The following is a 57,671-nucleotide window of genomic DNA, read 5'->3' on the forward strand; positions in this document are numbered from 1 at the left end:
GTCATCCCGTAAGGCATAGCGACGTGTCATGATAGCACTCCTGTTGTGTGACTTAATAGAATCCAGTTATCGATTTTAAGCCCGTTGCAGACCTAATTGATGACACGCCCTAGAGTACGATAACGGCTATAGCCGTCCTAAATAATTCGTGAATTATGAGACCTCAACTTCTTAGAGAAGCTGGGGATCTGAAGGGTGGCATCTCGCAAATCCAATAGAATTACTATGGATTTAATTAGCAGGAGATTTATAGGATAAATATCAAATTATTATTTTTATAATATTTATCTTTAGGTCATAAAAAATTCTGGTAAAATTTAATGGTTGCTCTAAATATTCAATGTTGTATATTTGTAGAATCAAAGCGCAGCAAAATACTAAAAAAATTAACAATAAAGTAATAGAAAATTTTAATCAGCGGCACTATTTATATTAGGGCAGAAATTTCATCTACAACTTTCAGCCGGTTCTTGCGGACAGCGTAAAGTAGCCGATCAATTGCTCGCTTGTCTTCTTCGCTGATTGCATCTTGCAACAGTGCAGCCATCAGCCCATATCGGTCAGCCAGGGTAATGCTACCAGTGTAGGTAGCTTGAGCAAATAGTTCAGCGATCGCAGAGTCGAGAGGGCAGATTTGAACAGGCATCTTACGGACATTAACTCGATACTTCTAATATCACGCTTTTGTCTGGTTTACTAAGTGATTAACCACTGTAAAAAATGTGACGATACCCTAGATAATCATGCGATCGCCGGTCTAAGTAAAGGTGATGAGCAGCTAATTGCTGAGTGATATAAATCACACAACTAGCCCTGCGACGGAGACTGCTCTGGGTGCGATTCTACTTTGGGCTGAACCACAACCGAAAGATACTCGCGGTAACGACAAATCTTGTCGCCACGAACATCGAAAGCGATCGCCCCTCGGTTCTGATAAGGCTTCCCCCGCAGATGCCCTTGAGAGCGAATCTCGAACACAACGGTCGTCTCGTTACTGGTGACGCCATCTAGCGTCACCACCAGCTCATTGTTGAAAGCTTCAGACGCATACTCAAAGAAAGCAGCTGCCCGTGCTTTACCGACATTTTCCCCCTGATATTGCCCCACTGGAAACCAGAAGCTAAAGTCATCCGCAAGCATTTCCAAAAACGGTTCCCACTTGCCGGTTCCCATCCCCTGAATGAAGTGCCCAAATGCACGCTGGGCAGTTTCCATCGTGCTTTGTTGTGTTTGTGCCATGTTTGTAAGCTGCTGCAACTAAATCAATTGTGGCAAAAACAAGCGGAGAGAAGCCGTAGAAACCTCATCGGAACCGCAGGATGCCTGCTTGCACGCTTCGGATGCCGCTACCAGCTACTAGCACCCTCGATATATTGTCCCACCGATAATTAGTGCAGAGGAACTTTCAAAAATGCGGCAAAATTGAGATGCGAATCTTCGGAGACAAGCAGGGATGAATAGCAACCAAAATGAGGGGCAGGCTTCGATTCTGCCCTTACCTGAAGATAGTGACACAATGCGGATACGACCTTGGGGCACAGTCACTGTTTTAGAAGAAGGGCAACGCTACCGGATTAATCGCATTGAACTCAACCCAGGTCATCACATTAGTACCCAAATGCACTATCACCGCAGCGAACACTGGATCGTTGTATCTGGCACCGCCAAAGTGATTTGTGATGGTAAAGAGACAACCTTAATTCAAAAACAGTCAACCTACGTGCCGATGTCTACAGCTCATCGGGTTGAAAATCCAGGGTGTATTCCTCTAGTGATGATTGAAGTCCAAAATGGGGAATATCTGGGAGAGGATGACATCATCCGTTTCGACGACGCGGAAACCTAACATCGCAAAATCAAAGGATATCGTGGTTCTCACTTGAATCAAATACAAGAGCGAACCCCTAGCCTATTCCCTATAAGGGAAGGGGCTAGGGGTTTTATACAAACACAGAAAAATGTAAGGGAAGGGGTCTAGGAGGCTAGCTGTTTTTGCAACAAGTAGAAATACGCATCAAAACTTTATCAACATTCTGTCTTACTTCTTCATTCTTAATTCGTAATAAACGCAATCCTCTGGCTGACAAAATTTTGTCGCGTTCTGCATCATATTCAGCTTGTCGTTCGTGAATTTCTCCATCAATTTCTACGACCAATCCGACAGCGTGACAGTAGAAATCTACAATAAATCCATTAATAATCTGCTGGCGGCGGAAGTGGAAACCATTTAACCGATTAGCGCGAAGATATTGCCAAAGAATTTTTTCTTCGTCGGTCATTTGTTTGCGAAGTTCTTTGGCACGTTCCACTTTAGCTGAGGTTACATTTTGTCCAATAACAATATTGCGAGTTCCCTCTTTTCTCGGTGACGAGGGTTGATGAGGTGTTGGGTTATTCATCGACTAAGTATGAAGATATATTGGTATCTTTCATTGTGGTTGACCTCTCCCCCAACCCCTCTCCGAAGCGGAGAGGGGAGCCGGAAGCCCCCTTCCCTTGTAGGGAAGGGGGTTGGGGGTTAGGTTTTTTGGTGATAGGCGGAGGATGCGATCGCACTTTTGAAATCAAGATGCAATCGCATCTGCATCATCATTGACTTAGCGCACCAACATTAAATAAACATCTTCACAGTTTCATACACAAGGGTGGTGGAGTCAGCAATCTGCTGATTGTTCACTGTTATCAGAGCTGATAATTTTACTTTCTGAAGAATAATGTCACCCTCAAGCCCTGAAAAAATGTTCTTCCATTTCACCCCGTTGCTCTGATACTGCTCCAATTTAGCGATCTTATCCTTTGTTAATCCGCCCAATTTAACCGTGTAAGTTTTTTTCTTACACGGATACCTTGAAATACTACTACCGCTATTTATGGGAACCGTAATGGGCAAGTTTATCTCACCCTCCTGGATTTGGCTGAGATGGACACCATACCCTGGTAGACCAGGTATTTGAATGTATGACACGATTTAGTTCCTCTAGTTATTTGAATAATTGCATAGTAGCCCTGTCAAGGTGTTAACCAACAGGTTTTCGTGTTTTGAGCGAATTTGTCTGTATTGATTAGCAATAACCTGAGCTTATTGCTAATGAAATTAGCAACCTTGAAGATGTGCTTTCTGGTTCGCCATAGCTTATACTTGAGACCCTGGTGGTTTTTTTATACTGGCGATCGTCCGTCATCAGTCACTAGCGTAACGCACCAGTTTAAATTCCTATATATCCTCAATTCGGGGCATTTCTTCCGGCGCAATTAGGCAACCTTTACCTCAAAAACAAGTATTTGTGTAAGTTGAGACTGAAATTTTACGATGCTGCAATTTGCTCTCGTACCCAAGTCCTAAAAGCTTTCATTGTTTTATTCCTACCAGCAGCCTTTACCTGCCTCAAATACTGAGGAATCACCTCAATAAGCGGTAAATTAGGAAAAATCAGACTAAAATCTGACTCGATATACTTACCGTCTCGTATTATATTAATTTGTAACTTCCCTTTTTCAAATCGCCAAAGCTCAGGCACTCCTAATGCTTCATAAATACTCGGATGAGTGCGAGAAGTTATATCTATCTCTAAGGCTAAATCTGGAGGTAGGTCGATGGATAAGTCTAATTTTTCTTTTCCTCGTACTGCTGCTTCATTTTGAATATAAAAACAGTTATCGGGTTCTATCCCTTTCAGCATATCCCGGTTTTTAAAAGTAGTAGAACCAAGAGGATAAAAATCAATATCTAGTTCTTCTAAAATAATTTCAATAAAGTTGCTGATAAACAGTTTATTGGTTTCATGCTCTGACAAGGGTGTCATGATTTCTAATATTCCATTGTCATAGGCTACTCTTGACGCCCGATGTTCGCCTAACTCTTCTAAAATGGTTTCAAATTCTTGCCAGGTTATATCTTCTAGAAAAACTTTATGACCAGGCGGGATATTAAATCGCTTTAACTCCAACAGCATCTTTAAGCCTCATCTTCAATATTGGAAGTAGGGTGGTCAATGCCCACCCTACTTTAATTATCGACTAGCGCAACGCACCAGAGGGAATACCCAAAATATCCTCAATCTTAGGCATATCTTCCAAGGAAATTACGCGACCTTCATCCTCAAAATTAGCAATTTGGTCGAAGTTGAGATAGCGATACAAATCACCCGCAAAAGGATGAATTTTCTTCGCCACAATCTCCATGTATTCTTGCACTGTGGGAATGCGTCCTAACATCGCACAAACAGCAGCTAATTCAGCCGAACCGAGATAAACTCGCGCATCTTTACCCATGCGATTGTTGAAGTTGCGAGTGGAAGTAGAAAATACGGTTGTACCGTCATCTACACGCGCCTGATTTCCCATGCAGAGACTACATCCCGGCATCTCCGTACGCGCACCTGCGGCATCAAATACGCTATAAACACCTTCTTCTTTTAGTTGGTGTTCATCCATTCGGGTTGGGGGACAAATCCAGAGACGAGTTTTAACTGCTGCTTCGCCTTCCAACACTTTCGCAGTGGCGCGATAATGACCAATATTCGTCATGCAAGAACCGACGAATACTTCTTGTACGGGGTCATTCTGAACCTCGGACAGCAACTTAACATTATCTGGGTCATTGGGTGCGGCGACGATTGGTTCCTTGATTTTGTTCAAGTCAATCTCGATAATTTCCGCATATTCTGCATCTGAATCGGCTTCCATTAATACGGGATTTGCCAACCATTCTTCCATTTTTGCAACGCGGCGCATGATGGTACGGGCATCTTGATAACCCCGCGCTACCATATTTTTCATCAGCGCTACGTTGGAACGCAGATATTCAGAAACTGTCTCGATACTTAACTTAATTGTGCAGCCTGCACAAGAACGTTCAGCACTCGCATCGGTCAGTTCAAAAGCTTGCTCAACTTTTAAGTTTGGCAAGCCTTCAATTTCCATGATTCGCCCGGAGAAGATGTTTTTCTTGTTCTGCTTCTCTGCTGTTAGCAAACCTTTTTGAATTGCCACGTAGGGAATTGCGTTCACGATATCCCGCAGCGTCACACCCGGTTGCAACTCGCCTTTGAACCGCACTAAGACGGATTCTGGCATATCTAAAGGCATCACGCCCAAAGCTGCTGCAAAGGCAACTAAGCCGGAACCTGCGGGGAAGGAAATTCCCAAGGGGAAGCGGGTGTGGGAGTCGCCGCCCGTTCCTACGGTATCGGGTAGCAGCATCCGGTTTAGCCACGAATGGATAATGCCATCGCCGGGACGCAAGGCGACGCCGCTGCGAGAGGCAAAGAAATCGGGCAGTTCGTGGTGGGTTTTGATGTCAACTGGCTTCGGATAAGCGGCGGTGTGGCAGAAACTCTGCATCACCAAATCTGCGCTGAAACCGAGACAGGCGAGTTCTTTCAACTCGTCGCGGGTCATGGGTCCTGTTGTATCCTGAGAACCAACCGTTGTCATCAGCGGTTCGCAGGAAGTGCCGGGACGCACACCATTGAGACCGCAAGCTTTCCCGACCATCTTCTGCGCTAGAGTAAATCCTTTGCCGGTATCGATGGGGGGTCGAGGACGGATGAAGATTGGACTGGGTTCTACTAATCCGAGGGCAATTCTGGTTTTATCGGTGAGGGTACGTCCAATCAGGAGGGGAATACGTCCGCCTGCGCGTACTTCGTCGGTGATGGTGTCGGGTTTGAGGCTGAAGGTGGATATTACTTCGCCTGATTCGTTGGTAATTTCACCTTTGTAAGGATAAATGGTGATTACCATGCCGGTTTCCATCTGGGTAACATCGCACTGGATGGGCAATGCGCCTGCATCTTCGGCGGTGTTGAAGAAAATCGGCGCGATCGCACTCCCTAATACATATCCCCCAGCCCGTTTATTGGGTACGAAGGGTATATCGTGCCCGATGTGCCACAAAACGGAGTTAATCGCAGATTTCCGGGAGGAACCCGTTCCTACGACATCCCCTACATACGCTACGGGATGCCCTTTTTTCTTCAACTCGACAATCGTTTCCAAACTTCCCGGTTGCCGAGATTCCAGCATTGCCAAGGCGTGCAAGGGAATATCCGGGCGGGTTGTGGCATGGGTTGCGGGAGATAAATCGTCGGTGTTCGTCTCTCCGGGCACCTTGAAGACGGTGACGGTAATCGCTTCTGGCAAGGTGGGGCGACTGGTAAACCACTCCGCCGCCGCCCAAGCGTCAATGACTTGCTTGGCATAGGAATTCGTCTCGGACAATTCCAAGACATCGTGGAAGGCATCATACACCAGCATGATTTTGCTTAAAGCTGTTGCGGCGGCTGATGCCAATTCATCGTCAGATTTGAGTAAATCTATCAACGATTGCACGTTGTAGCCGCCTACCATTGTTCCCAGCAGTTCTACTGCATAGATGGGGGTAACTAAAGGGCTAATGGTTTCACCTTTGGCGACAGCGGTGAGAAAGCCAGCTTTCACGTAAGCAGCCGGATCGACGCCTGGAGGAATGCGATCGCGCAGCAATTCCAACAATGTCTCTTCTTCACCGGCTGGAGGATTTTTCAACAATTCGCACAATTGAGAAGTCTGCTGGGCATCCAGCGGCAGTGGTGGAATTCCGAGTGCCGCCCTTTCAGCGACGTGTTGACGATAAGATTCAAGCATTTTCAACTCTCCTAGTCTCAGCAAAATTTGGGGGCGGTAGCGCTTTTATCGCATCGCTTTTGTGTTCTCAATCGGGAGGATGCGATTCACACGCTTTTGCCCTCGATAGGTAGAAGTCAACACAAGGTATGGCGCTACTACTTAAGTCGCAGATCAACTTTATTAATTATTGTGAAAAAATGGAATAAAATTTGTAGGATTCGCTGCAACTACCCTTACCCGTAACGGTTGATCTGGCAGGATACATTCCCATAAAAAAAGGGCGATCGCTCTCTATCGCCCACGTAGCTTTATAAACCAGGAATCCGTCGTCTTCAGCTTTGAAGATTTCGTGCTTAGATAAGATTTTACACCTAAAGGGGGAGGAGTGCGCTCCTTCACTCTTTACGGTTGAGTCAGCAGTTACTGCTGACTCAACCGCAAGCACCGCCAGATATTCCGGAAACTCCTAGAGGCACAATGTCAGTTGCTTCGACTCTGCTTCTAGAAGGCGAATTAGATTTTCGTCACCTTTGGCTTTAGCGACTTGTATCCGATGTTCCAGGCTGCGGTGGATATTCGCTAAGTGACTTTTAGCGGCGTTATCCAACACTTTTCGCCGACTTGTATCGGTTGGCAATTTCCAATCGCCTAGAGGTGCCATCCCTTCGCATGAGATTTGCCTCTCTAGAGCATCCCTAGTCGTGCCGGTTTTGCCGATGAAGTAGGGGACTCCCCGATAGTTCAAGTTAACAATCGCATCGGGAACTGCAATATGTCTGGGATATGCAACGTTGTAAGTCTGTCCCCGATACTTCCCCACAATCTCGCTTTCGGTTACTTCCAGCGTGGGTGAAGTTTTTTCGTAGCTGACGCCGCGATAAGAGAGTTTCATAAGTTTCGCCTCCGATTGAGTTTCCTGAGTATTTGTGACTAAGCAAGGCACGCTGCTTCGCGATCGCGCTCTACTTTTATTCCCCAGAGCCACTGACGGCTATGAATACTCAGTCAGTGGTGAACTAGCTAATTTATTTCTGTATCTATTTTTACATTTTTCCTTTTAAAGTGTCAATTTTTAAGAGATTTTAAGAAAATCTTTTGAGCGATCGCCAGGAAGTCGTCCAACTTACTTCCTCGGCGGCTGAGGCTAACTGCTTGACCTGATTCAGTTGCTGGGAGAAGCGACAAGCCGCTGTACAAATCGGGAAACAATCAATGGTTAATCAACGACACTAAAAATATTCGATAATCTTCTATCGGAAGTATTAAACCTTATCTACCTCCTAGGAAGGATAAAGAAGTCTGTTTTAGTAGTGCCAAGAAAAATTATGAAACTCAAAAGCTTTTCCGCGTTACAGATTGTAATCAAAAGAACTGCCTTTCTAATCATTGCGGCTTTCGTGCTGGTTGTGGTTTTTGTGAATCGGGCGAATGCAAACGGGGCGGAGTTCCTGGTAAGTAACGGCAATAATTTCGATGTCAATGAAATTCAATTTAAGCGAGTTGAATATGTCGGGCAATGTCCGGGAACTGTGATGAATCCGGGCACCAGAAAAGCTCAGTTTGTTTCCAAATCAACTCCACCCGCACCGAAAAGAAAAGTGACAATCCGGAACGTGACTCAGGGTATGAAGAGTAATCCTTATCCCTACACGAGCAGAGGTTACAGCGAAGGGCAATATTCTCAAGGCGTTGATTTGAGTCTGGGAAATAGCCATCAAACTCGTACTTTTGCAGTTTTAGAAGGCGAAAATAAGTTTGAGTATGAAATTAAAGAAGGAGAAAGAATAATTGAACAAGGCACTTTTAGAGCGGAAGTTTCTGTAAAAGATGTTGGAGTTTTTCCCCGCGATACCATTTGTGAGGAAAAATTAGAATGTCGGGACGATGGAGACTGTTACGACAGAAACGGAAAGAAGAGAGGAAGTCGCCAAAGATGCTATACAACTAATACCTGCCATTGTCCTGACTAATAAAGCTTATGTGGCTGGCAAGTCATGGAGGAAATACAAGCGATCGCCTCGCCACTGGTAGATTGACGTTTCAACTCAATCCGTGATGAAAATAGGTATGCAGTTCGATAGATACACATTTGCCAGCACATGCAACAGATGTCTCTCCCTTTGAATCTACCTGGTATTGAGCTAGACGAGGTTGTTTGGTTTAAGGAAATCTTGCGATCGCTCGACGTCAGCCGTTGCCCAGCTTGGCCCGATCAATTTGGTAAATCTCTTCATAGATGGCTTACTCAACAAGGAGTTTCTCCCATTAGAACCCTGAGCTTGTTCTCTGGTGGTGGTGGGCTGGATATTGCCTTCCATGACGCCGGGTTTGATATTGTTGAGATGGTTGAGCTTGAAGCCAAATATGTACAGACATTAGAAAAGAACTCGATGCCAGGGAAATGGCTAGAAAATTCCAAACCAATTTGCACTGATATTAAAGAATTTATTCCTAGCCCCGATCTAAAAGTAGATTTCATCATCGGCGGTCCACCGTGTCAAACCTTCTCAGCAGCAGGTCGTCGAGCATCCGGGGTTGCCGGAACGAGCGATTCTCGCGGCACTCTTTTTCAGGAATATGTCCGTTTATTAAAGATGCTTCAGCCAAAAGGATTCCTGTATGAAAACGTCTATGGAATCACTGGAGCGCAAAAAGGAGAAGCTTGGAAAGAAATCCAAAATGCTTTTAAGGAAGCAGGCTATATAATTCATTTTCGCGTTCTTGATGCCGCTGATTATGGTGTCCCGCAACATCGAGAGCGTTTGTTTATTGTTGGAATTCGTGAAGGTAATTATCTATTTCCCTATCCAACTCATGGTCCAGATTCTCCCAATCAAGAACCTTTCTACTCAGCAGGAGAGGCAGTTGAAGGAGCTAATAAAACGCATGTAGACTTAGGTATTGGAGGGCGATACGGACACCTTCTTACAAATATACCACCTGGTCTAAATTACAGCTTTTATACAGAGGAAATGGGGCATCCAAACCCAGTGTTTAGCTGGCGATCAAAGTTCTCAGATTTTCTCTATAAAGCTGATCCTCAGATGCCGGTACGGACTATTAAAGCGCAAGGAGGACAATACACTGGTCCCTTTAGCTGGAAAAACCGTAGATTCACAGTTGCAGAACTGAAGCGGCTACAAACGATTCCTGACGATTATGAAATTGTTGGTAATCGTCAAGTCTGTATTGAACAGATTGGAAATTCTGTCCCGCCACAGCTTGGTCGGATCTTAGCTCTCAGTATCTTAGATCAAGTCATGGGCATTAATTTACCTTTTCCCATGCACTACTTGCTACAAACTAAACAACTGGCATTCAGACAGCGCAAGCGTCAGCTAACCGACGTATACGCTCAAAAGGCTAAAGTGGCGATCGCTAACTTACATATTGCTGGGCAAATTACCTCCCCATCCTCAAGAAAGTATGTAAATGATGAGCAAGCTGTGCGCTTTCTATCAACAGATTTTTCTTGGAATGAAGAAGAAACCCCTAACAGCATAAGAATTAATCTGCAATATCATCTAGATCCTTCTTCCTGGATAATTACAGCATCAAACAATCAAAAAAATAAAGATGACAATCAATATGTAATTGAAATATATCCAGCTTGGGATAACCAAGATTGGATTTTAAATACGGGGAAGGTTAAACTATGCGCTAAAAATTTAGATAAAGGTATATTTACAGCTTTATGGAAAGCGTTTGAAGAGAAACTTATTGAACTAACAGGCATGGCTGATTTAGTTCAACTTTCTGGGTATTACCAATACGCCGCCCGAATTACTGGAGTTATTAATTTTAATAGTAGTTTAAATATTGAGCCGTTTTGGCGTGTTGTTCAATGCATTGTTAGAGGAATAGGAGTGGCAACTCAATTACCAGCTCAAGGACTAGCTTGCCAATGGGGAGTTAATAAAGATGATGTGTTTTCTTACCTAGAATCTTTACGCAGCATGGGGTATGAAGTTAGGAACTACAACACCAATCCTCAAATCCCTAAAGGAGAATATTTAATTCCCTATGCGTTTCCAACACTGACGCCCAGAAGTGTACAACTCCGCAAAAACTTAAAATAAGGCAATGAGCGAACTACATCTGCGGGTATTCATTGACAAGAGTGAGCTAGTGCTACCTGATGGTACAACACAAGTTTTCTTAGAAGGAGGTATGAGCCAAGCAGCCAAGCTGAAATATCAAAAAATAGCGCTAGAACTCTCTCAGGGTTATCTAGAGAGGCAAATTATTCTCTGTAGAGATAATTTAGCTGCTCTTAACTTATCACAACTCAGTCAAACTCATATAGAGATTCTACATAAACTTGTAGAATCAGTAACCAGTGAAGTTGGAAGAGCGCTGGTAGGTTTGACAGTTCTACAGCTATGTGTAAAAGCTGTCGAGCCAATGCAAAGCATAAGGCTACATAAAGGTAGTGCAGGTACAAGAGATTTTTCCTGGCGTGATGGAATATCAATGCGATCCTTGGATAGGCAGTATATAACCCCAGTGCTACGTAAATACGAGCTGCTTAGGCTGAACGCAGATGGATTTATGATGACGCGCAGTTTAGCAGAAAATTATCCTTACTCACCCGTTTATAAAGCTAATCTCAGAGGCGCTCGTCAAGAATGGCTCAGTATTGTTGAAGGAATTGAGACTAACGAAATAAATCCCGAAGCAGCTCTGCATTACTTACTCTTGCAGCTGCTAAATCAGGCAAATTCTTTCATAAACTTATCTTCCCAAACAATAGAAAATCTCAACAATGTTTTTGAGCAAGCTGAAGAGGTGGATAGGGAATATATTACTAACATCATCTTGAGGCATATCAAGGAGTCTGATTATGCAGCACGAATTATGGAGATCAGTATGCATAGTCTTATGCAAGCAATGCAAGAATGTCAGGTTTTTCCAGATGGAGCATTGAAACCTCTATCACAGATGCGTTCAGCCAATAAGAAACACGGGAATATCGGTGATATTGAAATACTACAAGCTAGACAAATTATTGAATCGTGGGATGCAAAGTATGGAAAAGCTTACTTGCGAGATGAACTTGAAGAACTTGCAGATAAGCTTGCAGCACACTCAACTGTTGCCTTAGCTGGTTTTGTAACCAGTGTAGAACCTGAACGGCGACAAGAGATGTTATATTGATGTCAAGAAATAGAAGATTTATTTGGTATATCTATAGAAATACTGACCTTTAGAGAGTGGATTAAAAAACAATTTAATCGAGCAATGGAAGATGGTCTAGTGACAGAGCAAGAATTAGCTCGCGCCTGGATGACAGCATATACCGAATCATTGGCACAAAGACGCCGAGAGATTGCTCCAATTGATGAGCCTTGTCATCAGTGGCTTACCACTTTAAAAGAAATATTGGAAAACTTGTAAATATCTTACATAACAGTCTGAATAGTCAAGTTAGGATCTGGTTGCTTGTGGATATCGACTCAATTCTTCAACCGTTTCAGCGCTTTGGTGTTCATCTCGGTTTAGAGCGCATTCAAAAATTATTGGCAGACTTGGGCAACCCGCACCACAAAGTACCAGTGATTCATGTCGCTGGAACGAATGGTAAAGGCTCAGTTTGTGCTTACCTTTCCGCAGTGCTGACTGTAGCCGGTTATCGCGTGGGGCGGTATACTTCCCCTCATTTAGTTGATTGGAACGAGCGCATCTGTCTCAACGAACAGCCGATATCGCTAGAAACGCTAGAAAAATTGCTGCTACAAGTCCAAGCGGCTATCCAACCGGATGAGGAGTCACCCACGCAGTTTGAAGTCATCACCGCCGCCGCTTGGTTGTATTTTGCTCAAGCTCAGGTAGATGTGGCGGTGGTGGAAGTGGGTTTAGGAGGGCGTCTAGATGCGACGAATGTATGCCCTAACCCCCTGGTCACAATTATTACTTCTCTCAGTCGAGAACACTGGCAGAACCTTGGCCCTACTTTAGCGGATATTGCTAGAGAAAAAGCCGGTATCCTCAAGGCGGGATGTCCTGCTGTCGTGGGACAGTTGCCAGAGGAGGCGAGGGCGGTGGTACAGCAGCGGATTAGTGAGTTAGGGTGTCCGGTTGTTTGGGCTGAACCAGCGCTGGAGTTAGGAACCGCGAAGACGCAGACGCCAGGGGAAGAAAGAAGGGTGGAGTATCAGGGGATAAAGTATCCTTTGCCGTTATTGGGAGATTTTCAGCTAAATAATTCGGCGTTAGCGATCGCATCTTTCCAAATTCTTCAACAGCAAGGTTGGGAAATTTCAGAAGCAGCGATCGCTTCTGGTATGGCAAAAACTCAATGGATTGGGCGTCTTCAGTGGACAAGTTGGCAAAATCATCGGTTATTGATCGATGGTGCCCATAATCCAGCCGCCGCGATCGCGTTGCGTCAATATGTCGATACCTTAGAAAAATCACCAATCCATTGGGTGATGGGGATGCTTTCTACGAAAGATCATGCGGATATTTTTAGTGCATTACTTAGAAAGGGCGATCTCTTGTACTTAGTCCCCGTCCCGGATCATAGTTCCGCTGAGCCAGAAGATTTAGCTACCTTGGCTCAAAATATCTGCCCAGAATTAGCCGATTGTCGCACCTACCCGGATCTCACGGCTGGATTAGAAGCGGCGATTTCCCCAGAAAGTTTATTAGTTTTGTGCGGTTCACTTTATTTACTCGGTCATTTTCTGGAACAAAACCGCTCTGCTACATCCAGATAATATTTGTATTTTCAACGCAGAGGAACGCCAAGCTAAACGCAAAGTAACGCAGAGGAAGAATCCCTAGATTACTCAGCACTCGCCGCCAAGTTTTTGCCTAAAATGTCGTGCTGTACTTGCTCTGGGGTTTGGTTTCCGTTGACAGTCAACAACCGTTGGCGATGTTCGTAGTATTCCAGGATAGGAATCGTGCGTTCTTGGAATAATTCGAGGCGGCGTTGTACGATTTCTGGTTGATCGTCTGGACGCGATCGCTCTAAAGAACGGCTCATCAACACTGATTCTGGCACCTCTAGCCAAATTGCCCAATCTAGATGTTGTCCCAAATCTTCTAACAAAAAATCTAATTCCTCTGCTTGAAAAGCAGTACGCGGATAGCCATCTAACAGCCAACCACCCTTGATATCCGGCTGTTGGAGACGCTGGCGCATGAATTCGATCATCAGGGGATCGGGCACTAACTCACCCTTTTCTACATAGGATTGTGCTTGGACACCGAGGGGAGATTGGGATGCGATCGCTTGTCGCAAAATGTCGCCCGTGCAAATTCCAGGAATCCCCAGGTGACTGCATAGCAATGCAGTCTGCGTTCCCTTACCTGCCCCAGGCCCTCCTAGAATTATCAGTCTCACGGCACCTTGCTCCTGCTGTGATTGAATCAAGCATCGCCGGAAGCTGAACTTTGAGCCAGCTTTCAACCAAGCCTATGCTGGCTATTTTGCCATTGATCGGTCGCTCAGCGAGACTGACGAAGCCAAGAACTAATACAAGAACTAATACAGGATAGTCAGCACTTAACGGGCTTGACGGATAGATATATCTAGTGTTTGATTATGAGGCAAAATAAAAAAATACACTACATATCGTTTGCTAACCAAACTTTTCTGGGGCAAGCGATACGCGCGTCAAGATTCCTCACGATTAAACTTCGTCTTATGGTTGCCCAGCTAGAAACCCCAGCGCTTCATTCAGATCGTCGCCTGCTCCCCACTATTGAAGGACTGGTGCAAGTTTTTACCGGCGCTCACCGCAGCTTTTTTACCGGCGTGATCGCGCAAGCGCTGCGAATTGCCGGTCAAGGAACCTCAGTTTTAGTGATTCAGTTCCTCAAAGGCGGAATCAATCAGGGACACGAGCATCCCATGCGCTTAGGGCAAAATCTAGATTGGGTTCGCTGCGACTTACCCCGTTGCATTGATACCCCGCACCTCGATGAGGCGGAAACTCACTCTTTACTTGAGCTTTGGCAGCATACCCAAAAAGTAATCTCCGAAGGCAAATATTCCCTCGTCGTTCTGGATGAATTGAGCTTAGCGATTAACTTTGGCTTAATTCCCGAATCCGAGGTACTGGCGCTGCTTGAAAAACGCCCTGCTCATGTAGATATCATTTTGACCGGGCCAGAAATGCCCCAAGCGCTTCTGGATGTCGCCGACCAAATTACTGAAATACGTCGTAGTCACCGACCCTAAGGAATACACTTCACGTTATCCTAGTATTCCGGTTGGGATTACTTGTGAACCTGTGATTAAGAACGATATCTGGATTACCGAAATGGCTCAAAAGGGTATGATTTCGCCCTTTGAGCCTAAATTAGTTCGTCGTGTGGACGATTTACCTGTTATCTCATTTGGTCTGAGCAGCTTTGGTTACGATATCAGGCTCTCGCCTCTGGAATTCCGCATTTTTAGGCATATTCCCGGCACAGTCGTCGATCCCAAAAACTTTAATCCTGAAAATTTGGAGCAGACAAAACTCCATACCGATGCGAATGGTAGCTATTTCATTTTGCCCGCTCATACCTATGGATTAGGCGTGGCATTAGAAAGACTAGAAGTGCCTGAAAATATTACTGTATTGTGCATTGGAAAAAGTACATACGCACGATGCGGGATCATCTGCAATCTAACGCCTGCTGAGGCTGGTTGGAGAGGACATTTAACCCTAGAGGTTTCCAATTCATCAAATGCAGATTGCCGTATTTATCCCAATGAAGGAATTGTGCAACTGCTATTTTTTGAGGGTAAACCTTGCGAGGTGAGCTATGAATCTCGTCAGGGTAAATATCAAGATCAGCCGGAAAAAATTGTTATAGCACGGATATAAGGAAATACGCAGGTGAAATACTTTCGTGTTGAGGTAGTTGCTGCCACGCCAAATCCCCAACAAGTTATTTGGGCAGCAATGCATCAAGATTACTCCGAAGAGTTGGTTTGGAATAGTTGCGATCGCTGGCCTGATGAGGAGCGGAGCGGCGAACTGATTATTAAACATTTATTATCAGGCGATCGCGGACATTACGGCCCTCTAGAACATCCCCAGATTACTGTTAATGTGGGTTACTTCCCGCACTCAATGATGCAGCAACTCCGCACTCATCGCGTGGGCGTGAGCTTTGATGTACAATCCTTCCGTTATACCGGACAGAGAATTGTTGATGTAGTAGAGGGCAAATTAGATATAGAAGAAGCTTTCTATTTACGTCCAGTTGGTAACTATACAAACCGACAAGGGAAACGCTATTTGTATTCGGAGGAACAGCGTCAGGATGATTTGCAATGGTGCGAAGACGCCTGCAAACATTATAAAAAACGCATAGATGAAGGACTTTCAGAAGAGCACGCTAGAGGAATTATTCCTTTTGATGCCAGACAGCATTTTGTGCTGAGTTGTAATGTGCGATCGCTCATGCATCTTTTAGACTTGAGATGGAAAAAAGATGCTCAACTTGAAGCGCAAAAGTTTTGCGAATTGCTCTGGGTTCATTTTGAACAATGGACACCTGCGATCGCTCAATGGTATTTGGAAAACCGAGCAAAAAAGGCAAAATTAGCTCCATAGGTTGCCAAAATAAACTTTATATGGTTATGAAGACCATGACCGCCTGAAGTTAAAAAAGCCTTCTAAGAAGTCTTCCAATCGGGTATTTTTCCGAAGTCGTTGTCGGTGCCACTCGTTAGCAGTTTGCTGAATAATTTCTGATAAGGTGGGGGAAATCGTAGGCAGCTGACTGAGAGCATCCACTTTTATTTTCTGTCGCATAGCCAGCGCGATCGCTCCCATTAACTCAGCCGCTTCCATCCCTACTAGCGTTGCCCCTAGAATTTCTCCATTGCGACGCACCAGAATTTTACAAAATCCCGTGATTTCCCCTAATATCTGGGCTGCTGCTACTGCCTTGAAATATTGCCGCAACACTAAGACATCTTTACCGTACTGGCGTCTCGCTTGCGCCTCGGTTAAGCCAACCCGCGCCAGCATCGGTTCAGAAAAAACGCCTGTAGGAATGCCGCGATAGTCTAGTTTGAAAATGGGTGCAAACAAAGCATTTTTTAGGGCGATGCTGGCTTCGTACTGGGCGATATGGGCAGCTTGATAACCCCCAGTAACGTCACCACAAGCGTAGATACGGGGGTTCGTTGTTTGCAGTTTCTCGTTCAACTCCATCCCACGCCGGTTCATCTTGACGCCAACGCCTTCCAAGTTTAAACCTGTGACATTTGGTTGCGGTCGAGTACATAGCAAAATTTCATCGGATTCAATCGCTTTGTTGCCAGCGAGAACCCACTTTTTGTCGTCAATTCGTTTAACTTGCGTCACTTCTGTTTGAGTCAGGACGCGGACGCCCTCAATTTCTAGCTGTGCTTGCACCACTCTCGCCGCCTCTGGGTCTTCTTTCGGCAGAATGTGGGAACTGCGTACTACCAGGGTGACATCAGCGCCCAACCGAGATAAAGTCTGCGCCAGTTCGGTGCCAGATGCGCCACCGCCAATGACTACCCAGCAGGGGCGGGGAGATGCGTCTACAGGTAGCTGTTCGGGGGATATCTGCTGCCAAATATCTATCGGCGTTCGATAGCCAGTAGCTTCGAGTCCGTCAATTGCCGCAATCCCAGGACGAGAACCCGTGGCAATCAGGTAGGCACGCGATCGCAATCTCCGCCCGTTGACGACAAAAGCGAGGTAAGGTTTACGACAAAATTCACCCTCCCCAACAATGACATCAACGCCCAAAGAAGCCAAAATCGCTGGGGAATGTTGTTCTTCTAAAGTGGAGAGGACGCCATCCGCCCACTGGATTGCCTCAGTCAATCGCCCCCCTGGAACGGGTTGCTGTTCTGTAGAATCAGCCAGATCCCAGGGGACACCAAATCGATTGAAGTCACTTTGCGGGTGAATCACTCGCCTAACCTGAGTCAAAGCTTTGGTATAGAGAGACCCTAACTGTAAGGACGATTGCCAGCGTCTCTCAGAAGGTGGCTGGGGTTCGACTAAGGCGACGCGGGCTTGCAGGTTGGCAGCAGCAATTGCGGCATGACGCCCTGCCTCCGTGCCGCCTATTACGACTAAGTCGTACTCAACTGCCATGATTTGTTCTTTGTCAGTTGTTAATTGCTAATGTGTTGATTGCTAATGGCTAATCGGAAAAATGAACAATTAGCCATTAGCGATTAGCCATTACAAAATTGCCGCTAGACCGTCGATTAGGCGCTGGTTATCAACTTCAGAACGCACCGCGACTCGGAAGTAGCGATCGCCCAATTCTGGAAAGCTCAAGCAGTCACGAATCAGAATTTTACTCTGCTTGAGAAGTTTTTCCTGTACTTGTGAACTAGGTTGTTCTGACTCAACCAGCAAAAAGTTAGCAGCACCCAGTAGCGGTTGCAATCCCGGTATTTGCGCCAAACCTTGAAACAGGTGAGACTTTGCCGGTTCCAACCAATCCCAGGTTTGCTGTTGAAATTCTGTATCCTGTACCACAGCGACACCAGCGGCAGCGGCTAAGGTGTTGACGGGCCAAGGATCGCGCCACTGTTGCCAGCGCCGCAGGCGGTCTGGGTGAGCGATCGCATAACCTAAGCGCAGCCCTGGCAGACTGTAGAACTTGGTGAGCGATCGCAGAATTACCAAATTCGGGTACTCTTGCACCACTGGAATGAGGCTTTGCTGCTGGGAAGGCGGTAGAAAATCCATAAAGGCTTCGTCCATCACCACCAGCGCAAATTTCTCCAGATAAGGGATCAGAGTCTCTCTGAAAAACATCTGACCCGTGGGATTGTGCGGGTTATTCACCAGTAGACCAGTGGGATTTTGGATTTTGGATTTTGGATTTTGGATTGGGAATTCTAAATCCAAAATCGAAGCTCGAAAATCGGGAAGCGGGCACTCATGTACGTTGGCGCTAAACGTCCGGAGTGCCCGCCAGTAATCGCCGAATGCTGGTGTCACCAGACACGTTCCCGTCAGTTCTGATAAATCCCAACTTGCCCAGGTTAGTAACTCTGCCGAGCCGTTCCCAGGCAGAATCCAGTCTGGCGGGAGTTGGTGCAGCTGACCCAGAGACACCCGCAACTCGGCATAATCTGGGTCAGGATAGGCACGTAAGCGCTCTAGATGTGCCCCAATCGCCGCGAGTGCCGACTGGGGAGGCCCCAACGGGTTAATACTGGCAGAAAAATCAACAATGAGGTCGGGGGAACAGCCTGCCAGTGCAGCTGCCCAGGCTAAGTTACCCCCGTGAACAGGCCGAGTCAAGGATGATTGCCGCTTTGGATAAGTGGTTAATCTTCGGGCGCAACTTTTTCTTTAAACAACTTACCCGCAGAAAATGCAGGAACCTTCGTTGCGGGGATTTCCATTTTGTCCCCAGTTTTAGGATTGCGACCCTCGCGGGCTTTGCGTTCCCGCGATTCAAAAGAGCCGAATCCCACCAAAGTCACCTTATCGCCAGAAGAAACAGCTTCCATGATAGCTTCCAAGGCAGCCGTCAAAACAGCATCTGCTTGCTTCTTAGTGACAGAAGCCTTGTCTGCCACTGCATCAACCAATTCACCTTTATTCATGTTTAGTCACTCCAAATGGTTTGTACGGGCGTGATTATGACTAGCTCTAAAGTCCCAATCGGGGCTTTAGACACGAGCCTTTGAGGGCAATTTAGCCTCAAAAAAGCTGAAACTCTCGCTGTCTCGAAGTTTCACTGCATTATTCTAAAGTCTGCGTGCTGGATATGGATCGTCGAAAGCTTTAAGTTATGTAGATTTGAAGAGTTTTTTGATTAATTTTTCGGCAACGGGCACTTTTTAAGAGTTGCACAACCTAGTTTCCTAGGCAAAAACTCCGTTTAGGGCACAAATAAGCCCCCTGTCGGAAGTCGAACAGGGGGAAGTTGTGTTTTGTCTCTTCAAGGCTCAAGCCCTACCAGTTACTTACGCGCTTTACTTCTGCTCCAATATCTGACGCGCATTTTGTCCTGGGGTGTAGCTGTAGCCAAAAGCGGAACGCGACGAGTCATCGATAATCTGAGGCGTCAGCAACACGATTACCTCTTGCCGTTGATTCACCTTGTTGGTACTTCTAAACAAGGCACCTAGAAGCGGAATATCGCCCAAAATTGGCACTTTGGATACGGTCGTTCGCTCTGAATCTTGAATAATCCCCGACAGAATCAGCGTCTGACCATCTCGCAGGCGAAGTTGTCCAGAGTTCAGGTTACGCACCGTCAGCAAAGCGATTTGGTTAACATCATCACCAACGACTATATTTTGCTGACCGCCAATCGCAGTTACGGTGGGATTTACCGCTAAAGTGACGAAACCATTATCGTCAATCCGCTCGACTCTGATATTGAGGATTAAACCTGCCTGTTTAATTTCTGCGGTGACGGTTGTATTCGTCGTATTTTCAGTTGTTTCCGTTTCCCGCCGAATATTACCCACAACCTCTTGAGTCAAGTTGACGGTAGCCGACTGTCCTTCCTGAACAACTAGAGTCGGGTCAGTCAAAATCTTGGCATTGCCGCTTTGAATCTGCGCCCGCAATGAGGATAAGAACCGGCTGGGGAACTGCAATAGGGAAGGGAGAGCTGCCGTAACCGTCCCAACGGTTCCTGCTGTTGCAGTTGATGTTACCCTTCCAGTAGCGGGGTCAACGGTTTGAGTAATGATATTGTCTGTAGCTGGAGTAACGGTGATGAAACCACCCTGTAGCGGATTATTTAAGTTCACAAAAGGTCTAGGAAAAAGCCCAGCGCCTGCATTTTGCACCCTTTGAACACCATTTGGACCCACTATGATGGTACCGGGTGAAGTTCCCGGAATGCTTACGGGATTGTTTGGATCGAGGAAAACATTGGCTCCGCTAAAGGGATTCTGGATAATAGGTGGGCTAACTTGACTCGTAGTCACCTGCTGGTTTGTCGGGGGTCTGACACCGCCGTAATTAAAGGCTGCTGCTCCCTGGTCAACACTGAAGAAGCTATCCCCGATCCCGAAGGAGAAGCTAGTGTTAAAGTCCTTGGTGTTCAATAGGTTGACATCAACGACCTTGACATTCACTGCCACTTGGCGACGGCGGGCATCTAACTGGGTCAAGAGGTTTGTCGCAATTTCAACTTTGCGAGGAGAACCAACCAGGGTGATGGCATTGAGTCGCTCGTCGGCTGATACTGCTAACCCTTTGAGTAGTAAGGGGGCATTTCCCTCAGTAGCTCTCAGTGCTAAAATGCTTGGCGTTCTGATTTCTACGGTTCGAGCGGCGGCTCCCTCTCCAATGGTCTGAATTTGAATTTGCTCTGTAGGGATTTGCGTCTCTGCCCCTTGGGTCGTCAAGAAGTTCGCTGCTGCCGTCACAGGGACTTGATTGAGTCGCAGGCTGCGCGTGATGATATTTCGAGCATCGTCAGGCAGTCTGGCACCCACAAAAATTGTTCGTCCAACTCGGTTGGCTTCTAAGCCGCTCAGCTGAAGGACGTAGTTGAAGACATCTTGAACTGGCTCATTTTCGATATCCAGGGAAATCGTAGGTCCCCCCTCGGTAGCACCACCTGGGCCAGGAGCGGCTGCTGGTTGCCCCGGAGTCCCGCCTGCTGCCGCGCCTCCCGTAAAGGCAAGGTTGAGACCAGCCGAACGGGCAAGTAGCCCTAAAACTTCTCGGACGGGAGCATCCCGCAACACTAAGCGGGGTACGCGCTCAGCTGTACCGAGATCGATGACAGCGGGGGCAGCATTGGTGTTGGAGGTAGTAATATCGCCGACTGGGGGCGCGATCGCTCTCGGCAAGAAAGGCGGTGCTGGACTGACGGGTTGCACTGTCCCCGCCGCTGGAGCCGGAACTCCGTCAATGGTAATGCGCGGGTTTGGCACCAGAACATCTGGGTTTGGTGGGTTGATGACTGGTTGAGGCTGAACCTCTGGTAGACCGGGCGCAGGAGTTATGCCACTGGGTGCTGGAACCTGAGGGATTTGACCGGGTGGCGTTTGGGGGAATACACCGCCCGGAACTGGCGTTTGAGCGAGTCGGGTTGGAGTCGGTGGTGTCTGTGCCGTTGGTGCAGGTGCAGTAGGAGAAAAATTAACAGGTGCTTGGGAGGAGAGCGTCGGCGGTGTTGCTTCAGTCGGCGGTGCAACAGAGTTAACGTTTAAGGTGATTCCCCCTTCCTTGTTCTGGCTAATCTGCCCGGTCGGTTTGCTGTTAGCTGCGCTGACTGTTACTCGGACACTATTGTCCTCCCGCTGGCTCACGACGATTGACTCAATGCCAGGAGCCGGATTTTCCTGACGGAAGCTGTCTCCCTCAGGTAAGCTCAGTCGGGCATTCAGCACATCTGCCGTTAACTCATTGCCACGGCTGAGTGTGAACATCTGAGGGCGTAGGACAGTGTCCTTGCCGGAGCGATCGCCCTCAGATGTCTTTAGCATCACTTCAACACCATTATCCGTGGGATTGAGTTGCACAGCGGTTACTTGCGTGGCAGCTGCTAAGACCCGTTGTGTTCCGGGTAGAACCAGTGCTGAACCGAGCAAGATTCCACCCAATATTGATAGCTGTTTCACCGTTTCCTCCTCACACAAAAGCAATTTTTGCACCTGAACAGCTTTCAGGTCGAATTCTCGACACCTACTTGCTGTCTCCTACTGGGGTGGTTGAGCTGCCGCTGCTGCTGCCGCTGCTGCTGCCGCCGCCTCTTTCGCTTCCTGCTCCGATAATGGCAGCAGCACCTCTAACCTAAAAGAGGTGTTAATCAAGGTTCGCTCTTTTGGTTTGCCAGTGGGGACAATTTGACCCTGCCGGTTTACCGTAATTTTCTGACTGGTCGCCGCGTCCTTTAAATCTGATTTCAAGTCTTTTACTACTAGCAGTTGCTGGAGTCGCTCTAGACTTCTCAGAATGGATTGGGTTTGTCCGTAGTCGCCTTCAAAGCTTACATTGTATACCTTACGTTTGAGCTTACCATTGACTTCCGGCCCTAAAGATCCATCAGTAATAATGTCACTACTGCTAGCATCAGCGGCATCGTTTCTTCTTGGCTCATACTTGGTCAATTTACCCTGTCTTGCCTTAACAAAACGATTGATATCTAGCATTAAGGTATCCAGGGTTTTGGAGCTACCAAACATGGAAAGGACAGCAGCTCTTTGCTGTTTTGCCTTGCCTAGGTTTACTTTCGCCGCATCAATTTTTTGCTGGAGTTGTGCCTGTTGTTGAATTTGCTGCTCGGTGTTTTCTACATCAGTTTGCAGTTGTTGATAAGAAGTCCACGCAGGCAACAACAGGTTAGCGACCAAATAAGCTGCTCCTGCTAAACCCAACACTGCCAGCAAGGCACCGCTAACTGTTGGCGTGAAAGTAATACCAAAGGCACTGGGATAGGCAGCTTCATCTTGGCCTTCATCGGATGGTATAAAGTCTTGACTTACCGTCATTTTTGCAGCGCTCCTGTGTTCTGAAGGTTTCTAAGCCGAGTCGCTAATCCCACTGCACCTTTGCGCTCCCACTCTCTAAGTAACTGGGAAGCCGGGGCATCGCTCAGGCTCGTTTTAATGGTGTATTCCACCACTTTTGGCAATTTAATTTCTACTCTAGCGTTGGAATTTCCTTGATCCTGGGGCTGTTGCACCTGAGTTTGATTGTCTTTCAACTCAGCCGCCACAATTTGGGTATCTTCGCTATCGAATAACTTAGATCGCTGTAGCGTTAGCAAAAAGTCGTTCACTTCATCAAAGGAGCGAGCGTACCCTTTGATTGACACGTTAGAACTCGGAGGGGCAGCGGCAGCAGTGGGGCTAGGGGCTGCTGTGGTGGTAGCCGGATCTGGCGCGGTTTGCTCAATGCTGGTGATTTGCAGACCGGGTGGCACGCGATCGCGTATATCCTGCAAAATCGCTGACCACGGAGCCAATTGATTGAACACGCTGGCGAGTGCCTGCGTTTCTCCTTTCACTGCCTGAGTTTCGTTGTTGATTGCTTGAATTTGCTGCTCTTTGGCTTTGCCTTCATTGAGCCGCTGTTCCAATTGAGCTTTTTTGGCGGTCAATTGTTCGGTTTGGTTTTGCAGCAACAACCACAACGCCCCAACTCCTGCTGGCAACAGCAGACCGACTGCCAATCCCGCCAACAGCGGCGTCATGTTTTTATTCCCAGAGGGAGCTTTGGCACCAGGGACATCGCGGCGGATGATGTCCGGGCGATCCTTAAGAAAATTAATATCTAGGCTATACATCGCTTTAAACCTCTCGTAGTCCTAATCCCAATACCACTCCCAATCCCGGTCTTTGCACTGGTGAAATTTCCTCTATCACCTCCAAGGAAAGGGCCGCAACTGGGTCTACTTGTGTCGTTGGCAAGCTCAACCGTTGCGTGAAGAATTCATCCAGTTGTCCAATTCCTCCTCCTGGCCCAGCGAGTAGCAGCTGCGCCACTTCTAAATTTTCGCTCTGATTTAGATAAAAATCGATAGAACGACGCAGTTCGTCGGCAAGCTCTCCCAATACTCTAACCAAAGCCGCCATACCGGGATTGATCCCTGTTGCACCTGTGCGGACATTATCGACGGGGGTGTTGGGAATTGTCATCCCTTGCAGGATTTCAGTGTTTCTCGATGTCGGTAAATTCATCGCCCGATTGAGGGCACTCTGTAGTTGATACGTCCCAATCGGCACGGTGCGCGAAAATTGTGGCACCCCATCTACGATGATGGCAATCTCGGTGCTGTCGAACTCAATATCTACCAAAACGGCAGCTTCTTGAGGACCAAATTGCCGCAACTGCTCTCGAATCGTCCGAATCAGAGAAAAACTGCTAATCTCTAACACATCGATTTTTAATCCAGCTTCCCGGAAGGTTTCGATATAGGTATCTGTCACATCCTTGCGGGTGGCAACTAGCAGCACCTGCACCTTCTCGATTCCATCCTCATCGGTGAAAAATCCCAGCTTCTGGTAGTCTACATCTGCTTCTTCCCGTGGAAAAGGCAAGTAGAGACCGGCTTCGTGATCCAACACCATTTCCCGCAACTCTTTGTCATCAAGTTCCGCAGGCACTGGGATAACGCGCACCACGGCTTCGCGACCCGATACGGCAGTGGCGACGTTCTGGACTTTTATCTTACTTTCAGCGATCGCTTCCTTAATCAGTTCTGCTAAAGCTGGGGCATCGATAATCTTGCCTTCTTGAAAAACCCCTTCCGGAACTTCTTTCGAGGACAGCATTGTTAATTTGAATCCTTGCCCCTGCTTGCGTAGCTGAGCAATATTAATTCGTTCAGGGGCAATTTCTATACCAATTCCTTTGGTACGTTTCGATAATAATCCTTTAAATCGGGTGAACATATCTTTAGGTTTGCTGAGGGGAGCAGCCATAGAAACTTTAGTTAGGTAAGAGAGATTGCGTATAGGGAAATAGAGACAGATTCATGGTACCCAATCTAGCTGACAAACACATCGGTAGAGACAAAAATACACCCTGATAGATTCCGTACCATTAGATATACCTCATCAGGTAGGATGAGTTACTGCTAGCTGGGTTACTGCTAGCGCTGAAAGTGGAATTGCAATTTACATGATCCGTAGGAAAACCTGGAGACGATTGGGCATCTGTACCCTATTGGGGTTCATTTTCAGCTGGGTTATCAGCTGTAGCCCTGGATCTGCCCCATCCGGAAAAGGGGAAATTGAGTTCTGGACGATGCAGCTGCAACCGCAGTTTACTGAGTATTTCAACAAACTGATTGCCAACTTTGAAGCCGAAAATACCGGCGTCAAAGTCCGCTGGGTAGATGTACCCTGGAGTGCGATGGAAAGCAAAATCCTGACGGCGGTTTCGGCAAAAACAGCACCCGATGTCGCGAACCTCAATCCGGACTTTGCCTCTCAGTTGGCGTCGCGCAATGCTTGGTTGAATTTAGATACTAAAGTTCCCCAGGCGGTGCGTCAGCAATATCTACCTAATATATGGAAGGCTAGCACGCTCAGCGACCAAAGTTTTGGACTTCCCTGGTATTTAACGACGCGGGTGACGATTTACAACCAGGATTTGTTTAAAGCTGCTGGGGTAAGCAAACCTCCGGCGACTTATGCCGAACTGGCACAAGTTGCTCAACAAATTAAGGAAAAAACTGGCAAGTATGCGTTTTTTGCAACCCTAGTTCCAGAAGATTCGGCTGAGGTGCTGGAATCGATGGTGCAGATGGGGGTTCAATTGGTGGATGCCAATGGAGAGGCGGCTTTTAATACACCCGCCGGGAAAGCGGCGTTTCAGTATTGGGTAGACCTTTACCAGAAGAAGCTGTTGCCCCAGGAGGTATTGACACAAGGGCATCGACGTGCAGTTGAACTGTACCAAGCAGGTGAGACGGCGCTGCTAGCAACGGGCGCAGAGTTTATGGCGACGATTGAGAAGAACGCCCCAGCGATCGCGCAAGTCTCCGCTGCGGCACCCCAGATTACCGGCGAAACGGGTAAAAAGAATGTAGCGGTGATGAATCTGGTGATTCCCCGCGACACTCCAAATCCGGATGACGCCCTCAAATTTGCTTTATTTGTCACCAACGATCAAAATCAGCTGGCTTTTGCTAAGGCGGCGAACGTGTTGCCGTCTACAGTTCAGGCAGTGCAAGAGTACCAAAGCCAGATAGCCAGTAATCCGAAGGTATCGCCAGTAGAACAAGCTCGCGTCATTAGTGCCAGCCAATTGACATCGGCAGAGGTTTTAGTCCCGGCGATGAAGGATCTCAACAAGTTGCAGAAGGCAATTTATGAGAATTTGCAAGCAGCAATGTTAGGGGAAAAGACGGTAGACAAAGCAGTTGGAGATGCAGCTTTAGCGTGGAATCAACGCTAGGGATTCACGCTAAAGCTGCCAGACCTAACTCCCAACCCCTTTCCGGAATCGGGAAGGGGAGCAATATTCAAGAGAAATATTCAAAACCCCTCTCCGTTTTGGAGAGGGGTTTGGGGAGAGGTTTGGGGAGGTACTTTTTTCTCTAGATGGGGAGTTATCACACGATTGCAGCAGTATTAGAGCTTGATGTGACTTCACGGGGCAACTCTAGGCGGAAAGTTGAACCCTCTCCCGGCTGACTTTCCACCTGTATTTTCCCATCCATCATGCGAACCAATCGGTCAGTAATGGCAAGTCCTAAACCTGTACCCCCATGAGTGCGCGTCAGGCTTTGACTGAGTTGTCGAAATTCTTGAAAAATTTGCTGAATTTCCGACTCCTCGATCCCAATGCCCGTATCTTTGACAGCGATCGCAATTTGGTCGGGTGTCGGTTCGCAAGCATCCACAGTAATGCTACCCGAATCGGTAAACTTAATCGCATTGGAAAGAAGATTAACCAACACCTGCCGCACGCGATTACTGTCATTCACAACACAAGGATTATCAAGACTAACGTGAATATGCACTTCCAAATGCTTCTGCTGAGCCAAGCTCTGGAGTTCTTCCACCGTTTGCGTGACTAGCTCGACTAAGTCAAATTCTTCCAAATTTAATTCCAGCTTTCCCGCCTCTAGCTTAGAGAAGTCCAGAATATCCTCAATCAGTTTGAGTAGGTGTTTGCCACTATTAAAAATGCGCTCCAGCATATGTATTTGGCTTTGGCCCAGCTGATGCTGAGCTTGGCGCATCAGCAATTGCGAAAAGCCTAGAATCGCATTCATCGGAGTCCGCAGTTCGTGGGACATCAGCGCCAAAAACTGCGACTTCAGCCGGACTTCTTCTTGAAGGCGCAAATTTTGTAAATGATAATAGCGAATTTTCTCCTCCGCTTGCTTGCGGGCGGTGATATCACGTAGCATCCAGCGCAGGGAAGACCCCTTACCTTGCTTATCTGGGACGCTGGCGACAGTCAGCGCAGCATTAAAGAGTTTGCCTTGACGCGATTTTAGTCGCACCTCCCACTCCTGAACTAAGCCTAATTTTGGCACCTGAGTCAGTTGGGAACGAAAGGCTCGACGAGCTTCTTCAGGCACAAATATGATTAGCGGTTTGCCCACTAGGTAAGTGGGCAAGATACCGAGAAGCTCAGCGGCGGCGCGGTTGGCTTCCCGAATCGTTCCAGCCGCATCTGTTACCAGGTAGCCGTCTGGAGCAAACTCGAATAGGTCTAGGTAGCGCTGGCGTTCCGATTCCAATGCTCCCCTCGCCCCTAACAACTCCTCATTCTGCTGGCGCAGTTCTTCTTCGGCTACGTGTAATTCTTCCAAAGCGGTTTTTAATTCTTCCAGCGATCCCGCTAGCAGCTGTGGCTGTTGCTGAGGCGATTCGGTGACACGCTGCTGTAACGCCGCTGCGCGTTGGCGTGCCGTCTCTATTTTCTCGGTAAACCGCTCTCCTTTTAGGTGAAAAGTCATGAAATTCTTGATTACTATCTTTTTTTAAACTTTTGTTAAGCTCTTGAATCACCCATTTTGCTTTTTGAGCAATTTGGAAATCAGATTAGCTGTAAGCGCCCTAAGCAACTAGACAAATCACACAAAGTTTTTAGCTTTTGGCAGCAAGTGCCGTTGAACTTAACTTTAATGAATAAATTCCCGTAAAACACAAGGTGTGCAAAATCTTAGTAAAGACACTATGTACATACTTTGAGTTAACTGTAAGAAATTTATGTGTAAATCCTCTTTAAGGCTGATAAGTTAGGTGAAATCCATAAGCCGTAACCAGAGCTTTATCCACATACCTTTCCGTTCCTTCTCGAAACCAAACAAACCTGATCCCCCAGCCTTCTGCCCACTTCACGGTAAGCGTTGCCTGGTTGGAAGAAGAAAAAGATAAAATATTTTAGCTTTTTTTAGGGAGAAAGCGGCTAACTTTAACTTTTTTTATATTATCGGATCGAGGTTTGGAAAGCGGTTAGTTTTATACCAGTACGGTTGATTTTTTACACATACTTAGAAAAAATATTCCAAAACAGACTGTAGCTTTGAGATTTTTATAATATTGGCATAGCGCTGTGCAATTCTTGCATTAACACAATCACCCCCTGAATATCTTTTTTTAAAATAAATAGAGGCATACAGGTGACTTTACACTGAATTGTCCTCCCACGCCGGTTGATAGCATCTAGTATTTCTTCGTGGTATTCCAAGTCCCCGGTTAAACAGCTTTGAATCGGCTGTCTAAGCTGCTCTACCGGCAAGCCAATCTTTAAATTTAGAAAGGGCTGTCCCTGGACTTCATCGCTACGCAGTCCCCACAAATCTTCAGCTTGAGGATTCCAGATTTGGATGTTCAGTTCTTGGTTTAATACGACAATGCCGCCCGGTAGGCTGGTAAAAATAGATTTGAGAAAGGCGTTGGCTTGGTTAACCTGGTTGCTGGACAGCCGCAGTTTTTCTGTTGTTAGGCGTAGCTCTTCGTTACTTGTATCTAATTGTTCTGATTTTATTTGTAAATCTTCGTTACGCGCCTCTAAGCTATCAGCAGTGGTCTTAGTTTGGGCGATCGCGCTTTGCAGGTGTTCGTTGACGACAAGCCAGTCGTGGTTTTTATTCTCTAAGGCGCGATCGCTCTTGGCTAATGCTTCGACAGTCGCTCGCAGTTGCTCATTGAGAAGTTGTAGCCTCTGTTTAGAGTATTGCACCTGGAACTGTCGAGATTGGTTCATGTCTTGGCGATCGCTCTCCATCGCTGCCAAACGCTCGTTGGATTGAGATAGCTCCTCGTGCGCCACCAGCAAGTCTTCCAAGACAAAGCAAAAGTCCTCAAACGCTGCCGTCGCCAACACGATTTGCTGCAAGATTAATGCCTGTAGGGGCGATGAATCAATGGCTAATAAATATTTGTGCAGGATTGCCAAGTGTTGTTGTAGAAGGATTATCTGCTGGGAAAACTTGTCCTCATTCATTCAGGAACTCCTTCTTGCTCCTCCATGAATAAAAGCACTTCTCGAATCTCTCCCTCCTTCCCTAACAAAGGTTTACAAGAGACTTTACACTCAATTGCCTTGCCGCGTCGGTTAGTGGCATTGAGGATAATTTCTTGTAAATCGTTCTCCCCAGCTAGACAGTTGCGAATCGGCTGTTTGAGTTGCTCTACTGGCAAGCCAATATCTAAATTTAGAAAGTGTTGTCCTTGGATTTCATCGCTTCCCAGTCCCCACAACTCCTCAGCTTTGCGATCCCAACGCTGGATATGCATATCTCGCCCGACTACGACGATGCCGCCCCGAAGAGTGCCTAAAATCGACTCTAAAAAGGCGTTTGCGTCGTTGAGTTCTTCGCTGCGGCGGTGCATTTCATCGTTAAGAGCCTGCAATTCCTCATTCGTGGATTGTAGCTCTTCGTTCATGGTTTCTAGCTCTTCGTTAGAGGATTGGAGTTCCTCATTTGTCGTCTCTAACTCTTCGTTAGAGGATTGGAGTTCCTCGTTCGTCGTTTCCAACTCTTCATTCGTAGACTGGAGTTCCTCATAAGCCATTTCCAGTTCTTGGTTGGATTGTTGCAGATCGTCCTGTAGCCGTTTGTAGCGGCTGACATCAATGAAGGAAATACTGATGCCTAAAAGATTGTTGGATACCTCTACGAGCGGTACCACCAGCACGTCTAGAGTAATCGTTTCGCCTTTCGGAGTTTGCCACGGCACATCCCTGACAGTAATCTGTCGGCGCTCCGCATAGGCTTGATCGATACAAGAGCGTAATTCCAGGGGACGATAAGAAATTTCTAAATCTTGCAAGGGGCGACCCAGATCCTTCGGACTCAAGGGAAACATTGCCCTAGCACGTTCGTTCACCAGCACTAAAAAGCCATTGACATCTATCACTATCTGGGATGTCGGGCTGCTGTCGAAGGCGACTTCCCGAATGCGGACATGAGTGGCTAGATTGTTCACTGCCTCCTCGCTGCCAGACTGAGCCATAAGCAACAACCGTTCGCGTATTCCTATTTTATGGGCTTTGGTAAAGATACGCCGCTTCAAATCCACAGGTGTGAAAGTGTGGCTGTGGCTGAGCAACATCTCCGCCTTCCCTAAAAAGATAAAGCCACTGTCATTCAGGGCAAAGTGAAAGCGGGAGAGGATTTTAGATTGAGTTTCGGCATTGAAATACATCAAAGTGTTGCGACACACCAGTAAGTCAATGCGGGAGATGGGAGCATCAATCGTCAAGTTGTGACGCCCAAAAATCACCGAGCGACGCAGATCCTTGCGAAAGTTATAGCCGCGAGCGCATTCCTCGAAGTACTTCTCTACCATTTCCGGAGCCAGATCCGCGACATCCTTCGCTGAATAGGTCGCTTGGCGGGCTAGATTGAGGGCTTCCTCGTCTAACTCGGTGGCATAAATTTTCACCCGTTCTTTGAACTGTTCTACTCCCAGCGCTTCAGCGAACGCCATCGCGATAGTATAAGCTTCTTCTCCAGAGGCACAGCCAGCACTCCAGATGCGGATCGGTTCGTTGATTTGTTTGCGGGCGGCAATGGTGGGAACGATTTCTTCAATAATGTAATCCCAGGCTGAGCGATCGCGGAAGAAGGCAGTTACATTAATCAACAACGTGTTAAACAGGTGAATAAATTCTTCTGGATATACTTCTAGGTAATCCATATAATCGTTGTAGCTTTCCAGTCCTACTATCTGCATCCTTTTCAGGACGCGACGCATCAGAGAGGAACGTTTGTAGCCAGTAAAATCAAAGCCACGGCTGCCTTTAAGATACTCTAGCAGCGCTTCAAATTCAGGGTTGAGGATTGAGCGATCCATAAGTAGTTGTTAGTTATACCAGTTTTCCATAAGTGCAATACGGTTTTGACCTCGCTTCCATTCCTCTAGAAGAATCTGAGAGAAGCTTTGAATTGTCCGCCCACAACCGCGTTGGGAAGAGGGTTAGCGCTTAGGTTTTCTCTGTATATCTTACCCGATCGAAAATGACTATAATAGCTACTCGCTTAATCGAATATTTTTTTACACAACATCAATTTAGTATATTAGCGTAATTAAATCTCACGCTTTGGGAGTGGTAGAAAGGTTAGTTGTCAATCGCAGCAAGCTGAGGACTTAATGACTACTGAGGATTGCCGATTCCCAGTCTTCAACAAAGTTACATTGATTGCTCACAATTTGATTAGCGATTCGTGGTAAATCACTAGCTTTTTGCCCTATTTTTATTAGCAAACTCTATCTATAAATGATTAAAGTTGGTGACAACAATTTGCCATTTGCAATTAGCTATTTACCAGATTCACCAAAGTAGCAGCAATTTCATTTAAGGGGAGTATCCAATCGACTGCTCCAGTTTCAATTGCGGCTCCCGGCATCCCAAAATACTGCGAAGATTCCCGATCTTGCGCGATCGCGATTCCGCCCATTTGTTTAATCGCTCTGATGCCGGTTGCACCATCCTTACCCGTCCCGGTGAGGACAACCGCGATCGCTCGTTCTTTAAAACTCGCCGCGATTGATTCAAAGAGTAGATCAGCGGAGGGACGGACAAAATGCACCAGTTTCGTCTGGGTGAGGGAGAGAGTGGCGTCTGGGTCGATCAGCAGGTGATGATTCGGCGGCGCGATATAGATTGTCCCCGGACGCATTTGCTCTCTTGGTTCTGCCTGCTTGACGGGTAGAGACGTGCGACGATTCAGGATTTCTGCGAGTAGGCTGGGGTGTTTGGGGTCTAGGTGCTGGACGATGGCGATCGCTGCCGGAAAGTCTTTTGGCAAGCCAGAAATCAACTCGGTGATGGCTTTTATCCCACCGGCAGACGCTGCCACTGCCACGATGGGAAAGGTAATCAAAGGGTGAGAATTTTCTTCGGTTTCTGGGTTCGATCCTGCTTTTCTCCAATTCCCCTTTTCTACCTGCTTCCCATTTTCCGGGTGTACCTCGGTATCTTTCTCTTTGTCCCCATTGCCATTTAAAAGCAGTTGCCGGATGATGGTAGCGTTGTGCTGAGCTTCGTGCGCCTGCTCTTCAAAGCGTTTGGCTGACCGAGTTTGGTTGCGATCGCGTGCCCCTTGATGCATCCGACGGGACAAAGCGGCACGTTCTTCTAGTGCCCTAAACGCATTCCACAGTGCCGTCTCTAGTGCCTCAGATTGCTCTGCCAGCAGAGTCTCGCCGGAATAGGCGTGACCCGTGCGGCAGCGGAACCGAAGCAACTGACCGTCGTGCAGTTCCCACAGGGCACCCCCGCAATCTGGACAGCCGAAGCCGGAGGGCGTTCCGGGTCTGTCATCTTTGTGTATGGAAGCCATATTTAATTCTGCGCTCTCGGATTCCATTTCCATCTCATCAGTTACAGGCTCTTTTTCCTCGGCTGCCACTGACTCTTGAGCCAAGCTTACCAGGGTAGGAGCGATCGCTGACAAAGGCAAAATATAATCGACTTCTACGTTCTCGATAGCGCTACGGGGCATTCCGGGAAACAAGGCGTCGTTGGGATCTTGAACCACTGCGACACCGCCTCGCTGCTTCACCGCTGCGAGTCCCGCCGTCCCGTCGTCAAGATTGCCCGATAGCACCACACCCACCACTCGCCGTCCATAGAACTGGGCTGCCGTGCGAAATAGGGGATCGATGGCGGGTCTGTGACCGTTCTCCTTAGGACCACGAGCCAGGTGGATGTATCCGCGTTTAACTAATAAATGGTAATTGGGGGGTGCCACATAAATCCGCCCATATTGAATCGCCTCGCCGTCCTTGGGATGAGATGCTTTCAAAGAGCCGCAGCGATTCAGGATACTTGGCATGGCGCTGGTGCTGTGGGCAGGGAAGTGTATGACGACAAAGATTGCAGCTGGCAAATCCGGCGGCAAAGCCTTGACCAGTTGAGTCAGCGCTTCTACCCCGCCGGCAGAGGCACCGAGGACGATAATATCGTGACCAGACATTTATTTTCTCAATGCAGCGGATGAATTAAATTACCCAATCAAGCGAAGACCGAATTCTCAAAACTCTTTTCAATCGAACAAGTAGCTGAATCATCGCCGCAGACGCTTCGAGATCCTGTATTGGTTACTTTAGGCTAACATCTGTCACTCGTCATCAATCCTCGGCATGAAAGCGCTTACTGAGTGTAGAGCAATTCTATTTGAATTGTGAGGGTGTAGGGCACCCTTGATTGAGAACTGCCTCGACACAACTGATTCGATGAAAACAAGCTAAATACTGACTCGGCGGGGAAATTTTACATTGAAGGTAGATCCGTGACCTAAATGACTTTCCACTGATATTTTTCCATGCATTAATTGCACTAATGAGTGAGTGATGGCAAGCCCTAAACCCGTACCCGGATATTTTTTGGCGAGGGACTGATCGACTTGCCGAAATTCTTCAAAAATATGCTTTAAGTTTTCCTCAGCAATTCCAATTCCGGTATCTTGAACGCTAAGTAACACTTGATCCGGGGAAATTTCTTGTACTTTGATGCACACACTTCCGGTGTCAGTGAATTTAATCGCATTGGAGAGAAGATTTACCAAAATCTGCCGCAGCCGAGCGCTATCATTCAATATCTGAGGGTTTTGTAAATTTGCCTCGACTTGCAGCTCCAAATGCTTTTCTGAAGCAAGCGATCGCAATTCTTCTGCGGTTGTTCTCACTAGCACTGGCAGATTAAATTCTTCCAGTTTGAGTTCCAATCTTCCGGCTTCAATTTTTGAGAGGTCAAGGATGTCATTAATCAGCGTTAGCAGGTGTTTCCCATTGCTGAGGATGCGATCTACCATGTCCAATTGTTGCGGGCTAAGCTGATTTTGCCGCTGGCGCAACAGCAGTTGAGAAAAGCCGATCACGGCATTCATCGGCGTCCGCAGTTCGTGGGACATGGTGGCGAGAAACTGCGATTTCAACCGCGCTGCTTCCATCAATTGCAGATTCTGAAGTTGAATTTGCGTGGAAAGATTTTCGAGTTCCTTGTTTTGCTGAGCCAGGATTTCGTTTTGTAAAGCTAAGCGTTCCTCTCGTTCTTCTAAAGCATTGATCAGACGGGCATTATTAATCGCGATCGCGGCTTGTTCTCCCACCGCCGCCAGCAGATATCGGTCTTCTTCGTCAAACGCATGAGAATTTTCCCAATTACCGATTGCCAGCACGCCCAACCGTCCCGCTTGCGCGGACTCAATCGCCACCACATAAAGTGAAGCTGGCAACTCTGAGGGCTTTACGGTGTCGGATGTCGAGTGGAGGAAAGCGGCTTGTTCCCCTTCGATAAGCTGAGAAATCCCAGTCAAAAACACCTGAGAAAGCAATCCTTCCCCCGAACTAAAACCATCTTCCAGGCGCAATTTTTCCGTACCGATTCCCGCCGTCACCGTCAAGACCAGGCGATTGCACTGGGGGTTTTGCAGCATGATAAAGCAAAACTGGGCACCCGCGATCGCATCGCAAACCGCTTGAACCATCACCCGTAACAAACCGGGTAAGTCACTCAGGCGCTGGTTCAGTAAATTTGTCAGCTGCTGGAGTGTCCGGAGTTGTTGCTGTTGTTCTCCCAGAATAATGATCGCCTTGCGTAAGTTCTCAGTCGCCGCTTGCGCTTCCCGGTATAATTTTCCATTTTCGACCGATAAGGCAGCACGACGGGCAAGTTCCTCTGCCAGAGCCAAGTCCATCGCATCGTAGCGGCGTTTCTCTTGAGTGGACACCAAGGAAATTGCCCCCAACGTGCGATCGCGCACCAACAGGGGCACCACCATGTAAGACTGAAAGCCCAGCTCCCGAACGATTTGCAGATGTTCGGCATTGCGGGTCGCAGCTACGAGCATTTCGTCGTCAATTTCAACGGCAAATTTTGGTTTGCCCGTGCGTAATACAATGCTTGCGGGGTGTTCTCCATCCGGGTCGGGGGGGAACAGATGCAGCACCTCTTGCACCAACTTCTCTGGAGAGGGGTTTGCATAAGCCGTCCCCATCCGATGAATTGAGCCGTCCGCTGCCAGAATATCTACTATGCACACGTCGGCTAAGTGGGGCACTGCCAATTGAGCCAGATTCTCCAGGGTTGTTTTGTAATCTAGAGAAGCTGAAAGGACAGCACTCGCTTCTGCCAGAAATCGCTGGTTTTCTAATGCCCGCTTACGCTCTGTAATATCGCTAATAATTCCAGACATCCGGAAAGGCTTGCCGTTCCCATCTCGCTGCGCTTTGCCTCTGGCAATGCAGTAACGATAATGCCCAGAAGCGTGCAACAGCTTAAATTCCACATTACATTCAACTTGATGCTCCAGGTGATCGCGGATGCTCTGGACGATGCGATATCGATCTTCTGGATGCAAAAGTTGGCATAATGCCTGGTAATTGCCGACAAATTCTTCACGGGACAAGCCGCTGATTTCAAAACAGCGGTCATTCCAATAAACTGTATTGGTGGTGATATCCCAGTCCCAAATTCCGTCGTTCGATCCCTCTAGAACAAATCGATAGCGTTCTTCGCTTTCTTTGAGTAATTGGTTGGCTTCTGATGCCTGTCTTTCCGCTCGATAGAGGCGAAGCGCATTGTGCAGGCTGCGAGAGAGACTTTCTGGAGAAACTTTGCCTTTAGAAATATAGTCGGATGCTCCGGCTTTCATCAGTTCGACGGCAGTTTGTTCGTCTCCCTGACCCGTCAAGACGACCAAGGGGATTTTAAAACCAGACGAGCGGATATTTTGAACGAGGGTGAGTCCATCCCCGTCAGGCAAGCGATAGTCGAGGAAGACACAGTCAAAATGGTCGCTGTGTAAAGTAGCGATCGCTCCTTGGCAGTCGCTGGTTTCTACTAATTCCATTTGCACGCCAGCCGTTTTGAGCGACCGGCGAACCGCCATCCGGTCTACTTCATCATCATCGACTACCAGGATTTTTAACTTTTCTTCCATAACCATTCAAGGACGGAATTCGTAAAAAGCTTTGAGTTTTAAATTTTAAGTTTTGAATTAAAGAATTCTCTTGTAACTCATCACTCATCACTCATCACTCATCACTCTTACAATCCATTACCCATTCTCCAAAATTAGGGCATTTCACTAAGCATCCAATATTGATTGAGCGTTGCCACTACCTCCACGAATTTAGCAAATGTTACGGGTTTGACAATATAACCCGCTACATTGAGATTGTAGGCTTCCACCTTGTCTTTATCTTCATTGGAAGTCGTTAGTACAATCACTGGAATTGCTTTGAGTTCTGGGTCTGCCCGCAATTCACGCAAAAATTCAATTCCACCCATTTTGGGCATATTCAAGTCGAGTAAGACCAGCCGCCGCTCTCGCGGAACCTTTGTTGAATCGTCAGTCCCCCGCAACATAGCTAGTGCTTCTAGCCCGTTATTGGCAACATAGAAGGGATTTTGAATATTATTTTTTTTGAATGCCCGTTTTACGGTCATCACATCAACTTCGTCGTCATCAACTAGCAAAAGGTTTGTCATCTTATCTACCATGATTTAAAAAACGATTGATTATTATTTTTTTATTCATTTTTTTATTAGTGATATCCATATCTAGACAAAAAGCGAATTGTTACTACTGGGTTGTTTGGGCCAGGTAAAGTAGAAAGTTGACCCTTGATTGACTTGAGATTCTAGGCGAATGGTTCCTCCTTTGTTTTCGATGATTTTCTTAACGATGGCGAGTCCCACGCCGGTGTTTTCTACCTTATCTCGTGCCTCCAGAGTTTGAAACATGACAAAAATTTTTTCATGATATTCAGGAGCGATCCCACACCCATCATCTGCCACGGCAAATTCATAGAATGTTTCTTTATCTTGTACTGATATAGTCGCGCTTCCATCCAACCGAGGGTGGTGTTTGAAGCAATTGCTGAGCAGATTTGCAAACACTTGTTCTAAGGGCAAGCGCTCGGTGTGGAAGGTAGGCATTCCGGGCTGGATGGTGATAGCGAACGTGGGTGGAGGTGCAAGCGTGTTGATAACTTCTGCCAGTAAGGTGTCAACGTCCACAATATCTACAAAGGTCTTGACCCGCCCCACACGAGAATACTGCAAAAGACCGTTGATTAGAGCTTCCATCCGATGAACGCGCCCCCGCAGTAGATTCATATTCTCCTGGGTTTCCGGATTTAGAAAGTCGAGTAGGTCTTCTTCAATCCAAGTGGAGAGGTTAGCGATCGCTCTCAGAGGTGCTTTGAGATCGTGGGAAACAATATAAGCGAAGTGGTCGAGTTCGGCGTTGCGTTTTTCTAAAGCGGCGTTAGTTTTAGTGAGGATGTTACTCAGACGGGCTAATTCCGCCGCGCGATCGCGCAAAGCTTCTTCGGCAAATTTTCGCTCAGTAATGTCAATACACGAGCCAATATAACCCGCAAAACTTCCATCCGCCAAAAATCGTGGCGTTCCGGTATCTAAAACCCAGCGATACTGCCCATCTGCCCGCAACAGACGGTACTCCATTTGGAAATTTTTTTGGACATGAGAAGCCGCCCGATAAGTATCCAAACAGCGCGGCAAATCCTCTGGATGCACGCCTTCTGCCCAACCTTTGTCGAGTTCTTCCTCCAAGGTTCGCCCTCGGAAGCTCAGCCAACGCTGATTGAAGAAATGACATCGCCCATCCCGATCTGCCACCCATAACAAGACGGGGGCACTATCTGCCATCGTGCGGAAGCGTTCTTCGCTCTCCCGCAATGCCGCCTCCGTTCGCTGACGCTCTGCGAGTTCTTGTTGCAGCGTTTTAAACAGACCCGCGTTGTCAACAGCTAAAGCGGCGCGACGGGCAAGTTCGCAGGCAAAGGTCAGGTCAGCCTGACCGTAGCGACGACCCGACTCGGCTGAGGTAAAGGTAATTGCCCCCAAGGTGCGTCCGCGAGCTACCAGGGGCACCACCATTGCCGATGTAAAGCCTATCTGTCTCAAGATTTCTAGGTGTTCGGGATCGCGAGCCGCCTCTACCAGGAGGGAGTCGGGAATCTCCGCGTATAACTCCGCCTGACCCGTGCGTAAAACGTTGGGGAGACCATAAGCTTCATCGGGATCGGGCGGGTAGCGCTCCTGCAATTGGTAAGCCCAATCGACCTTCGATGGGTCTTGATGGACAACTGCCAGTCGGCGAATTGTTTGATTTTCGTCGAGCATATCGATAGAACACCAGTCAGCTAGCTGGGGAACTGCTAGATGAGCCAGGGTTTCTAAGGTAGTTTGATAGTCAAGGGAGCTAGTCAGGAGGGTCGTCGCTTCACCCAAAAAGTGCTGTTGTTCGTTAATTCGCTGGCGTAGCGTAGCGTGCCGATGGCTTTCGCTGATGTCCGTACCCACCCCAATCGTGCGTATCGCCTTGCCGGTTTCGTCGCACAAAACCTGACCTTTTCCAGAGATCCAGTGGATGCTACTGTCAGGCCAAACGATGCGAAATTCAAGCTCAAAATCAGTCTTCTGCTCGACTGACTGAGCGATCGCCTTTTTCAAGGAATCCCGATCCTCTGGATGCACGACTTCTAGGAAGGCGGCAAACGTACCGGCAAAAGTTCCGGGAAGTAAACCGTGCATGCGTTCTAGAGTCTCTGACCACGTCAGCTCCCCGGTGAGGATATTCCAGTCCCAGATCCCCATCCGTCCTGCGTCCAGGGACAATCGCAGTCGCTCCTCGCTCGTATGTAGCGCTGCTTGCGTTTGCTGCCGACTGGTAACATCCAGAACCAGAGATAACACTGACATCAAGCGACCCGATTCATCTAGCAAAGCAGAGTTGTACCACTCGCAGTAGACAATCGAGCCATCTTTTGTATAGTTACGGTTTTGGGACACGCTGCGCCCTTCGCTGCCTTTGAGCAACCGTCCGATCTCATCATTGACTGCTGCTACATCTTCAGGGTAGATAAATTGCCATTCCTGAGGATGTTTACCCGTTACTTCGGCGCTTCCCCATCCGAAGAGCGCTTCAGCTTCCCGCGACCACCTCGCCACTCGAAAGTTGCTGTCCCACTCGATGAGCGCTAAGGGTGAGTTTTCTAGATGGAAATTGAGTTTGTGCAGTTCATCTCCCGATGCCGTTGGAGTTGGCTGTAAGAAGCCGCGATCGCTGAGCATTTCCTCCCAGGAGCGATCGCGGCTTCGGTCTGGCGTTTTTAGAGACATCTGAGGATAATTGCTAACAGCACTACTCAGCCTCGTTTCCAAAACGGAATTTTCGCTTGGGCTTCCCGCCTCTGAGTACTTTTTTACATTGGCGAAAGCCGCTAAAACAGCGCTCCACAGACCGAGTTTCGTGCCACCGTACCAGATGCCCACCAATATGGCAGCAAAAAGTATTAGAAAAGGAGTTTCTTTTCCACCAGTTAGAATGTTTAGAATCAGTTTAATTAGCAGTGCTAGTGTCACCGCTAATAGAGCGATACCGTAACGCATTACCTGGAAGCCTACCCCTGGCAAAAGTTTCATCCTTCTAAACACAAATTGCCATAAAACCACTTTCTCAGGCATCAACCACTAGGAAGGTAATCGATTGCCTAGGGTTTTCCGCTGTGTTTAGTCGGATTGCATCCAGTATTATAGAACTCGCTCCAGAAAGTCCGCGCAATTGAGTTGGAGTGGCGATCGCGTGTCTTCGGAGCGAGGCATTAGCCTCGCGCTGGCTTGTCAATTCGCGCCAGAGTTTTTGTAGTTGCTTTTTAGTAGAATCAACCCTGACGTAGCATCAGCCATAGGGACGATTATAGAGATTCGGCATCTACAATTTGCACCGTTACTCTATCGAATCTAAATTAAGGAATCCTTACTAAAGGCTTGAATTTAAAAAAAAGTTTAAGTTTTAACGAAAGTAAAAAAGTAAGTTTTAGTACCAATCGAAGATTTAAAACTCGCATTAGATGCAGACCAAAAGTTTTTGAATTGGTACTTTTGTACGCCTAAGCAAGGATGGTTTTGTTTATCGCGGTTCTCTCTTGAGTGCAAGAAGGAACCTCACCCCCAGCCCCTCGACCTTCACGGAGAGGGGAGAAGATTGAACGCCTCTGGGATGTTTAGACGCGCTTTCAACCGCCAGCTTAAGACGGGTGCCTGAGATGAGTTTAGGTACTCAGAACCGATTTCGACCAGGTAAAGCGAAAGGTTGCTCCTTTGCCTGCTTGAGATTCTACCCAGATGGTTCCTCCTTGGGTTTCAACAATTTTTTTGACCAGGGTTAGACCGATGCCCGTGTTTTCGACGATATCGCGAGCTTGTAAAGTCTCAAAGATGGCAAAAACTTTCTCGTGATATTCGGAGGCAATTCCTGGCCCGTTATCTGCCACGGCAAACTCATAAAAGTTGCTTTGGTCTTGAACCGATATTGTCACTTGTCCCTCTGCTTGGGAGTTGTGTTTAATCGCGTTGCTAATCAGATTGGCAAACACCTGTTGTAGGGGCAAGCGTTCGGTGCGTAGGGTAGGCATTCCAGGGCTTACGACAATGGTAAAAGCCGGTGGCGGTGCGAGGGTGTCAATGACCTCTGCGAGAAGTTTTTCCACATCCACCCATTCCACAGACGCCTTGATTCGTCCTACGCGGGAATATTGAAGGACACCATTGATTAGCGCTTCCATACGATGGACGCGCGATCGCATTAAGTCTAAATTGTGCCTAGTTTCTTCAGTCAGGTGGTCGGAGATGTCTTCTTCAATCCAAGTGGAGAGATTAGCGATCGCTCTGAGCGGTGCTTTGAGGTCGTGGGAGACAATATAGGCAAACTGATCGAGTTCTTGGTTGCGTTTCTCTAGAGCAATATTGGTTTGGGCAAGGATGGCGCTTAAGCGGGCTAATTCCCCTGCACGCGATCGCAAATCTTCTTCTGCTTGTTTGCGTTCGGTGATGTCGCTGTTGATTTCCAGGGTCGCTAAGGGTTCGCCCTCATCGTCTGTCTGCAATGTCCATCGGCTAGAAACCCGAATCTGCGTACCATCGCGCTTGGTGTCGAGCAGTTCACCTTTCCAGTAACCGTCGTGAAGAAACATTTCGTCGATTTCTTCGATATTAGGGGGAAATTCGGTTCTCAAGAGTTCGTGGGCGTATTGACCGAGGGCTTCTTTCTTTGTCCAACCGTACAGCCGTTCTGCCCCCAGATTCCAATAAGTAATCCGATCGTCGCGATCGCGCACTAAAATCGCGTCATTTGCCAGATCCAGCAATGTCGCTTGTTTTCGCAGCATTTCCTCAGCTTGCTGGCGATCCGTAATGTCCCGCATAATCCCAATCAGCAAGCGCTGATTGTAAGAATGTATCTCGCTAAACGCTAACTCCATTGGAAACGTGGTGCCATTCTTGCGGCGTCCTACCGTTTCTTGCAGTTGCCGCATTTTGACTGGGTTGTTGCCCACAAAGTGGTTGAGCGCCTGGATGCTATCACCGCTGAAGGGCTGCGCCACCAAGAGTTTCAGGTTTTTGCCAATCGCTTCGGCGGGTTCGTACCCAAACATCAAGGTAGCAGCTTGATTAAAAGACTCAATATGACCTTGATCGTTGATAGTGATAATCCCATCTACCACATTGTCTAAAATGGCACGGATGCGAATGTTACTTTCGCGCAAACCCGTTTGTTGTCCTGCCAGTTCCCGGTCGAGCTGATCGAACAGATACACCGCTGCTAGCGATCCCAGAAGACCGAGTGTTGCTGTGGCGCTGAGTACGCCAATGGTAATTCGCTGCTGATGCTTTAAGTCTCGGCTGCGCTGGTCAAGCAAACGAGCTTCCTCGGCGGAGAACAGGGCAATTTGCCGACGAATGGCATCCATCGTGGTTTTGGCTTGAGGCTCCAATCGGAAACTGCCAGCATTTCCCTGCTTGACGACTTTTATCCGAGCCACATTCTGGTTCATTATGCTGACTTTTTGCCGTACCAGCGTTTGAAGCTGCTGGACTCGTTGCAGCTGTTGCGGCTTATCTTTGACGGAATTATCCAGTTCTTTGAGGAATTGAGGAATGCTTGCGATCGCTGCGTTATAAGGTTCCAGATATTCCGGGCGATAAGTTAAGGCATAACCCCGAACCCCTGTCTCGGCATCCACTATCGCTGTGAGCAAGCGATTGGCTTGTAATAGCACCTTCTGCGTTTTGTCAACATAATTTTGCGCCGTTGCAGTACTGCGTTGCAGCCCAGCAAATACCACCACCGACGTTAAAAGACACATGATCGGGATGGCGATGATCAAGGCACCCCGCCGACGCACGGGAAGATCGGACCAAAGAAGGTGTAGGTATTGAGTTCCAGAAGGAGCCATTGCAAGCTTTGACTTTTAGCTTAAGCTTTTAGCTTAACGAACTTGGGTGCTGTCCCAGTGAAAGTGTAGATTGTGGCTGATAACGAATGGGTGGCTACTGATGAAGAAAGCGATCGCCTAACTTTTCCAAGCCCAAAGCCGACGCAATCTGGTTCTGTAACAGGTACAGTCCTGGGATCGGGGTGTAACTGAACAAGCTGTCTATGTCCGCTGCTTCGACTCTGGGCGGTTTGGCAAAGAGATTCCTTTAAAGAATTCTCCAGCCCGGATGATTCTCATGCTGCCAACCCGGTATACTCATACCAGCGGTAGTTGAACTCTGGGCTGCTCGTGCTGCCATTGGCAAGTAAAAATCTGAGATTCTGCTGTCTGCCACGTCTGCTGATGTTGAGCAAGGCATTTTCCCAGTTCAGCCACCTGACTCAACCAGAAAAACCGAATTGTGCGCTCCAGCAGAAAGGTAAAATCCAGATGGTTAGTGCTTTGTTGCAGTTATCGATTGTACACTCGTACTAAAATTGACCAATTGCCAAACTGTCCCTTTTAAAAAACTGCTGCGCTCAAGCTTTGGTTTATGGTTAAGTTTGCCATGTGCCCGCCAGTAAAAATATCACCTCAAACAGATGAGGAGGGTATAAATTACTAATACTAGAACACGCAAAGAATGGCAGTAGATTGACGACTGCAAACTCTTTAGGAAATCTTTATTTTTAGAAAGTCCATAGAATTGCAAAGTGTGGAAGAGAAGATGAGTCAAATTCGCGTCGCTTTAATTGAAGACCACGACCTGACTAGGGTCGGCATCCGGACAGCGCTGCAACAGCGCGGGGAAATTGAATTTGTGGGTGAAGCCGCTAATGCCACTGAAGGTCTGAAATTACTGGAAACGACCAAGCCAGATGTGGCGATTGTCGATATTGGCCTGCCCGATATGGACGGAATTGAATTGACGAGGACGTTTAGGGAATGGCAGGCGGCTTCGGAAGATGGGGGTCATACCAAGATACTGGTGTTGACTTTACAGGATGACGAAGAAGCGGTATTGGCGGCATTTGCAGCCGGTGCAGATTCCTACTGCATGAAAAATATTAGTTTTGATAAGTTGCTCGAAGCGTTGCAAGTGACGCACGAAGGCAACGGCTGGATTGACCCAGCAATCGCCCGGATTGTCTTGCAGCAGACTCGATCGAGTCAGACAGGACTGGATCAAGCTGCTATATCCAAAACGGTGATTATCAATGCCACTGAACCGGAATACAGCCAGCTAATTGAAGCTTATCCGCTGACGGAACGGGAATTAGAAGTTTTGCAACTGATTGTTGAAGGATGCAGCAATGCAGCGATCGCGGAAAAGCTCTACATCACTGTCGGAACTGTCAAAACCCACGTCCGGAATATTTTGAACAAGCTGTGTGCCGATGACCGCACCCAAGCGGCGGTGCGTGCTCTACGCTCTGGCTTAGTCGGATAAATACCTTTGCCTGTGGAGAATCGGGCGCTCGGTATGAGTTGACTTCTGCTTGGCTTGACATCGGTGAACCTTCTGTAGCTGCCACAACCTGGCAGCTATGCTCGCCTCTATATCCTGGCAGCGGTATTTAACCCGTAGTCAGTTGGTCGAGTAACAAACCTTAGTCAATGGGCGTCTCAGAATGCCCTCAAAGCTGTTATTCTATCGAATCATCAATCAGCAGCATCACAAGAAATTAAAAGCGAGAACCGGATTTTGCTCCGGGAAGGCGATATGAAGGCAAGGGATGAGCGGTGAAAATCCCCTCAAGCTGTCGATGATCTAATTAAGCGGGAAGCGGAGTGTGCCGATGAGTCAGGCAGAAGGGAGCAAACTCAAACTGATGGTGGTTGATGATGAGCATGACAACCTAGATTTACTTTATCGGACATTTCGGCGAGATTTTCGCGTCTTCAAAGCCGACAGTGCCTTCAGCGCCATTCAAGTTTTGGACACGGAAGGGGAAATGGCTGTGATTATTTCTGACCAGCGCATGCCCCAAATGAATGGAACCGAATTTTTAAGTAAAACAGTTGAGCGCTTTCCCGATACCATTCGGATTCTCCTAACCGGCTACACGGATGTCGAAGATTTAGTCGATGCGATTAACTCCGGTCAGGTGTTCAAGTACATCACCAAACCCTGGAACCCGGAGAACCTAAAAGCAGTAGTTCAACAAGCCGCGGAAACTTACCGCGTGCTGAAGCAAAGGACGAACGAACTACGCCGCGCCTTGCGCCGAGAAGAACTCTTGAATGCGGTGACAACGGCAATTCGGGAGTCGCTAGATTACCAGAGTATGCTGCAAACCGTTGCCAATACCATTGGGCAAGCTTTTGAGGCGAGTTATTGCGTTCTGCGACCCGTAGAGAGCGATCGCTTGACCAGCGAAATTTTTTTCTATCCAACTCCAAATGAGCCGAGCGAGGATACAGAAACCCCAGTACCGGAACGCGACTCAGACTCCTTACTACAAGCAGCCCTGGAAAGTCGCAAGATCCAACTTGCCCAAGGCGATCAAGAGGGAAGGCGTTCCACTCAGTTAGGAGTGCCGCTGATCTTCCAGCAGCAGGTGTTAGCGGTTCTCTGCCTCTATCAAGAAAATAGCGATCGCCTCTGGGCACCCGACGAAGTTCAGCTGATAGAAGGCGTCGCCGAACAAGCCGCTTTGGCGCTTTCTCAGGCGAAACTCTACCAGCGCACGCAGCAGCAGGCTCAGCAAATGCGTGCCGAACTAGAAGTCGCTCGTCAAATTCAAAATAACCTCCTCCGCCAAAGTTGGCCTGAAGTAGAAGGGATGCAGGTGCAAGCCTGCTGCGTCGCCGCTAGAGAAGTCGGGGGTGATTTTTTTGAAGTGTACGTCCATCCCCAAGGGGATGTTTGGCTGGCAGTGGGAGATGTCTCTGGGAAAGGCGTCCCAGCCGCTCTATTTATGGCAAGTGCAATTTCTATTCTGCGTCGGGAACTCGCTCAGGAAATTTCTCCGGAGCCAGATGTCGTCATGCGGAATCTTAACAGCATTATGTCCAACGATCTCGTCAGCACCAACTGCTTTATCACGATGGTGCTGGCTCGTTATACCCCAGCCACTCAAGAGCTGGTATATGCCAACGCCGGTCACATCTATCCCTTAGTCTGGTCTAATCGGGAAGTCGTGCAACAAAGAGCGGCACCTACTTCAGACTCGGCACTGGAACCAAATTTTCTCAAGACTCGCGGTATCCCTTTGGGAATTTTACCCATCTGGAAAGCCAAGCAGGGACAACTGACGTTAAATTCAGGTGAAATTCTGCTACTGACGAGTGACGGGATTACCGAGGCGACTGTCACCCAAGAAAGTAGCCTTCGACATACTGCTTCGGAGATCGCGCCGACGGCAGAAGTTACCACTGGCAGCTTTGAAGGTACGAGTAGTATGCTGACACAAGATGGGCTTTGGAAACTTGTATGCCTTGAGCCAGTACCTTTCGATTTGAATAACTTACTCGCGCGGATTCGAGAACACACCAATAACGTTCAGGAAGACGACCAAACTATACTCTCTCTGGAGGTTCTTTAAGTACATGAAAACGGAGCTGCACATACCAAGTGATTTGAAGTTTTTAACAATTGTTGAAAGCTGGCTACTGGGATGTTTGGAAGTCGAACTGACCGACTCGGTGGATTGGCCTCGTCAATCGAATCGCTTGCGATTGGCTTTGGTGGAAGCATACTCGAATGTGGTGCGTCATGCTCATAAGGAGCAACCAAATTTGCCCGTGCTAATTCGCCTAGAACTAAAAAATCGGGATATTGCTCTCGAAATTTGGGATCACGGTCAGGGATTTGACTTATCAACTTATCTCCCGCCCACCCCGAATGATAAACAGGAAAGCGGCTATGGGTGGCTGATTATGAATAGGTTAATGGATCGAGTAGAGTATCGCTTACAAGTAAACGGTCGTAACTGTTTGAAGTTAGAAGCGAGTTTGCCAGAAGCGACAAAAGCATAGCATCGTGGGATTGATGGTTTTTTATGCCATCAGGGTGCCCAAAAAATAGACAAAATTAGGAACCAAAGAGAGCTTTTAACCGGGTATTTTCTGACCTCATGAGCTGGATAGCCTGAGGTTTTTTAATAGGAACCAGCACATCGATCTAGGCGAGCCGGGTCAATGGAGTGGCATCGCCTCTTTTTGTTAAAAAAAGTAAAGCGAATAGCGATCGTTTTACAGGAAATCTATAAGTTTCACAAAGAAGAGTTGACTTATAAAATGACTCGATCCCAGGTTTAGCCTGGGATCGAGGTAAAAATCCTTATCTAAGCGCGTAATCAACGGCGTAAGTTCAGTAACTCTTGGGGAGATGCTAATAGTTTGATCCGGGTAAAAATAATTTGACGCTGTGGATTGAGGATAAATATCCAGGAGACATTGACGCCAAAAACGGGAGTTTGTACCTTACCACCAACCTGAATCTGCGTGTTGCCGTCTTCTAGGGTTTCGGAAATTCCTTCACGGGGGGAGAGAGTCATGCCCTTGGCTTCTGCTTGCAGGTAAGATGCGATCGCATCAGGTCCCACAATCGGCGACTCAAATGGGGGATTCATTTCCCCATCCTCTGCAAATAAAGCAGCAGTTGCCTCAAAGTCGCCTGCATTCATCGTTTCAAAATAGCGCAGCATGACAGGCTCTGTTATTCCTGCAATTGTCAGCTCGGTGGTGGATTCAGATTTGGAAGTTAAAACTAGATCGTCAGCTGGTGTCATGGCATTTCCTACAAACCACACCGATCAGTATTAAACAAAACAGCAGGTTCGCACCTGCGCTTCTGGAGGGATTGTTCAGAACTTTCCTGCTTTTGCATCTGTGTTGCTGCGGTTTCAACCGCTAGGTGCAAAACCGAAATCCGAGAAACTATAATGATTCGAGTCAGATGCGATCGCCATCAAACCTTGTGAAAGTACCCATCAGTAGTCGCGAAGTGAAGCAAAAAGCCTTTGAGTTGGGATTCCACAAGGCAGGAATCGCGGCTGTAGATGGGGCAGAAGTGAAAGTACAGCGGTTGCAGGCATGGCTGGCACAAGGCTATCAGGCGGACATGGAATGGATGGCGAATCCTAAGCGGCAAGATATCCATCTAGTCATGCCAGAAGTACGATCGCTGATTTGTGTTACCCTCAACTATTACACGCCTCACCAGCGTCCCGAAGGTAAGGAATACGCCAAAATCTCCCGCTATGGCTGGGGACGGGATTATCACAAGATCCTGCATAAAAAGCTGAAAGCACTCACCGCTTGGCTGCAAGAGCAGGGCGAGGGCATCTCTGCGCGTTACTATGCTGATACTGGCCCCGTGCAAGATAAAGTTTGGGCACAGCAAGCTGGAATTGGCTGGATTGCCAAGAATGGAAATTTGATTACGCGCGAGTATGGTTCTTGGGTATTTTTAGGGGAAGTCTTGACCAACCTCGACTTAACGCCTGACTTGCCCCATACTGAACACTGTGGCACTTGCACTCGTTGTATAGATGCTTGTCCCACGGGTGCAATTACCCAGCCCTTTGTTGTAGACGCCAATCGGTGCATCGCTTACCACACAATTGAGAATCGGGCAGAAAAATTACCAGATGCGCTAAGCGAAGCGATGCCGTTAGCAAAGCGGAACAAAGCGTCAGCGACTGCATCTCCTCTGCAAGGCTGGGTTGCAGGTTGCGATATCTGCCAAGATGTTTGTCCGTGGAATCAGCGTTTTGCTCAGCCTACGGATGTTGAAGAGTTTCAGCCGTATTCTGGAAATGTAGCTCCCCTTCTAACCGAATTAGCGGAAATTTCCGATGAAGAGTGGGATCGTCGGTTTCCCGCCTCAGCGCTGCGGCGGATAAAACCGGAGATGTTGCGGCGTAATGCTAGGGCAAATTTGGAAGCAAAAGCATCACCCGACGCCTGAAATCGGACGAACAAGTAGGCACTACACTTGACAAAATTTATCCCAAGTTGAGATATACCCAAAACAATGACCGTAAAAGTCATAATCTTTGATTTCGATGGCACAATCGCTGATAGCCTTGATGCCGTCGTGAATATTACTAATCGTTTAGCCGTAGAATTCGGGCATCAGCCAGTCAGTCTAGAAGATATCGAAAAGATTAAAAATTTAAGTTCTAGCCAAATTATTAAATTTTCTGGGGTTTCTATCTTTAAGTTACCCTTTCTACTGAGGAAAGTTAGAACAAGATTACATAATCAGGTTCAAGATTTAAAACCTTTTCCAGGTATTAAAGAAACTTTTACAGAGTTGAAAAATCTGGGGTACCGATTAGGGATTATAACATCTAATTCCAAGGAAAATGTTTCGATTTTTTTGAAGCAGAATGATTTTATAGACTTATTTGATTTTATTTATTCAGCCCCAACGATTTTTGGAAAACACAAAGTAATTAATAGTTTTTCTAAAAAACAAGATATGCAAATTAATGAGATGGTTTATGTTGGAGATGAAACAAGAGATATCGAAGCGGCAAGAAAGAGCCGGATAAAAGTAATTTCAGTTAGTTGGGGTTTTAATTCAAAAGAAGTTTTAGCTAAACATCACCCAGATTTTTTGATTGACAAACCTAGCGAACTATTAGAAGTGATAGGAAGCTTACAAAAACAGCCAGTGTAAAGATGGAAGCCGCTTTCTAAAGTTAATTGAAAGAATACGCGATCGTGCTGCCATAGCTCAGATAACTACTGACTAGCCTATGACTTTACAGATAGCTTTGAGAACTTGTAGTAATTGGGTTAAACGTTCAGAATCAATCAAGTTCAACTCTGGCATTAGCAGATAAGTCGGGGGATTTCCCCGCTGAATATACACTAATTGATATCGCAGCCCGTTTGTCGTTAGTCCCCAAACGGATGTTTGATGTTCTAAACTTTTATGGGCATAGGTAAGGAGTTGAGGAAGACCCGTGAAAGCTTCAACCTGACTGTTTTTAGCTTCAATGACCAAAACCCAAAAAGATACGTTAGCTGTTGTCTGGTGAGTTTTCTTGACGGCTAAAATATCCAACCGTCCTGTAATGATGGTGTCTTCATCTGTGATATTGATATCTGCGATACCCTCTTCCAAGCTAATGTGGATAGGGTAGCGGTAAAAGCCAGCTAATCGCAGTAACGGAGCAACGCTAAGAAGCTTTACCTGTCCTTCCAGCACTTTTCCTGCTGTTAAATAGTGGCGAAAGTCATCCCAAATTTGTAATAGTTCTTGCTGTTCAAACTCTGTTAGAGGTTCTAAAGATAACAACGGTGTGAAAGAACCATTGTACTGCTCCTGAAAGTTTAAAAGACGATGAACATCATCTAGAGATAAATTGCGGGCGTTGAGAGTTGTCATGGGGTTATGTGAATTTTGGATTTTGGATTGAATGAGTTCGGTTGTTAGGGGTAAAAATTATTTTCTGAGTTTATGCCTATAGCGGGGGAAGATGCTCTTTTGGTAAGTGGTAGATGAGCGAATAGTACCCAACAGCTTATTGTCGAAAAAAGTCTTGCTAAATCGCAAAAATCCAACTAACGCGAGGGAATTGCGATGCCAGTCTGTGGATCGAAGAAATGAATTTTCTCTGGCATCAGCGATAACCACAAGCGATCGCCAATTCGCACCGCTTTGTCTGGTGGAATGCGTACCTGTAAGGGATATGCGATCGCTGACTCTAGGAGAGTGGCAGATAAATAAGTTTCGTTGCCTAGTGCTTCCACCAAATCTACTCGCACCTGGAGATTTTTGGGGGCAGGAACGCCAACGATCAAGTGTTCGGGACGGATGCCTAAAGTCAGGGATTGCCCATCGTATTTTTGCAGTGCTGACGCCCAAACATCGGGGAGAGTGAGCCGAAATTGAGAATGGGTAATGAGGAGAGGTGCTTTCACTTGCACCGGCAAAAAGTTCATCGGTGGCGAACCAATGAATTCGGCGACAAAACGGTTGGCTGGCTGGTTGTAAAGTTCCAACGGTGCAGCGATTTGCTGGATTTTTCCGTGATTCATCACCGCGATGCGATCGCCCATTGTCATCGCTTCTGTTTGGTCGTGAGTAACGTAAATGGTTGTCGTGCCAAGCTGTCGCTGCAATTTAACAATTTGGGCGCGAGTTTCTGCCCGAAGTTTGGCATCTAAGTTTGAGAGGGGTTCATCCATCAAAAATACTTGAGGATTGCGAGCGATCGCTCGTCCCAATGCGACTCGCTGCTTTTGCCCCCCCGATAGTTGTTTTGGCAACCTGTTTAGGAGCGGCTCAATTTGCAACAATTGAGCCACTGTCCGCACCTGCTCGTTAATCGCTTTCTCGCGTTCGGGTATGTAGCGAAGATGCTTGGGAAGCGATCGCGTCATTTCCACCAACAGATTTTCCGCCCAGATGGGCAAAGAGGACTGTGGACTGAGTGAAGCATTCCCCTCCTCTGCGCCCCCATTTTCCTGCTTCCCCGCGCCTTTGTGCCCCGTGCGCCGCAGTCCAAAGGCAATGTTGTCATACACCGTCATGTGGGGATAGAGGGCATAATTTTGAAACACCATTGCGATGTCTCGTTCCTTTGGCGGCAAATCGTTCACGAGAGTGTCCCCCACCCGGATATTGCCCCCCGTTAATTCTTCCAGTCCCGCAATCAGCCGCAACAGGGTACTTTTGCCACAGCCTGAAGGGCCTACCAACACCATAAACTCGCCATCTTGCACCGTCAGGTTAATCCGTCGCAAGACATTTGTTGCTCCAGACGGAGACGAAGGTTTGTCATCTACAACCAGCGACCCCTCATCGACTGGCGTCAGCAGAGGTTCAGGAGCGATCGCTGCGACGACTTCCCCTTGACGACCGGAAAAGCTTTTGTAAACGTTTTCTATAACAACTTGTGCCACGGCTATTAATACCCACTACTGAATCTATTTTCAATCACTTACTCGCAGCACAGAACTCTTAGGAAAATCGGAGAACCAAAGCAGTAGGGAATCTTGTGGCGGAAAAGAATTAATGGCTTTGAGTTCGGGATTCATCGTTCTCAATAAATCCCGAACGCCGAACTACGAACAAAGGACGACAGTAATAATTTTTTCGTCCGGGTTTAATTCCAGGATGCGATCGCCTGTTCCATCTTTCCCTCGCAACTGCACTGAATTTACTGGCATTCGCACCACTCGCTGGGCGCTTGTCAGAAGGACGATCTGAGACTTTGCTGGAGCCGCGACCATCGCTGCCAAAGCATCTGTTTTGCTGGTAAAATGCAGTGCCTGAGTGCCAAGGTCGCCAAGATTTGCCAGTCGGATTGTACTCATCGGCAGGCGTTTGGCATACCCCAACTGGGAAACGATTAAAATATTCTCATCATCCCCCAGCGTTAAGGCTCCTACCAGTTGCTCGGAACGCCGCAGCCGCATTGCCTGCACCCCCATCGTCGTGCGTCCCATCAAGGGTAGATGATCGTCGTTGACTTGAAGCCGCAGCAAACGTCCGCCCCCAGTCGCCAAAACGAGCTGTTCGCCGGTTTTAGCCAGATTGACGTACTTTAACCGATCGTCTTCTTTCAGTTTCATGAGCGTGATGCCGCGACTGGTAAGGTTAGCCAGTTCTACCAGAGGCAGGCGCTTGATTCTCCCCTGTTCGCTAAGCAAAATTAGATCGGCACTTTGCGGATTTTCAGGCAGAAAAAAGTTGGAGACAATCGTTTCTGCCGCAGTTTGAGCTGAGTTGGACAGCAAGCCGATTAGCGGCGTTCCCCGCGATTGCTTCCCGGTTGGCGGAATCTCACCCACCTTGACGGGGTAAGCTTTGCCGCCGCTGCTGAGTACGACTAACTCGGCTTGGGTGCTAGTCACCTGAGTTTTGACGATAAAATCATCTGGACGACTGCTGCTATCGCCTTTTCCAGACGCGGATTTATTTCCATTTTTAGGGATGCGCCGGACATATCCGCGCTGGGTAAACTCCAAAACTGCCTCTTCTTCTAAGTGTTCAGGAGTCAGGAGTGCGGCTTGAGTAGATTTGGCTTCTGACTTGTGACTTTTGTCTTTTGAGTCGGGTTTTTTCTCTGTTGGCTGAGTCTTTAATTCTTTCGCTTCAGTTAGGATCTTGCTACGGCGCGGATCGGTGAATTTGCGTTTGAGCGATCGCAAATCTTTTTTCAAGGCTTTCAGGAGTTCGCGGCGATCGCTTAGCAACAGTTGCAACAGATGAATTCTCTCTGACAACTCGTTAAACTCACCTTGTAAGTTTTGCCGTTCCAAGCCAGTGAGGCGTCGCAAGGGCATTGACAAAATAGCATCCGCCTGAACCTCACTGATATTCAACCGTTCTTGTAGCCTTAACTTGGCGGTGCTGCCATCGGCAGCATTCCGGAGAATTTCAATCACTGCATCCAACTCGGCTAAAGATGCCAGCAACCCTTCCACAATGTGAATGCGTCTTTCTGCCTCACCCAATTCGTAGGTATATTGCCGCGTCAGCGTCTGTTCTCGGAACTTGAGAAATTCCTCTAACAGCTGGCGCAACGTGAGCTGACGCGGCTGCCCATCTACCAATGCCAACAGGATCGCGCCAAAATTGGTACACAGCGCTGTTTGTCTATAGAGTTGATCGAGGACATGGTGAGGATTGGTGTCTCGTTTCAATTCCACCACCACGCGCATTCCTTCGCGATCGCTTTCATCCCGCAGATCCGCGATGCCTTCGATTCGACCCTGATTGACCAGTTCCGCTACCTTCTCAATCCAACCCGCCTTATTCACCTGAAAAGGCAATTCCGTCACCACAATTGCCGTCCGCTTGTGCCGTCCCCGAGTTGCCGCAATTTCCTCAATCTGGGCGACTCCCCGCACGGTGATGCTACCGCGACCCGTGCTGTAAGCTTCCCGAATTCCCTCTGTCCCGACAATTTCGCCCCCCGTCGGGAAATCTGGCCCCGGAACTAGCTTCCATAGCTTCCCGTCTGGGAGATCGGGTTGATCGATTAGGGCAATTAAACCATCCACGACCTCACCCAAGTTGTGCGGCGGCACATTCGTTGCCATGCCGACGGCAATTCCGGCGCACCCGTTGAGTAATAACACCGGCAGCTGAGCTGGCAGTACGGTTGGTTCTTGTTGGGAATTGTCAAAGTTGCCGATGAAATCAACTGTGGCTTCGCCAATTTCACTCAGAAGCGCTTCATGACTAATTGCAGCCAGTCGCGTTTCCGTGTAACGCATCGCCGCAGGTGGGTCATTATCCACCGAGCCAAAGTTACCATGACCGCCGAGGAGGGGATAGCGGCTGGAAAATTCTTGCACCAGACGCACTAAGGCGTCATAAACCGCCTGGTCGCCATGTGGGTGATATTTGCCCAAAACATCCCCAACCACCCTCGCACACTTGCGGTAGGGGCGGTCTGGCGTCAGTCCGAGTTCGTGCATGGCATACAAAATCCGCCGATGCACCGGCTTTAAACCGTCGCGGACATCGGGTAATGCACGCCCGACGATCACACTCATGGCATATTCAAGGTAAGACCGTTGCATCTCCGCGTGTAAAGGCGTGGGGATGATCTGTCCGGTTGCCAAAAGGTTCAGTTGTTTCGCCATGAGTTTTATTCCCTAGTTCCTGAAAACGTAAAATTTTTTTGCATCTTGAGGTTGATGACCGATCGCGTCACAAATGGCAACGTGACAAAGAACCTTTCACAGTAGTATGGAACCGCAGCTATGACCACGACTCTTCCAAAGAGCGCCATTGAAAGGAAAAACTCGATGAAAACCGTTTTGATTGTAGAAGACGATCCGATTAATGCTCGGGTTTTTTCTAAGATTCTGAGCAAGCGGGGCGGTTTGGCAGTTAAGCATACCGAAAACGTGGAAGAGGTGATGCAAATTGCCCAATCCGGTGAGGCTGACATTATTTTGATGGATGTTTCCCTGGCCCATAGTGTTTACCAGGGTAAGTCGGTTGATGGCATAAAAATCACGCAGATGTTGAAGGCTGACCCGCAAACTGCTAGTTTGCCTATTATCCTGGTTACGGCTCATGCGATGGAGGGCGATCGCGAAAATTTCCTCAAACAGAGTGGTGCCGATGCCTATATTTCTAAACCAGTTGTCGATCATCAACTGTTTGTGGATCAAATCAAGGCATTGTTGCCACAATAATACTTTTATGTTCCAAGGGTAGGGCGGGCATTGACCGCCCTGAGTTGTAAAATTCAATGTCTTCCATTTGGAGTGTGAAGGCGCTCTTGTGGCTTTTTACCTTTCAGCCTTTGCCCTCTTCTGTTGCCACCAGTTTAGTACATTTGTATTATTTAAGGAATCCTGGTGGATGGTTTCTTTAGTTCGCGTGACTCGCATCCCCCGACAACTCTGGCAAAGTGACATGAGGGACGTGGCATTAATCCCACAAACTGGGATTTAAACGGTTGCGGACGTTGGGTAAGGCACGTCCGGCGATCGCGCTCATGGCATATTTAATGGCGTATTCAAAATATGATGGTTGCATCTTTGCGTGTAATCCTGTAGGGACAAACCGTCCGGTCGAAGGTCGGTTCAGTTTTTTTATCATAAGTTTTATTTCCTATTTATTAACAGCAATAAAAAATTTGCATCTTGCAATTGATGGCAAATTAAGCGATAAATTTTAAGGTGACAAAGAAATTTTCATAATCGTATTGAAACAAAAAACAATGACGACGACCCTAGAAAAAAACGCTGTTGAAGGGAAAAATTCGATGAAAACCGTTTTGATTGTAGAAGACGATCCGATTAATGTTCGGGTTTTCTCTAAAATCCTGACAAAGCGAGCCGGTTTGCAAGTGAAACATACTGAAAATGTAGAAGAAGTAATCCAAATTGCCCAAGCTAGGGAGGTTGACATTATTTTGATGGATGTTTCCTTAACAAACAGTTTTTACCAGGGTAAATCGGTTGATGGCATAAAAATTACCCAACTATTAAAAGCTAACCCGCAAACTGCCGCTCTACCGATTATTCTGGTGACAGCTAATGCGATGGAAGGCGATCGCGAAAATTTCCTCCAGCAAAGTGGTGCCGACGAATACATTTCTAAACCAGTTGTCGATCATCAACTGTTTGTGGAGCAAATCATGGCACTGATACCACAAAAGTAGTTTTGATGTTGATACGGTAGTGCAAACTTCATGCAGGCGTGTTGCAAAGCTCTTATTTCAAAACTCTTTGTGACGGCTGTGCCCAAAACTTCGGCTCGCAGGTCTTGTATTCAGTTAGGTAAAACCTAGTTTAGTACACTTGTATTCTTTCAGAAATAGTAGAGGCAGAAATAGTAGAGGGGTAGCATTTTTGCGGCTGCCCAATCGTTTCTCATGTTAGAGTGCGATCGCGTAACGTCTAGGCTTTCTTCGCTGTTTCTCCTGAATGCCTTAATGATGCAACCTTTATTGGCATTGCTGCAAGCAGTTAGCGCGAGTAATACCGACTCGCGCCTACGTCTAGGTGAGATGATGCTGAATCAATTAAAAATTTTGACTTAATAAGGAGTCAAACTCCGCCTGTAATGCCTTTATATCGGCAACTCTGGCGACTAACAAATTCTCTTTGCCAGCATCCTTAAGACGCTTATTCCAATATTGGATATTTTCAGAATTATTCAGCCAAAAGTCTACCATCGTATGCAGAATCTCTTCTAAATTCCAGCCTCGCTTGGGTGGAACCGCTTCGACGGATTCCAGAAAAGCATCCAGCGTGCATTTAGGACTTCCTAGGTATTCGGCTCTGTGTGGATCTGTTTGAATAATTTCCTGTTGATGGTTAAAGAAATAAAGAATGGGAGATACCCCTAAAATTTCAAAGGTATAGTTCATCGCAGTCTCCTCAAAATTCTCTTTCTTGCTGAATCCTACCAATTGTTAAAGAATAGTATGGTTACATTGCTAACATCTTTGGCATCCGGCTTAAGTAAATTTATACAATGTTTGATAAGCGAGAAATATCCGCCAGAAGAAGTGTGCAGCCTGAACTGAGGAGTATGCCCTTCGGTAAAATTTACATCAGAATGACCGATTCAAAAAACAGGAATGATATTTTTAACAAATTTTTTTAATTGGATTACAAATTTTAAAGGAGAACTGGCGGCACTCAGTGCCGCCTTTTTATGGGCGATCGCTTCGCTGGTTTACAGCCGCTTGGGACGGCAAATCCCACCCCTAGAACTGAATTTGTTTAAAGGGATAATTGCGATCGCGTTCCTTGTCCTCACCCTACTTTTGCAAGGACAGCTACTACCTGAAATCAACCCCACTGCACTAACATTGCTGCTACTCAGTGGTGTCCTCGGCATTGGATTGGGAGATACGGCTTATTTTGCAGCCATCAACTGCCTGGGTGCAAGGCGTACCTTGATATTAGAAACCCTAGCACCCCCCTTAACAGCCGTGTTAGCGCTAGTCTTTTTACAAGAACAACTGACGGCTGCTGCTTGGTGCGGCATTTTATTAACCATTTTGGGCGTCGTCTGGGTGGTGACGGAACGAGTGCCTAATTCCACCGCTGAAAGCAAGCATCTGACGATGCGGGGAATTAGTTGGGGTTTACTGGCAGCAGTAGCACAGGCAACAGGTGCCGTCCTCTCGCGGACAGCCCTCATCCAATCGAGTATCAGCCCCTTGTGGAGTACCTTGGTGCGCTTGGGGGCAGGGGTTCTGGTGCTACTGCTGTGGAAGTTGCTGGGACAGCGTCAAGTCAACGGCTGGCTTAAACCGTTGCAGTCTTGGCGCATTGTAGGAGTCATTGCCATAACCGCTTTTTTCAGCACCTATCTCGGCATCTGGTTGCAACAAATTTCTCTGAAATTCGCCCCCGCAGGAATTGCCCAAACCCTAAGTTCTACTAGCCCTTTGTTTGTCTTGCCTCTAGCGGTTTGGATGGGTGATGTTGTCAGTTTTCGAGCTATTTTAGGCGTTTTAGTTGCCTTGGG

Annotated in this window: 48 protein-coding genes (1 of these 48 running past the window's edge); 19 read left to right on the forward strand and 29 right to left on the reverse strand. The window is 47.4% G+C overall.

All coding sequences use genetic code 11. The features are described 5' to 3' along the window. Nucleotides 1-427: 427 nt before the first annotated feature. Both NC997_RS21935 and NC997_RS21940 read right to left on the reverse strand, forming a co-directional pair. Nucleotides 428-646 (reverse strand): hypothetical protein, encoded by a 219-nt coding sequence (locus NC997_RS21935; protein WP_190430739.1) that lies wholly within the window; start codon nucleotides 644-646, stop codon nucleotides 428-430. Between the two features lie 161 nt (nucleotides 647-807). Next, entirely contained in the window at nucleotides 808-1,239 is a 432-nt protein-coding gene (locus tag NC997_RS21940; protein ID WP_190524951.1) for a nuclear transport factor 2 family protein, read from the reverse strand. 277 nt (nucleotides 1,240-1,516) lie between these two features. Between NC997_RS21940 and NC997_RS21945 the strand changes: the two genes are divergently transcribed. Further along, the gene (locus NC997_RS21945) at nucleotides 1,517-1,846 is read left to right on the forward strand and encodes a phosphomannose isomerase type II C-terminal cupin domain (protein ID WP_190413787.1); all 330 of its coding nucleotides are present in this window, start codon (nucleotides 1,517-1,519) and stop codon (nucleotides 1,844-1,846) included. Between the two features lie 136 nt (nucleotides 1,847-1,982). Here NC997_RS21945 and NC997_RS21950 read toward each other — a convergent pair whose 3' ends face one another. The 5 genes from NC997_RS21950 to NC997_RS21970 form a co-directional block, all read right to left on the reverse strand. Continuing rightward, nucleotides 1,983-2,399: an endonuclease domain-containing protein gene (locus tag NC997_RS21950; protein WP_190524953.1), complete on the reverse strand. Its 417-nt coding sequence runs from the start codon at nucleotides 2,397-2,399 to the stop codon at nucleotides 1,983-1,985. 212 nt (nucleotides 2,400-2,611) lie between these two features. Beyond that, nucleotides 2,612-2,965: a hypothetical protein gene (locus tag NC997_RS21955; protein WP_190524956.1), complete on the reverse strand. Its 354-nt coding sequence runs from the start codon at nucleotides 2,963-2,965 to the stop codon at nucleotides 2,612-2,614. A gap of 340 nt (nucleotides 2,966-3,305) precedes the next feature. Next, nucleotides 3,306-3,953: a Uma2 family endonuclease gene (locus NC997_RS21960; RefSeq protein WP_190524958.1), complete on the reverse strand. Its 648-nt coding sequence runs from the start codon at nucleotides 3,951-3,953 to the stop codon at nucleotides 3,306-3,308. A gap of 64 nt (nucleotides 3,954-4,017) precedes the next feature. Beyond that, nucleotides 4,018-6,627, reverse strand: coding sequence for a bifunctional aconitate hydratase 2/2-methylisocitrate dehydratase (acnB, locus tag NC997_RS21965; RefSeq protein ID WP_190524960.1), 2,610 nt, complete (start codon nucleotides 6,625-6,627; stop codon nucleotides 4,018-4,020). A 448-nt stretch (nucleotides 6,628-7,075) separates the two neighbouring features. After that, nucleotides 7,076-7,501 carry a DUF4278 domain-containing protein gene (locus tag NC997_RS21970; RefSeq protein WP_190524962.1) on the reverse strand — a complete coding sequence of 142 codons (426 nt, stop codon included), beginning with the start codon at nucleotides 7,499-7,501 and terminating at the stop codon, nucleotides 7,076-7,078. A gap of 433 nt (nucleotides 7,502-7,934) precedes the next feature. Between NC997_RS21970 and NC997_RS21975 the strand changes: the two genes are divergently transcribed. The 5 genes from NC997_RS21975 (at nucleotide 7,935) to NC997_RS21995 (ending at nucleotide 13,328) form a co-directional block, all read left to right on the forward strand. Next, entirely contained in the window at nucleotides 7,935-8,579 is a 645-nt protein-coding gene (locus NC997_RS21975; protein WP_190524964.1) for a hypothetical protein, read from the forward strand. Between the two features lie 138 nt (nucleotides 8,580-8,717). Continuing rightward, on the forward strand, nucleotides 8,718-10,688 hold the full coding sequence (locus NC997_RS21980) for a DNA cytosine methyltransferase (RefSeq protein ID WP_242031250.1): 1,971 nt from the start codon (nucleotides 8,718-8,720) through the stop codon (nucleotides 10,686-10,688). 4 nt (nucleotides 10,689-10,692) lie between these two features. Next, nucleotides 10,693-11,766 (forward strand): hypothetical protein, encoded by a 1,074-nt coding sequence (locus tag NC997_RS21985; protein ID WP_199306036.1) that lies wholly within the window; start codon nucleotides 10,693-10,695, stop codon nucleotides 11,764-11,766. Nucleotides 11,767-11,850: 84 nt separating this feature from the next. Beyond that, nucleotides 11,851-12,006: a hypothetical protein gene (locus NC997_RS21990; protein WP_199306037.1), complete on the forward strand. Its 156-nt coding sequence runs from the start codon at nucleotides 11,851-11,853 to the stop codon at nucleotides 12,004-12,006. A 47-nt stretch (nucleotides 12,007-12,053) separates the two neighbouring features. Then, entirely contained in the window at nucleotides 12,054-13,328 is a 1,275-nt protein-coding gene (locus NC997_RS21995; protein ID WP_190524968.1) for a Mur ligase family protein, read from the forward strand. A 68-nt stretch (nucleotides 13,329-13,396) separates the two neighbouring features. Here NC997_RS21995 and NC997_RS22000 read toward each other — a convergent pair whose 3' ends face one another. Further along, nucleotides 13,397-13,960 (reverse strand): adenylate kinase, encoded by a 564-nt coding sequence (locus NC997_RS22000; RefSeq protein ID WP_190524970.1) that lies wholly within the window; start codon nucleotides 13,958-13,960, stop codon nucleotides 13,397-13,399. 303 nt (nucleotides 13,961-14,263) lie between these two features. Between NC997_RS22000 and NC997_RS22005 the strand changes: the two genes are divergently transcribed. Genes NC997_RS22005 through thyX form a run of 3 tightly spaced genes read left to right on the forward strand, consistent with a single transcriptional unit; the run spans nucleotide 14,264 to nucleotide 16,169 of the window. After that, on the forward strand, nucleotides 14,264-14,800 hold the full coding sequence (locus tag NC997_RS22005) for a P-loop NTPase family protein (protein ID WP_190524972.1): 537 nt from the start codon (nucleotides 14,264-14,266) through the stop codon (nucleotides 14,798-14,800). Nucleotides 14,801-14,852: 52 nt separating this feature from the next. Continuing rightward, nucleotides 14,853-15,434 (forward strand): dCTP deaminase, encoded by a 582-nt coding sequence (gene dcd, locus NC997_RS22010; RefSeq protein ID WP_190525041.1) that lies wholly within the window; start codon nucleotides 14,853-14,855, stop codon nucleotides 15,432-15,434. Between the two features lie 12 nt (nucleotides 15,435-15,446). After that, nucleotides 15,447-16,169, forward strand: a complete 723-nt coding sequence (gene thyX, locus NC997_RS22015) for an FAD-dependent thymidylate synthase (protein ID WP_190524974.1) — start codon at nucleotides 15,447-15,449, stop codon at nucleotides 16,167-16,169. Between the two features lie 24 nt (nucleotides 16,170-16,193). On the opposite strand, the gene NC997_RS22020 is transcribed toward thyX, so the two are convergent. The 7 genes from NC997_RS22020 to NC997_RS22050 form a co-directional block, all read right to left on the reverse strand. After that, a complete protein-coding gene (locus NC997_RS22020) occupies nucleotides 16,194-17,696 on the reverse strand; it encodes an NAD(P)/FAD-dependent oxidoreductase (protein WP_190524976.1) in 1,503 nt (500 codons plus the stop codon). Between the two features lie 90 nt (nucleotides 17,697-17,786). Beyond that, nucleotides 17,787-18,863: a threonine-phosphate decarboxylase CobD gene (gene cobD, locus NC997_RS22025; protein WP_190524980.1), complete on the reverse strand. Its 1,077-nt coding sequence runs from the start codon at nucleotides 18,861-18,863 to the stop codon at nucleotides 17,787-17,789. Nucleotides 18,864-18,889: 26 nt separating this feature from the next. Next, nucleotides 18,890-19,171: an HU family DNA-binding protein gene (locus NC997_RS22030; protein ID WP_190413637.1), complete on the reverse strand. Its 282-nt coding sequence runs from the start codon at nucleotides 19,169-19,171 to the stop codon at nucleotides 18,890-18,892. A gap of 372 nt (nucleotides 19,172-19,543) precedes the next feature. Then, nucleotides 19,544-22,159 (reverse strand): AMIN domain-containing protein, encoded by a 2,616-nt coding sequence (locus NC997_RS22035; protein ID WP_190525044.1) that lies wholly within the window; start codon nucleotides 22,157-22,159, stop codon nucleotides 19,544-19,546. Nucleotides 22,160-22,237: 78 nt separating this feature from the next. Further along, nucleotides 22,238-23,029, reverse strand: coding sequence for a hypothetical protein (locus NC997_RS22040; RefSeq protein WP_190439974.1), 792 nt, complete (start codon nucleotides 23,027-23,029; stop codon nucleotides 22,238-22,240). Continuing rightward, nucleotides 23,026-23,826: a PilN domain-containing protein gene (locus NC997_RS22045; RefSeq protein ID WP_190427423.1), complete on the reverse strand. Its 801-nt coding sequence runs from the start codon at nucleotides 23,824-23,826 to the stop codon at nucleotides 23,026-23,028. The genes NC997_RS22040 and NC997_RS22045 overlap by 4 nt, the downstream gene beginning before the upstream one ends. A 4-nt stretch (nucleotides 23,827-23,830) precedes the next feature. Then, entirely contained in the window at nucleotides 23,831-24,934 is a 1,104-nt protein-coding gene (locus tag NC997_RS22050) for a type IV pilus biogenesis protein PilM (RefSeq protein ID WP_190413781.1), read from the reverse strand. Between the two features lie 229 nt (nucleotides 24,935-25,163). On the opposite strand from NC997_RS22050, the gene NC997_RS22055 reads away from it, so the two are divergent. Next, on the forward strand, nucleotides 25,164-26,444 hold the full coding sequence (locus tag NC997_RS22055; RefSeq protein ID WP_190524982.1) for a sugar ABC transporter substrate-binding protein: 1,281 nt from the start codon (nucleotides 25,164-25,166) through the stop codon (nucleotides 26,442-26,444). Between the two features lie 157 nt (nucleotides 26,445-26,601). On the opposite strand, the gene NC997_RS22060 is transcribed toward NC997_RS22055, so the two are convergent. The 8 genes from NC997_RS22060 to NC997_RS22095 all read right to left on the reverse strand — a co-directional run bounded on the left by NC997_RS22060 (nucleotide 26,602) and on the right by NC997_RS22095 (nucleotide 42,730). Continuing rightward, entirely contained in the window at nucleotides 26,602-27,960 is a 1,359-nt protein-coding gene (locus NC997_RS22060; protein ID WP_190524984.1) for an ATP-binding protein, read from the reverse strand. Between the two features lie 578 nt (nucleotides 27,961-28,538). Continuing rightward, nucleotides 28,539-29,453, reverse strand: a complete 915-nt coding sequence (locus NC997_RS22065; protein ID WP_190524986.1) for a PAS domain S-box protein — start codon at nucleotides 29,451-29,453, stop codon at nucleotides 28,539-28,541. Continuing rightward, the gene (locus NC997_RS22070) at nucleotides 29,450-31,309 is read right to left on the reverse strand and encodes a CheR family methyltransferase (protein WP_190524988.1); all 1,860 of its coding nucleotides are present in this window, start codon (nucleotides 31,307-31,309) and stop codon (nucleotides 29,450-29,452) included. The genes NC997_RS22065 and NC997_RS22070 overlap by 4 nt, the downstream gene beginning before the upstream one ends. A gap of 461 nt (nucleotides 31,310-31,770) precedes the next feature. Continuing rightward, on the reverse strand, nucleotides 31,771-33,435 hold the full coding sequence (locus NC997_RS22075; RefSeq protein ID WP_190524990.1) for a chemotaxis protein CheB: 1,665 nt from the start codon (nucleotides 33,433-33,435) through the stop codon (nucleotides 31,771-31,773). A 270-nt stretch (nucleotides 33,436-33,705) separates the two neighbouring features. Continuing rightward, entirely contained in the window at nucleotides 33,706-36,402 is a 2,697-nt protein-coding gene (locus tag NC997_RS22080; protein ID WP_190427568.1) for an ATP-binding protein, read from the reverse strand. Between the two features lie 134 nt (nucleotides 36,403-36,536). Next, entirely contained in the window at nucleotides 36,537-36,965 is a 429-nt protein-coding gene (locus tag NC997_RS22085; protein WP_190413616.1) for a response regulator, read from the reverse strand. 60 nt (nucleotides 36,966-37,025) lie between these two features. Then, nucleotides 37,026-39,917, reverse strand: coding sequence for a PAS domain-containing protein (locus tag NC997_RS22090; protein WP_190524992.1), 2,892 nt, complete (start codon nucleotides 39,915-39,917; stop codon nucleotides 37,026-37,028). A 629-nt stretch (nucleotides 39,918-40,546) separates the two neighbouring features. Further along, the gene (locus NC997_RS22095) at nucleotides 40,547-42,730 is read right to left on the reverse strand and encodes a PAS domain S-box protein (protein WP_190524994.1); all 2,184 of its coding nucleotides are present in this window, start codon (nucleotides 42,728-42,730) and stop codon (nucleotides 40,547-40,549) included. A gap of 748 nt (nucleotides 42,731-43,478) precedes the next feature. On the opposite strand from NC997_RS22095, the gene NC997_RS22100 reads away from it, so the two are divergent. The 3 genes from NC997_RS22100 to NC997_RS22110 all read left to right on the forward strand — a co-directional run bounded on the left by NC997_RS22100 (nucleotide 43,479) and on the right by NC997_RS22110 (nucleotide 46,732). Beyond that, entirely contained in the window at nucleotides 43,479-44,201 is a 723-nt protein-coding gene (locus tag NC997_RS22100; protein WP_190524996.1) for a response regulator transcription factor, read from the forward strand. A 349-nt stretch (nucleotides 44,202-44,550) separates the two neighbouring features. Next, nucleotides 44,551-46,299, forward strand: coding sequence for a SpoIIE family protein phosphatase (locus tag NC997_RS22105; RefSeq protein WP_190524998.1), 1,749 nt, complete (start codon nucleotides 44,551-44,553; stop codon nucleotides 46,297-46,299). 4 nt (nucleotides 46,300-46,303) lie between these two features. Continuing rightward, on the forward strand, nucleotides 46,304-46,732 hold the full coding sequence (locus NC997_RS22110) for an anti-sigma regulatory factor (RefSeq protein WP_190413607.1): 429 nt from the start codon (nucleotides 46,304-46,306) through the stop codon (nucleotides 46,730-46,732). Between the two features lie 320 nt (nucleotides 46,733-47,052). On the opposite strand, the gene NC997_RS22115 is transcribed toward NC997_RS22110, so the two are convergent. Continuing rightward, a complete protein-coding gene (locus tag NC997_RS22115; RefSeq protein WP_190524999.1) occupies nucleotides 47,053-47,487 on the reverse strand; it encodes a ketosteroid isomerase family protein in 435 nt (144 codons plus the stop codon). A 167-nt stretch (nucleotides 47,488-47,654) separates the two neighbouring features. On the opposite strand from NC997_RS22115, the gene queG reads away from it, so the two are divergent. Further along, nucleotides 47,655-48,668, forward strand: coding sequence for a tRNA epoxyqueuosine(34) reductase QueG (queG, locus tag NC997_RS22120; RefSeq protein WP_190525001.1), 1,014 nt, complete (start codon nucleotides 47,655-47,657; stop codon nucleotides 48,666-48,668). A 66-nt stretch (nucleotides 48,669-48,734) separates the two neighbouring features. Continuing rightward, nucleotides 48,735-49,385, forward strand: a complete 651-nt coding sequence (locus tag NC997_RS22125) for an HAD-IA family hydrolase (RefSeq protein WP_190413601.1) — start codon at nucleotides 48,735-48,737, stop codon at nucleotides 49,383-49,385. Between the two features lie 72 nt (nucleotides 49,386-49,457). On the opposite strand, the gene NC997_RS22130 is transcribed toward NC997_RS22125, so the two are convergent. From NC997_RS22130 to gyrA, 3 genes are all read right to left on the reverse strand, one after another. Beyond that, nucleotides 49,458-50,099, reverse strand: a complete 642-nt coding sequence (locus NC997_RS22130; protein ID WP_190525003.1) for a restriction endonuclease subunit R — start codon at nucleotides 50,097-50,099, stop codon at nucleotides 49,458-49,460. Between the two features lie 176 nt (nucleotides 50,100-50,275). Next, on the reverse strand, nucleotides 50,276-51,619 hold the full coding sequence (locus NC997_RS22135) for an ATP-binding cassette domain-containing protein (protein ID WP_190413596.1): 1,344 nt from the start codon (nucleotides 51,617-51,619) through the stop codon (nucleotides 50,276-50,278). Nucleotides 51,620-51,781: 162 nt separating this feature from the next. Further along, nucleotides 51,782-54,313: a DNA topoisomerase (ATP-hydrolyzing) subunit A gene (gene gyrA, locus NC997_RS22140; protein WP_190525005.1), complete on the reverse strand. Its 2,532-nt coding sequence runs from the start codon at nucleotides 54,311-54,313 to the stop codon at nucleotides 51,782-51,784. A gap of 165 nt (nucleotides 54,314-54,478) precedes the next feature. On the opposite strand from gyrA, the gene NC997_RS22145 reads away from it, so the two are divergent. Continuing rightward, nucleotides 54,479-54,874: a response regulator gene (locus NC997_RS22145; RefSeq protein WP_190413592.1), complete on the forward strand. Its 396-nt coding sequence runs from the start codon at nucleotides 54,479-54,481 to the stop codon at nucleotides 54,872-54,874. Nucleotides 54,875-55,112: 238 nt separating this feature from the next. Here the strand turns inward: NC997_RS22145 and NC997_RS22150 are convergent, their stop codons facing one another. After that, nucleotides 55,113-55,283 (reverse strand): hypothetical protein, encoded by a 171-nt coding sequence (locus tag NC997_RS22150; RefSeq protein ID WP_190525007.1) that lies wholly within the window; start codon nucleotides 55,281-55,283, stop codon nucleotides 55,113-55,115. 166 nt (nucleotides 55,284-55,449) lie between these two features. Between NC997_RS22150 and NC997_RS22155 the strand changes: the two genes are divergently transcribed. After that, on the forward strand, nucleotides 55,450-55,848 hold the full coding sequence (locus NC997_RS22155) for a response regulator (RefSeq protein ID WP_190413779.1): 399 nt from the start codon (nucleotides 55,450-55,452) through the stop codon (nucleotides 55,846-55,848). A gap of 213 nt (nucleotides 55,849-56,061) precedes the next feature. After that, the gene (locus NC997_RS22160) at nucleotides 56,062-56,229 is read left to right on the forward strand and encodes a hypothetical protein (protein WP_348257826.1); all 168 of its coding nucleotides are present in this window, start codon (nucleotides 56,062-56,064) and stop codon (nucleotides 56,227-56,229) included. Here the strand turns inward: NC997_RS22160 and NC997_RS22165 are convergent. Beyond that, a complete protein-coding gene (locus NC997_RS22165; protein ID WP_190525009.1) occupies nucleotides 56,212-56,559 on the reverse strand; it encodes a hypothetical protein in 348 nt (115 codons plus the stop codon). The genes NC997_RS22160 and NC997_RS22165 overlap by 18 nt on opposite strands. A gap of 213 nt (nucleotides 56,560-56,772) precedes the next feature. Here NC997_RS22165 and NC997_RS22170 point away from each other — a divergent pair, with 213 nt between their 5' ends. Continuing rightward, nucleotides 56,773-57,671, forward strand: the 5' portion of a protein-coding gene (locus NC997_RS22170; RefSeq protein ID WP_190525011.1) for a DMT family transporter. The gene runs 31 nt beyond the window's last position; 899 of the gene's 930 nt are visible here — the first part of the coding sequence; it begins with the start codon at nucleotides 56,773-56,775; its stop codon lies beyond the right edge, outside the window.

The organism is Trichocoleus sp. DQ-A2 (assembly GCF_039961915.1).
Lineage (GTDB): Bacteria > Cyanobacteriota > Cyanobacteriia > Cyanobacteriales > FACHB-T130 > FACHB-T130.

Coding starts and splice junctions, on each gene's coding strand:
- NC997_RS21935 (WP_190430739.1), bottom strand. CDS start 646: ATGCCTGTTCAAATCTGCCCTCTCGACTCTGCGATCGCTGAACTATTT.
- NC997_RS21940 (WP_190524951.1), bottom strand. CDS start 1,239: ATGGCACAAACACAACAAAGCACGATGGAAACTGCCCAGCGTGCATTT.
- NC997_RS21945 (WP_190413787.1), top strand. CDS start 1,517: ATGCGGATACGACCTTGGGGCACAGTCACTGTTTTAGAAGAAGGGCAA.
- NC997_RS21950 (WP_190524953.1), bottom strand. CDS start 2,399: ATGAATAACCCAACACCTCATCAACCCTCGTCACCGAGAAAAGAGGGA.
- NC997_RS21960 (WP_190524958.1), bottom strand. CDS start 3,953: ATGCTGTTGGAGTTAAAGCGATTTAATATCCCGCCTGGTCATAAAGTT.
- acnB (WP_190524960.1), bottom strand. CDS start 6,627: ATGCTTGAATCTTATCGTCAACACGTCGCTGAAAGGGCGGCACTCGGA.
- NC997_RS21970 (WP_190524962.1), bottom strand. CDS start 7,501: ATGAAACTCTCTTATCGCGGCGTCAGCTACGAAAAAACTTCACCCACG.
- NC997_RS21975 (WP_190524964.1), top strand. CDS start 7,935: ATGAAACTCAAAAGCTTTTCCGCGTTACAGATTGTAATCAAAAGAACT.
- NC997_RS21980 (WP_242031250.1), top strand. CDS start 8,718: ATGTCTCTCCCTTTGAATCTACCTGGTATTGAGCTAGACGAGGTTGTT.
- NC997_RS21985 (WP_199306036.1), top strand. CDS start 10,693: ATGAGCGAACTACATCTGCGGGTATTCATTGACAAGAGTGAGCTAGTG.
- NC997_RS21990 (WP_199306037.1), top strand. CDS start 11,851: ATGGAAGATGGTCTAGTGACAGAGCAAGAATTAGCTCGCGCCTGGATG.
- NC997_RS22005 (WP_190524972.1), top strand. CDS start 14,264: ATGGTTGCCCAGCTAGAAACCCCAGCGCTTCATTCAGATCGTCGCCTG.
- NC997_RS22020 (WP_190524976.1), bottom strand. CDS start 17,696: ATGGCAGTTGAGTACGACTTAGTCGTAATAGGCGGCACGGAGGCAGGG.
- NC997_RS22030 (WP_190413637.1), bottom strand. CDS start 19,171: ATGAATAAAGGTGAATTGGTTGATGCAGTGGCAGACAAGGCTTCTGTC.
- NC997_RS22040 (WP_190439974.1), bottom strand. CDS start 23,029: ATGACGGTAAGTCAAGACTTTATACCATCCGATGAAGGCCAAGATGAA.
- NC997_RS22045 (WP_190427423.1), bottom strand. CDS start 23,826: ATGTATAGCCTAGATATTAATTTTCTTAAGGATCGCCCGGACATCATC.
- NC997_RS22050 (WP_190413781.1), bottom strand. CDS start 24,934: ATGTTCACCCGATTTAAAGGATTATTATCGAAACGTACCAAAGGAATT.
- NC997_RS22055 (WP_190524982.1), top strand. CDS start 25,164: ATGATCCGTAGGAAAACCTGGAGACGATTGGGCATCTGTACCCTATTG.
- NC997_RS22060 (WP_190524984.1), bottom strand. CDS start 27,960: ATGACTTTTCACCTAAAAGGAGAGCGGTTTACCGAGAAAATAGAGACG.
- NC997_RS22065 (WP_190524986.1), bottom strand. CDS start 29,453: ATGAATGAGGACAAGTTTTCCCAGCAGATAATCCTTCTACAACAACAC.
- NC997_RS22070 (WP_190524988.1), bottom strand. CDS start 31,309: ATGGATCGCTCAATCCTCAACCCTGAATTTGAAGCGCTGCTAGAGTAT.
- NC997_RS22075 (WP_190524990.1), bottom strand. CDS start 33,435: ATGTCTGGTCACGATATTATCGTCCTCGGTGCCTCTGCCGGCGGGGTA.
- NC997_RS22080 (WP_190427568.1), bottom strand. CDS start 36,402: ATGGAAGAAAAGTTAAAAATCCTGGTAGTCGATGATGATGAAGTAGAC.
- NC997_RS22085 (WP_190413616.1), bottom strand. CDS start 36,965: ATGGTAGATAAGATGACAAACCTTTTGCTAGTTGATGACGACGAAGTT.
- NC997_RS22090 (WP_190524992.1), bottom strand. CDS start 39,917: ATGAAACTTTTGCCAGGGGTAGGCTTCCAGGTAATGCGTTACGGTATC.
- NC997_RS22095 (WP_190524994.1), bottom strand. CDS start 42,730: ATGGCTCCTTCTGGAACTCAATACCTACACCTTCTTTGGTCCGATCTT.
- NC997_RS22100 (WP_190524996.1), top strand. CDS start 43,479: ATGAGTCAAATTCGCGTCGCTTTAATTGAAGACCACGACCTGACTAGG.
- NC997_RS22105 (WP_190524998.1), top strand. CDS start 44,551: ATGAGTCAGGCAGAAGGGAGCAAACTCAAACTGATGGTGGTTGATGAT.
- NC997_RS22110 (WP_190413607.1), top strand. CDS start 46,304: ATGAAAACGGAGCTGCACATACCAAGTGATTTGAAGTTTTTAACAATT.
- NC997_RS22115 (WP_190524999.1), bottom strand. CDS start 47,487: ATGACACCAGCTGACGATCTAGTTTTAACTTCCAAATCTGAATCCACC.
- queG (WP_190525001.1), top strand. CDS start 47,655: ATGCGATCGCCATCAAACCTTGTGAAAGTACCCATCAGTAGTCGCGAA.
- NC997_RS22125 (WP_190413601.1), top strand. CDS start 48,735: ATGACCGTAAAAGTCATAATCTTTGATTTCGATGGCACAATCGCTGAT.
- NC997_RS22130 (WP_190525003.1), bottom strand. CDS start 50,099: ATGACAACTCTCAACGCCCGCAATTTATCTCTAGATGATGTTCATCGT.
- gyrA (WP_190525005.1), bottom strand. CDS start 54,313: ATGGCGAAACAACTGAACCTTTTGGCAACCGGACAGATCATCCCCACG.
- NC997_RS22145 (WP_190413592.1), top strand. CDS start 54,479: ATGAAAACCGTTTTGATTGTAGAAGACGATCCGATTAATGCTCGGGTT.
- NC997_RS22150 (WP_190525007.1), bottom strand. CDS start 55,283: ATGATAAAAAAACTGAACCGACCTTCGACCGGACGGTTTGTCCCTACA.
- NC997_RS22155 (WP_190413779.1), top strand. CDS start 55,450: ATGAAAACCGTTTTGATTGTAGAAGACGATCCGATTAATGTTCGGGTT.
- NC997_RS22160 (WP_348257826.1), top strand. CDS start 56,062: ATGTTAGAGTGCGATCGCGTAACGTCTAGGCTTTCTTCGCTGTTTCTC.
- NC997_RS22165 (WP_190525009.1), bottom strand. CDS start 56,559: ATGAACTATACCTTTGAAATTTTAGGGGTATCTCCCATTCTTTATTTC.